Consider the following 54,919-nt stretch of genomic DNA (forward strand, 5'->3'; position numbering starts at 1 on the left):
CGGCCAGTCCAGCGTCAGCGGCTCGCCGTCGAGCCGCTCGATGTAGGTGCGGTGGACCGCGACCGCCGTCCGGAGCGCGCCGGGGTCCTCGACGTAGTGCTCCAGCTTGGAGTTCGAGTAGTCCGCGTACTCCAGCAGGGTCGGCAGCGGCTCCTCGCCCGCCTCGTACTCCGCGACGTACTCGGCGAGGTCCGTCGGCGGGACTCTGACGTCGACGAACGGCGTCGCGTCCGCGCGGTCGAGGAAGGCGAAGACGTCGCGGGCCGACGCCGACTTATAAAAGTCGGCGAACGACTCGCGGACCGCCTCGTTGTACGTCGCGACCGGCTCGCGGAGGCGGTCGACGTCGGCGTCGAGGTCGGCGTCGGCCATCTCCGCGACCTCGCGCAGCTCGTCGAGCCGCGCGGCGAGGGCCTTCCGCGCCGCTCGCGCGTCCTTGCGCGCGGCGCGGTAGTCGTCGACCGCCTCGTCGCGGTCGGCGAGCAGGTCGACGTACTCGCCGGCGGGGTCGAGCGCCTCGCGGGCCGCCGCGAAGTCCGACTCGGAGAGCCGCTTCTTGTCGACCGCCTCGTCGGCGGCCGCGAACGCGTCGGCCGCGAGCGCGTCGTCGTCGACGTCGACCGCGTTCGCGAACTCGCCCTCGAACTGGACGTAGGCCGCGAAGTCGCCGCTGCCGACCGCGTCCTCCTCGTACTGGTCGAGCACGCGGTGGGCCCGCCGATACGTGTCCGCCGCGGCCTCGACGCGCTCCCGGCCGAGGTCGGCGATCCGTTCCTCGAGCCGCCGGAGCTCGTCGTAGCGCTCGCGCAGCGTCGCGGCCGCCTCGCCCGCCTCGGCGACCGGGTCGGTCTCGCCCGTCTTACTCTCCTCCGCGGCGCCGCTCATTCAGTACACCTCGTTGGGGTCGAAGACGCGCTCCCCGACGTGCTCGCCGTCGATCGTCCGGTGGAAGCAGGAGCGGTGGCCCGTGTGACACGCTCCCACATTCTGGTCGACGAGGTACAGCAGGGTGTCGGCGTCGCAGTCGACGCGCACCTCGCGGACCGCCTGCGTGTGGCCGGAGGAGCCGCCCTTGTGCCACAGCTCGTCGCGCGACCGGGAGTAGTAGTGGGCCTCGCCCGTCTCGCGGGTGCGGTCGAGCGCCTCCGGCGAGACGTACGCGAGCATCAGCACCTCGCCCGAGTCGGCGTCCTGGGCGATCGCGGGGACGAGCCCGTCCTCGCCGAAGTCGACGTCGATGCCGTCGCCCCCGTCCTCGCCGGCCCCGCTCGCTCCCGCGTCCGCGTCGGCGTCACTCATGTCTCGGCGGAGGCGCGGGGCTCGAATAGTCCTTTTGTCTGTTCCCGCCCGAGACGGTGGCGGCGCTACTCCCACCCGAGACGGTGCCGGCGTTACTCCCGCCGCAACACGAGCGCGTCGCCGTCGGCGTACGCGTCGGCGCGCCGGTCGACGACCTCGAAGCCGAGCCCGTCGTACAGCGCGAGCGCCCCCTCGTTGTCGGGGTGCGCCTGCAGCGTCACGGGTCCGTCCGCGTCCGCGATCGCGGCCGAGAGGAGGCCGCTGGCGCGCCCCTCGCGCCGGTGGTCCGGGTCGACGACGAGCTCGGCGACGTGGACGCCGGGCCGGTTCGGGGCGTCGACCGGGAGCAGGTAGCCGACGGTCCGGCCGTCCGCGACGCTCACGAGCGCCGACCCGACCGCGAGCCCGTACTCCAGGAGGTCCGGGTTCGGCCGCCGGAGGAACCCCTGCAGCTCGCGGATCCGGTCGGCGTCGGTCGGGCGGGCGGCCCGAACGCGCGGGTCGGAGGCGGCGGCGGACTCCTCGTCGTCGGCAGAGCGGGTCAAAACCCCGCCACCCCCAGCGCGGCCGCGACCGCGACCGCCGCCCCGGACAGCGTCGCGAGGAAGTTCACGGCCTGGTTGCCGACGCGCTCGCCCTCGACCACCGCGCCGAGGACGCTGTCGACGGTCATGCCGGCGACGCCCGCGAGGACGACGAGCCCGCCGCCGACGACCGGGTCGCCGACCGGCATCCCGACCGCGGCGAGGCCGCCGACGAGGAGCGCGCCCGCGAGCCCGGCGAGCTCGCCCTGCCACGTGATCGCGCCGTCGGTGCCGGGCTCGACCCGCCGGAGGGTCGTGACGAGCCGGGGCCCGTCGAACAGCCCGCCGATCTCCGAGGAGAGCGTGTCGGCCATCGCGGTGGCGGTCGCCCCGGCGAAGGCGAACGCGAAGGGGGCGGCCGGCACGCCGAGGTGGGGGGTCGCCGCGTAGCCGAGGAGCGCGGCCAAGGCGACCGCGGAGTTCGCCAGCACGTTGCCGGTGCCGCGGGCCCCCTCGTTCTCCTGGGCGACGCCGCGCGCGGCCTTCTCGTCGAACCGGTACTTGGAGGCGAGGCCGCCGACGGCGTAGAAGGCCATCAGCGTGAGGAACCAGCCGACGCCGCCGAGCACGACGGCGAGCAGGGCGGAGAGCACCCCGGTCAGCATGCCCGGGACCGAGGCGGTGCCGAGCGCGAAGGAGACGTAGCCGAGCGCGGCGGTCACGCCGAGCCCGAACGCGACGAGGGGGACCGTGACCGCCGGGTCGAGCGCGACGAACCCCCAGACCGCGAACGCGACGAGGATGACCGTGATGTGCGCGTCGCGGGCGAACACCAGCGACCGCACGAGCGCGGCGGTCAGCGCGGCCACGGACGCCAGGAAGACGAGGTCGGGGAGGGCGGTCGCCAGCGCCGACGTCGCCCCCGCGGGGTCGAGGCTCGGGGCCGGGGCGGGCCCGCCGAGGGAGAGGCCGCCGGCGACGCCGAGGAGCTCCGTCTGGAGGCGCACCGCGACCTGTCCGGCGAGGGCCGCGAGCGCGCCGACGCCGACGTAGCCGGCGACGAGCGGGAACTCGTCGCTCGTCGACCGGCCGACGAGCTCCCGGCCCAGTCGCCCGCCGCCGACGGCGAGCGCCGCCGCGGCGAACGCCTCGTACGGGAGCGGCGCGCGGGGGAGCGAGGCGAACAGCGCGAGGCCCGCGGCGGCGACCGAGAAGGCGACCAGTCCGTACAGCCGCTCCTCCTCCCGGTCGCCCGGGAGCGCGAGCGTCTCGAACCACTCGCCGTCGCGGATCCCGAAGAAGGCGAGGCCGGCGACGGCGAGGAAGGGCACGACGGCGGCGTCGCCGAGCGTCGGCGCGAGGGCCGCGAGCGCGGCCACGGCGGCGAAGGTACTCGCGCGTCGGAGCCTCCGTATCACACAGTCGGCTACCCGGGACGAGCACTTAACGGTCCCGACACCGGCCGGCGACCGCGGCGTCGGTCAGTATCGATACTCGTTGAACCGGACCGCGTGCCCCTCGATCACGCGGACCCTGCTTTCCGGGTCCTCGTCGTCGTCCCCGGTCGCCTCCTCGCGCGTGTCAACGTCACTCATACGCGACGGGAGGCGTCTGGCTCTTATAAACGTTAGCCACGGAGCGGAACTGATAGGGGCGGCGTGAGCGGGGCGAGCTGGCGGATGTCGGGAGAAGCGTGGTGGCGGATGTCGGGTGCGACGCCAGCGCCCCGCTCAGCCGATGACCCGGTCGATGTCACCGAGGTCGTCGAGCACGTAATCCGGCGTGACGTCGGCGGCGGCGAGCCGCTCCTCGTCGGTCACACCGGACCGGACGAGGACCGTCGTCATCCCCGCGCGCTCGCCGAGCGCGATGTCCGTGTTCAGGCGGTCGCCGACGACGAGGCACTCCTCGGGCGGGTAGGGAAGCCGCTCGCTCACCATCTCGATCGCGGGGTCCGACGGCTTGCCCAAGACGACGTCGGGCTCGCGCTCCGCGACGCCGGCGATCGCGTTGATCACCGCCCCGGAGCCGGGCGCGTCGCGCTCGGGGGCCGGGATGACAACGTCGGGGTCGGTGCCGATGAACGGCACGTCGCGCTCGAGCGTCCACATGGCGGTACAGAGGTCGTCGTAGTCGAAATTTCGGGAGATCGAGGCGACGAGGGCATCGGCGGCGTCGACGTCGTCGGTGGTCGAGAGCCCCGCCTCCGCGAACTGGTCGAGCAGCCCGGGATCGCCGATACACAGCAGGTCGTCGTCGGCGTGGTGCTCGCGGAGGTAGCGCGTCGTCACCGTCCCGGCCGTGAACACCCGGTCGGCGTCGACGTCGTACCCCGCGGCGCCGAGCCGGTCGACGTACGCGGGCGGCGCCTTGGTCGGGTTGTTCGAGACGAACAGCGTCTCGATCCCGGCCTCGCGGAGCCGACGGTAGCCCGCCGGAGCGCCCGGGATCGGATCGTTGCCTCGCACGACCGTGCCGTCCACGTCGATGACGGCGCCGCTGAATGCCATGTCCGTCGTCGGGGCGCCACGGCCGTAGTGGTTGTGGAGTGCGCCACGGTCGAGTGGTTGTGGAGTGCGCCACGGTCGAGTGGTTGCGGGGCCGTCGCGCCCGTCCCGCCGCACGCGGGTTCCAAATTCGGTACGGGTTTCACCTTCGGGATAACGGAAAGGTAAAGCGGCCCGACTCCCAACCAACGGTACTGTGACGACGACCCAGGTGACCCTCGTCCAGATCGACAACTACGGGCCGTGGACGACGACGCCGGAGCCGCGCCGGGAGATGGACCTCCAGACGCTCCAGTCGCGGCTCTTCGCCGACATCGCTCAGTTCGTCGGCCACCGCGACGCGTACGTCTTCTTCACGCGCTTCGACAACATGGTCGCGGTGACGAACGGCATGGACGGCGCGGCCCACGCGGCCCTCCAAGAATCGATCGGTAACCGCTACCCGGTGAGCGTCAGCCTCGGCACCGCGGTCGCCGAGCGACCGGTCGACGCGCTGGAGGACGCGAACCGCCGGCTCCAGGTGGAGGGAAGCGCGCAGGACGAGGCCCGGACCGAGGTGCTCGCCGGCGAGTACCTCACGGAGGCGACGGGCTCGGACCTCCAGGTCGCGCACTTCGACGTCGTCAACGCGACCGGCAAGTACACCGACCAGCTCAACGAGTTCGACACGTTCATCAACATCGAACAGGCGTACGCCTCCGTCATGCGGTACCTCCGGGAGCAGCACGGCGCGCTCTCCTTCTTCGTCGGCGGCGACAACATCATCTCGGTCTGCCCCGACCTCCCCGAGCGCGCGTTCGCCGATGCGGTCGCGCACGTCGAAGACGATGTGGGCGTGGAACTCCAAGTCGGCGTCGGCCGCGGCGCCTCCGCTCACGAGGCGGGGTTCGCCGCCAAGCACGCGCTGGAGGACTGCCGCCACGACGGCACGAGCGTCGAGCTGTTCGGCGTCCCCGCCGCCGGCGACTGAGCCGAGACTCGGGCCCGGCGGCCGGACCGCCCCGCCAGGGCCTCCGTTATCTGTTTTGATAACTACGGCTCCACGTTTATATAGACCGGTCGGGAATCCTCCGTCAACATGTCCGATGAGATAGTGTTCGTCTGCACGGCGGACGACTGCGACGAGGGGCCGTGGGAGGGGTCGCACGACGCGATGGCCCACTGCGCCGAGCACCCCGACCACGGCTACACCGGGCGACCGCGAGACGAGGTCGACGCGGAGACGGTCATCCCGGCGACGGCGACTCGGAAGCGGGACAACCGGAACCTCCAGCACAAGGGCCACCCGAAAGGCGCCCTCGCGCAGAACGACTGACCGCCCGCGAGAACGGTCCGCGACCGACGCCGGCGTCCGCAGCCCGTTGCCTCCTGCGGCCGCGTTCTCTCCACTGCGCCACCTCCGGTAGCGTTCTCTCGCCTACGTCATCCCCGGCCGCGTTCTCTCGCCTACGCCTCCTCGAAGAGCCCGAGGTCCTCGGCGACGAGGTCGGCGAGCTGATCTTTTAACGCCGGGTCGACCTCCGCCACCTCCTCGCCGTCGTGTTTCCCGTCGTTGTGTTTCGCGAGCGCGTCCGCCACGTCGGAGAGGGGGACGCTGGTCTCCGTCTCGCACTCGGTACAGACGATCGGGACGGACGGTTCGTCGGTGGACATACGTCGGGTAATCGCGGGTCGGCGATATATGCCTTCGGGAGGGCGACCCGGAGCCCCCCTCGCGAACCGCGCGTCCGCCCCGAACCGCCAGCGTCACCACGCCCCGGGCGCTATCGGCTCCCATGCGCGTCCTCGTGACCGGGGCGGCCGGCGGGATCGGCGGCGGCGTCGTCAGAACGCTCGCGGCCGCAGACCACGACGTGACCGGAATCGACCGCGACGCCGACGGGCTGGCCGCCCTCCCCGACGCCGCGGAGACGCACGCCCTCGATCTACGCGACGGCGACGCGGTCGAGGCGCTGCTCGCCGGGCGCGAGTTCGACCGCGTCGTCTCCTGCGTCGGCGGGTACGAGATCGCGGCGGTCGAGGACACCGCCGTGGACTCGTTCCGCCGCCAGCTCGACACGAACCTGACCGCGGTCCACACGGTCGTCCGGGCCGCGCTCCCGTCGATCCGCGAGCGCGGCGGCCGGATCGTCGTGGTCGGCTCGATGATCGGGTCGACCGCGCTCCCCTATCACGGCGCCTACAGCGCCGCGAAGGCCGGACTGCGGGGGTACGCCGACGCCCTCCGCCGCGAAGTCGAGCCCCACGGCGCGACGGTCGCGTTCGTCGAGCCCGGGCCGGTCCCGACCGGGTTCAACGAGCGCGCGGCCGCGGGGATTTCGGACCGGAACGCGAAGGACCCCGACGGCCCGTACGCCGACGCCTACCGGGCGTTCGAGGGGTACGCGCCCGCCGCGACCGACCTCGAGACCGTGGTCGAGCGGATCGTCGTCGCGGCAACGACCGAGCGGCCGCGCGCGGTCTACCGAGTGAGCCGCCGCGCGCGCTGGCTCCCGCGGCTGGCCGCGGTGCTCCCAGATCGGCTGTACGACCGCCTGGTCCGCGCCGGGCTCCCGGGCGGGGTGCTCGGGCGGCTCATCGATCGGTAGCGTCGCCGCCGTCGGGGGCCGCGTCCCCCTCGGTTGGGCCGTCGCCGGCGGCGTCCGCGTCGCCCGCGTCCACCCCTTCGCCGTCGCCCGCGGCTTCGGCGTCCGCCCCTTCGGCGTCGTCCGCGTCGCCCGCGGCGTCCGTCCCCGCGTAGAACTCCTCCGGCGTGGCGTCGATCCGCTCGAATTCGCCGAAGTCGCGCTCGTGGTGGCGGATCGTCTGCTCGACGATCCACGCGCTGTAGCGCTCGGAGTACTCCCAGTCGCCGTCCGCGTCGTCGACGTCGAACCGGTCGTCGGTGGCGAGCGCGGCGTACAGGTGGTAGAAGCCGAGGACGACGTCGCCGAACTCCTTCGCCTCCGCGCCGATCTCCCGGCGCTTCTCGACCAGTTCCTCGCGGCCCGCGTCGGTGAGTGCGAAGTACTTCCGGTCGGGCTCGTCGGCGCGCTCGACGCGCTCGGCGACGCCTTCGTCCTCGAACTTGTAGAGGATCGGGTAGAGCGAGCCGTACGAGGGCTCCCAGTGGCCGCCGCTGATCGCGGTGATCTCGCCCAGCAGCTCGTAGCCGTACCGGGGTCGCTCGTCGAGTAGCTCCAAGACGAGATACGAGATCAGTCCCTTCGGCGGTCCGCTCTTCCGCATCGTCACCTCCTTTACGGGAGACTCGGAAAGCGTTTCGGTCGGACGCGGACCGGCGGTCGCACCGCGAACGGATTCACGCGGGCGTCGTCGACGAGCGCGCTCACGCCTGCGAGTCGCTTCGAGACGACTCGTCCGACTCGGACGAGAGCGTCCGGATCGTTTCGTGAACCCCGAGGACGAGCGCCGGCACGACGATCATGAAGAGGTGTTCCTCGATCGGGATCCCGAACAGGTCGTACCCGGTGCGCATCGTGATCTCGAAGACGCCGACCTCCAGCGTGTACCAGTCCCAGAGGTACGCGATCGGGTACAGGGCGGCGATCGTCCGGGCAGACCGACGGAGCGCGCCGGCGTAGCGGAGCAGGGCGAGCGCGACCGCCCCGAAGGCGACCTCGGTGGCGAGGTACGTGTACGGACCGAACACGGTGATGTCGGGGAGCGGAGCGCCGGACAGCGGCCGGAACCAGACGGCCACGATCAGGAGGGCCAAGAAGACGTAGGCGCCGCGGATGAGTAGCATCGTCGCGATCGTCGGGCGGGCCGGTCTGGCCACCACCGCTACCGAGCCGAACGCCAGCGCCGCGGCCGGCGCCGACGGGGGGAACAGTCCGCCGACCGTCCCCCAGAGGACGCCGACGAGCCCGGTCATTAGCAGGGCGAACGCCAGCGTCCGGGCCCGCGGTCGGCCGAGCACCACCGAAACGGTCCGCTTGTCGATCGACCGGTCGTACGCGTAGTCCTGCTCGTCGTCGATGATCTTCACCCCGGCGAGCGTGACGAGGAAGACGAGCGCGAAGCCGAGTATCGTCGCGGTCACCTCGGTCGTCTGGACGTAGAACCCGCCGAGCAGCGCGAGCGCGATGCCGGTCGGGTACCCTAGCGTCGTGGTGAGCGGGTTCGTGTCGAGCTGCGGCGCGTGGAGGTACCCGATGAACCAGGTCGGGAGGGTGACGAGCGCGGCGCCCGGGCCGACGAGCGCGCCGAGCGCGAGCGTACAGGCGGCGAAGCCGACGCCGGCGGCGAGGAGGGAGAGCCGACAGCCGCGGACCGTCATGGGGTGGTCGTCGTCCTCGCCGCGGCGATGGAAGTCGACGTAGCCGTCCTTCACGTGCGCCGTGTACACCGCGAGGAAGATCGCGCTCATGTGGATCGCGCCAGCCGTGAGGCCGAACTCGCCGGCGACGGCCGCGCCGAACCACGAGGCCGCGAGCGGCGGCAACATGAACACCGGATGGACCTGCGAGAGCAACGCCCGCAGGTCCGCCCGCAGTCCCCGTTCGTGCCGAGCGATTGCCATGTGTTACCAACGCACTAATAACGATTAATCCTGTTGGGGGTTTCACAGGTACGCCCGCCCGACTCGCCGAGACGAGTTCTGTCCCGGAGACGGGGCGACGACTCGCAAACCCCTAAGGTCCGGGGCCCCAAGCCGAGGTATGGTCGAGGCACCACAGACCGAGGAGGGGTGGTTCGCGCTGCACGACTTCCGGTCGATCGACTGGGACGCGTGGCGCGACGCCCCCGAGCGGGAGCGACGCCGAGCGATCGAGGAGGGCGAGGCCTTCCTGAAACACCGCGAGCTGGTCGCCGACGCCGAGGAGGGCGACTCCGGGCTGTTCTCCGTGCTCGGGCACAAGGCCGACCTGCTGTTCGTCCACTTCCGGCCGTCGCTCGACGATCTCTCGTCGATCGAGCGCCGCTTCGAGGACACCGCCCTGGCGGCGTTCACCGAGCGGACGACCTCGTACGTCTCCGTCACCGAGGTCTCCGGCTACGTCTCGGACGCGTACTTCGAGGAGGGGCCGGAGGAGGTCGACGCCGGCCTCCGGCGGTACATCGAGGGGAAGCTGACGCCGGAGATCCCGGACGACGAGTACGTCTGCTTCTACCCGATGAGCAAGCGCCGCGGCGAGGAGTACAACTGGTACGACCTCGACTTCGAGGACCGCGCCGACCTCATGGCCGGTCACGGCGAGGTCGGCAAGGAGTACGCCGGCAAGATCAAGCAGGTGATCGCCTCCTCGGTCGGCTTCGACAGCCACGAGTGGGGCGTCACGCTGTTCGGATCGGATCCGACGGACATCAAGGACATCGTCTACGAGATGCGGTTCGACCCCGCCTCCTCGCGCTACGGCGAGTTCGGCGACTTCTACATCGGCCGGCGGTTCCCGCCCGCGGACCTGGGCGCGTACCTCGCGGGCGAGACGGTGCCCACGGGCGACGAGGGCGGTCACGGTGAGGGGGGCCACCACGGCGAAGGGGGTCACCACGGCGAGAGCGGCCACCACGGCGACGACGGTCACGGGAGCTACGGCGAGGGCCACGACCACGCCGGCGCCGGCGGCGGCTCCGCCAGCGGCGACCACCCGCACGGCGAGGAGGACGCGGGCGGCGAGGGCGACCACCCGCACGCGGGCGACGAGGGGGACGGCGGGGGCGTCTCCGACGAGGAGATCCGCGGCGAGCTCGCAGACCTGGACATCTACGCCGGGAAGCCGCACGGCGAGGACGTGTACGCGACCGTGCTGTACAGCGAGGCCGACGTCGACGAGCTGTTCGACGAGGTCGAGGGGCTCCGCGGCAACTTCGACCACTACGGCACCCACGTGAAGACGGCGGTGTACGAGGGCCGACACACCGACCGGGCCGCGGTCGTCTCCATCTGGGACACGGCCTCCGCCGCCGAGACCGCGGCCGGCTTCCTCTCGGAGCTCCCGGAGGTCGTCGCGCGGGCCGGCGAGGAGTCCGGCTTCGGCACGATGGGGATGTTCTACACCGTCAAGCCCGACTACCGCGAGGAGTTCGGCGACACGTTCGACGAGGTCGGCGACATTCTCGCGGAGATGAACGGCCACGTCGAGACCGACCTAATGAGCAACGTGGAAGACGAGAACGACATGTTCATCGCCAGCCAGTGGGAGGCGAAGGAGGACGCGATGACCTTCTTCGGCTCCGACGAGTTCCGGGAGACGGTGGAGTGGGGCCGCGAGGTGCTGGCCGACCGGCCGCGCCACGTCTTCCTGGCGTAGGCGAGGCGGTGCGCGGATCGCGATTTATAAGTGATCGCTCAAGTGGAGATCGGTTATTATTCGTTGCTGTCGATCGGCCGATCGCCGTTTGATTACTTATAAATGACTCCTGAAGACGGAACGAATGTCTCCGACGTCCCCGTCGTTTATTTATAAATCGTTGCCAGCGGAGCGACGGTGGACACCCCCAAAGCTCCGGTCGCTCGATTATAAATCGTTGCTGACGGATCGACGGTGAACACCTCCAAAGCCCCAGCCGGGAGGCGGGCGCACGCTCGCTGCGCTCCTCACTCGGTCGCTCACTACGTTCGCTCCCTCGTTGCGGTGCTTACATCGCCTGCGCCCGCCTCCCGGCTGCCCCTTTGAGCCCCGCCCCGCGCAGCACCGCTGGAAGACGGTCCTGCTCGCTCACTGCGTTCGCTGCGCGGGCTGCGACTTCCGTGCTCCCGCTCGTTCCACTCGCGGGACCGCAACCGCACCTCACACCTCCCCAGCCTCGTCAGTCGTCCTCCGCTTCGCTCCGGACGACTGACTCCCTCGCACGTGCTCCTCGCGATCGCCGAGGGCGACCGCTCGGAGGCGCGCGCCGCCGCACCGGCTCAATCGTTTATAAAATATTCCGTCGCTGCGCTCGCGGTGTCGATCGGTGCGGTGCCGGCGTCGACCGCCTGTTTTTAACTATCGGCTCGGCGAACGGAGGCGTATGTTCGACACGATCGTGGTCGCGACCGACGGCTCCGACAGCGTGCGCCGGGCCGTCGACGTCGCGGTCGACATCGCCGCCCGCTTCGACGCCGAGGTCCACGCCGTCTACATCGTCGACAGCGGCGAGGTCGAGTCCACCCCCGACGAGGTCCGAGAGGACCTCCGCGACGCGCTCGACGACCACGGCGAGGCGGCGCTCGAACAGGTCGCCGACGCCGCGGCGGAGCGCGACCCCGGACTGAACGTGACGGCCGAGGTGCGCGAGGGGCGGCCGGCCGCCGAGATCTCGGGGTACGCCCGGGATATCGACGCTGACGTCGTCGCGATGGGAACCCGCGGTCGCCACGGCGAGAACCGGTTCCTCATCGGCTCCGTCGCGGAGCGCGTCGTGCGCACCTGTCCGATCCCCGTGCTCACCGTCCGCCAGCTCACCGACGAGGACCAGCGCCGAACGACGATCTAAGGAGCGGACGCACCGAGGGGACGGGGCGACGCGCTCCGAGAACGGCGGAGTTTTCCCGCTTCCGCTCGGGTCGACGGTATGGACGACGATCTCATCGACGAGGCGGGGATCCCTCGCTCGCGGTACACGCGGCTGCCCGGCAAGGGCTTCTTCTACCCGGACTCGCTGGACGAGGAGCGCGCCGAGCGGCGAGCGAAGGAGGCGATCGAGGGGAGCGAGGCGGTCGTGATCGCCGACGGCGACGCCGACGGGCTCGCCTGCGCGGCGATGATCCGCGAGGCGTACGACGCCGCGCTCGACGCCGCCGACTTCGAGGCGGCCATCGCGGCTCGGCTCGCGGCGGGCGACGGGGAGGAGGACGAGGCGGAGACCGACGATGACGACGCGCTGACGGGCGAGGCGGACGGCGACGAGGACGGTCCCACCGCCGACGCCCACACGCGCTCGCCGGTCGGGCTGGTCTCAGCGGGGCCGTACTCGCTCGACGCGTCGCTCGAACGCGTGCTCGCGTACGCCGACGACGATATCGACCTGTTCGTCTGCGACCTCTGCCCGGACGACTACGAGTGGATCGCGGAGCCGCTGGAGGCGCTCGCGGAGGCGACCGACTCGATCCGGTGGTTCGACCACCACCAGTGGGACGACGAGACGGCCGCGGCGGTCCGCGAGCTCGGCGTCGATCTCGTGGTCGGCGAGTCCGACGAGGAGTGCACGGCCGACGTGACGCTCCGCTCGCTGGAGTACGCGTTCGACGACCGATGGGCCGAGCTGGCGGCGGTGACCCGCGACCACGACCTCTGGATCAAGGAGGACCCGCGCTCGGACGACCTCGCCGACTACTCCTACTGGGCCGGCGGCGAGGAGTACGCGACGGTCGTCGGCGCGTACGGCGCCGACCTCCCCGAGACCGTCGAGGCGTTCGTCGCCGACCGGCGCGTCGAGAAGGAGGCCCGGATCGACGCGGCCGTCGACCGCGCGGTCACCCACGAGGTCGGCGAGTGGAGCGTCGCGGTGACGTACGGTCGGTGCTCGCAGAACGAGGTCGCGGAGACGCTCCGCGAGGCGGGCGCCGACGCCGCGGTGATCGTCAAACCCGCCGGCTCCGCGTCGATCCGCGGCTCCGAGGGATTCCAGCACGCCCACGAGGTCGCCGGGAAGGTCAACGGCGGCGGCCACCCGCAGGCCGCCGGCTGCAAGCCGGACATCTACGACGACATGCTCGATTACGCCCAGCACTGGACGACCGAGGGGCAGGCCTGCAAGCGGGTCATCCTCGCCGCGTTCGAAGCTGTCGCCGAGGAGGTCGCGGCCGACGGGGAGTCGGCCGAGTCCGAGGCCGACGACGAGGAGTAAGCGGTCGTCCGCGGGCGAGGGGTGAACGAGGGCGATCGAGGGACGATCGAGGGACGAGCACGGGAGAAGCGCGGGCGAATCGCACACTTTCATGTCGCCCGGCGGCCCCCTCTCTCGCATGGCGGAGATCCTCGTGGCCGGCGAAACGCTGATCGACCTGCTCCCCGGGCCTGGGGAGACGCTCCGCGACGTCGACGGCTTCTCACACCGGCCGGGCGGCGCACCGGCCAACGTCGCGGTCGGGCTCTCCCGGCTCGGCGCGACGCCGGCGTTCTGGACCCGGCTCGGCGGCGACCCCTTCGGCGACTTCCTGCGCGAGACGCTCGTCGAGGAGGGCGTGCCGACGGTGGCCGTCGAACGGGTCGACGGCAACACCACCCTCGCGGTCGTCTCGCCGCCCGGCGTCGACGGGAGGCGGTTCCGGTTCTACGGCTCCCGGGACGTCGCGTTCGGCTTCGAGCCCGAGTCGGTCCCGGAGGACGCGCTGGCGTCGGCCTCGTGGGTTCACCTCGGCGGTGTCGCCCTGACGCACCCGGACGGGCGGGCGGCGATGCGCGAACTGGCCGCGACCGCCGCCGCGCACGGCTGTACGGTGTCGTTCGACGTCAACTACCGCGAGGACCTCGTGCCGGACGGCGAGCGCGAGGCCGTCGTCGACGCGGTCCGAGAGATCGTCGCCGACAGCGACGTGGTCTTCGCCAGCGACGAGGACGTGGCGGCGACGGGGCTCTCCTCGAAGGAGGGCGAAGCGCTCGGCCGCGACCTGCTGGCGCTCGGCCCGCACACCGCCGTCGTCACGCTCGGAGAGGCGGGCGCGGTCGTCACGAGCGCGGCGGCGGCGCCGTGGGGCGAACGGACCGCCCGCCACGCCGGCTTCGCGGTCGAGGCCGTGGACGCGACCGGCGCCGGCGACGCGTTCACCGCGGGGCTGATCGCTCGGTTGGCCGAGGGTGAGGCCGACACCGACCTCGACGAGGCGGTCGCGTTCGCCAACGCGACGGCTTCGATGTCGGTTCGAGAGGAGGGCGGGATGACGGCGCTCCCCGCGAAGGCGGACGTGGAATCGTTCCTCGCCGACCGTCGCTGAGGCGGCGCTCGGGCGGTCACCCGTTCAAAAAGTAACGCGTCCGGGACGCCGCCCTAGTCGTTCCGGCCGTGAACGTACGTCTGGTCGTGGTCCGGGAACACCTCGTCGACGGTCGCCTCGCCGTGCTCCTCCGCGATGAGGGTCCGGAGTTCGTCCTCGTAGTCGGCCTTCGGCACCTCCTCGCTCGGCCCCTGCTGGACGTCGAACGTCTCCTCGACGAGGCGGTCGACGGCGTGGCGGCCGAACCCCGACAGCGGGGAGATGTAGTCGACGCCGTGGCGGTCCTCTAAGCTCTGCGCCTGCGCTCGCGAGACCGTCGGCACCCGGTCGTCGCGGCGGGTGCCGTCCGCGACCGCGTCGACGTCGCGGCTCGCGATCGCCTCCAGCGCGTGCTCGTGGACGCGCTGGATCCCGTTGCGAGGGTAGCCGTCCTCGAGCATGGTCGCGGCGGCCTCCTCGGCCACCTCGCGGTCCAGCTCGACGCGCTCGAACGGGAACCCCAGCTCCGCGGCCGCCCGCTCGGCGTGCTCCCAGTCGTCGGTGAGTCCGAAGCTCCCGGTGACGCAGCGGACGTCGTAGAAGCGGTCGAGCAGGTGGGCGGCGAGCGAGGAGTCCTTCCCCCCGCTGTACAGGAGCGCGAGCTCCATCTATCGCCGCCGAATGTCGAAGCTCTGCTGGTCGGGCTGGAGCTCTTTCAGGAGGTCGCGCATCTGGTCCTCGTCGATCTGTCCCTGGATCCGGCCGCTCTGCGCGAGCGCCGCGACCTGCTGTTTCACCTTCTCGCCGAACTCCGGCTTCGACATCTCGACCGCGTTGAGCCGCTGGCGCGCGCCGTCCGTGAGGTACTGCTTGAGCACGGCCTCCTGCTGGGCGTCGGCGCGCTCCTGGGCCTCCCGCTGGGCCTCGGCGTCGCCGCCGCCGCCCTGCTGGCGCTCGCGGAGCTCCTCCATCTTCTTCTCTCGCAGTTCCTCCAGCCGTTCGTCGTCGGGGTTCTCGCTCATACGAGGGCCTTCACGGTCCGCGCGAAAAACGATTTCGGAGGGAGCGGGGGCGATCGCGGCGCGACCGACGGTCGGGTCGAGATCGCCGAACCGGCCTCAGGGTCGGCCGACCGCGATCGCCGCGGCGATACCGACGGTCCGCGTCGCTTAAACGCCTCCTCGGCGTAGCCGCCGGTAATGAGCGAGTCGCGGGAGTTCTGTCCGCGGTGCGGCGATCCGGTCCCGGAGCGGCGCGAGCCGCTCCCCGGCGAGCCGCGCGGACGGGACGCGCTGTTGTGTGACGACTGCTACTTCGAGGACTTCGATCTCGTCGACGCGCCCGACCGGATCGAGGTGCTGGTCTGTTCGGGTTGCGGCGCGGTCCGACGCGGCGAGTCGTGGCGCGACGTCGGCGCGCGCGATTACACCGACGTCGCCGTCGACGAGGTCGCGGAGGCGCTCGGGGTCCACGTCGACGCCACCGACGTCGAGTGGGGCGTCGAGCCGGAGCAGGTCGACGAGAACAACGTCCGGATGCACTGCCGCTTCTCGGGCGTCGTCCGGGGGACGCTCCGCTCCGCGGAGGTCACGGTCCCGGTGAAGATATCGCGGGGGACCTGCGACCGCTGCGGGCGGCTCGCCGGCGGCTACTACGCCGGCACGGTGCAGGTGCGCGCGGACGAGCGCGACCTGACGCCCGCGGAGCGCGCCGAGGCGCTCGAGATCGCCGAGTCGTACGTCGCCGAGCAGGAGGCGGACGGCGACCGCGAGGCGTTCATCACGGAGGTGAAGGAGACCGACGACGGGCCGAATGTCAAGCTCTCCTCGAACCGGCTCGCGCAGAACGTCGCGACCCGGATCACCGACGCGCTCGGCGGGAGCTTCGAGTCGTACCCGACGCTCGTCACCGAGGACGGCGACGGCAACGAGGTGTACCGCGTGACGTTCGCGGTCCGGCTCCCTCGGTACGCCGAGGGCGAGATCATCGACCCCGAGGACGGCGACGGCCCCGTGCTCGTCACGGGCGTCTCCGGGCGCCTGCAGGGCGTGCGGCTCGCGACGGGCGAGGCGTACACCTCCGACTTCGAGGACGCGGAGGCGCCGGACGCGACCCGCCTCGGCACCCGGGACGACGCGACGGAGACGACGGTGGTGACGGTGGAAGACGAGAACGCGATCCAGGTGCTCGACCCCGTCACCTACGAGGCGAAGACGGTCCCGAACCCCGACTTCGTCGACGGCGACGCCGACAGCGTGCTGGCGTTCGAGCACGGGGGCGACGTCCACCTCGTCCCCGAGGAGTAGGTCGCGGGCGTCACGCACCTATCTAAAAATCGGCGCCGGTAGAATCCGCAGGATGTGAGACGCCTAGCCCCGAGGAGAGATGACGGGAACAGCAGCGTTCGATAGCGGGAGTAGGTGTTGCAGATCGATGGCAACGATGAGATAGTTAAATAGTGACGAGTAACGGCGCTAATTGCTTATAAACGGCTCTGCGGTGGCGCGTGCCTCCGAGCGGTCGCCCTCGGCGACCGCGAGGAGCACGTGCGAGGGAGTCAGTCGTCCGGAGCGAAGCGGAGGACGACTGACGAGGCTGGGGAGGCGTGAGGTGCGGTGCGGTTGCGGTCCCGCGAGTGGAACGAGCGGGAGCACGGAAGTCGCAGCTCGCGCAGCGAACGCAGTCAGCGAGCAGGACCGTCTTCCGATGGTCGGGTGGGACTCAAAGGGGCAGCCGCGAGGACGGCGCAGGCGAGGTAAGCACCGCAGGGAGCGAGTGAAACGAGCGACTGAGGAGCGCAGCGAGCGTGCGCCGTCCTCGCGGCTGGGGCTTTGGAGGGCTTCACCGTCGTCTCGTCAGCAACGACGTATCAACGAGCGGCTGGAGCTTTGGCGGTGTTCACCGCAGCGTCGTCGTTATTTATAAACAGCCGATTGCAACACCTCTCGTTTACTTATAAACAACGCGCAAACCGATCTACGACACTCACTTCCACTATCGATCGGACAGCACCGGTTAGCGACCGGGCGTGTCGAGCGAGAATATCCCTAGAGAACCGGACGCGTACGACGACCGATCAAGACCTGCAGACCTGCGCGTCGAGATCAGTCGGCTCGGGCGGTCGACTCGTTTCCGAGCGCGGCGGCGCGCTCGGAGTCAGTCACGTCGATGCCGCGGCGCTCCAACTGCTCGACGAACTCGGCCTCGCTGAGGCCCGCCTGTGCGGCCGCCTGAGAGAGTGTCAGCGTTCGCGCTCCGTACAGCGTCAGCGCACTCGTGAGGCCCTTCGTTGCCATACTCACAGTAGGCCCGTGAAGGTTTATGAAGGTTACTAATTGATTGAGGTCCATGATACACCTTATACGATATATATTGACGGACGATCAGCTCGGCGGCGTATAACCACTACCGAGGACGGCCCGCAGGAATTATGCCGCTCTACGGCGCAGAGGAGGTATGAACAGACAACAGATCTTCGCGCTGTTTTTCGCGTTCCTCATGGTGAGCTCCATGGCCGCCTGGGGCATTTCGCTGCTGTAGGGCGTATCGCACGCCGCACGGCGTAGCGCGTCGGTTCAGCCGTCGCCCCAGACGTCGGAGAGCGGGTGGTTCTCGCGCCGATCGGCGTCGGCCTCCGACCGGGTCCGGGTCCCTCCGGCGTCGCCGCCGCGTCCGGTTCCGTCCGCCGATTCGTCGGCGTCGACCGCGTCGATTCCGCCGGTCGCGGCGCCCCCGGACCCTTCCGCGTCGGAGCCGCCGCGAGCGGACGCGCCGCCACCGCCCGTCCGCTTCCGTCCGGCTCGGGCGGGACCGGAGGGGTCGGCGTCGATCCCGGCGAGCGCGGCGGCGGGGTCGAAGTCGGGCAGATCGGGCGTCGTCATCGCGTCGATCTGGTCCCGAAACCACGGCGGTATGTCGGCGCGCGCGCGGTCGAAGAGGTCCAGCAGGGAGTCGTCCGCGAGGTACGTCGCGCCGTGATCGTCCGGGGCGCGGACGACGCGACCGCACGCCTGGATGACGGTCCGGAGCGCCGTCCGGTGGTACCACGCCCACTGGTCGTCCGCGAGCCGGCGGGCGACGCGGGAGTCGTTCGTGTTGCGGTACGGCGCCTTACACACCACCTGCCAGCGGCAGCGGTCGCCTTTCAGGTCCAGCGCCTCCTCCATCTTCACGGAGACGAACACCTCCGGGTCATCGCTCGCCTTCCACGCCGACAGCTCCGCGTCGCGGTCCTCGCGCCCGTGACGCCGGACCCGTGCGGCGACGCCGAACTCGCCCAGCAGCTCGGTGATCCGCCCGGCGATGTCGTACGAGTGCGCGTGGATCAGCCCCTTCTCGTTCGGATGGCGGGCCATGAGCCGCACGATCAGGCGGGCGATCTCCGGTATCGTCTCGTCGCGGTGCTCGTAGGTCATCGACCCCCGCGTCACGTCGAACAGCGGGCGGTGCTCCAGCGGGAACGTGTGGGGGACGTCGACGAGGGCGACGTCGGCGGGGTCGAGCCCGATCCCGCGGCAGAACGCCTCCTTCGAGAGGATGGTGGCGGACAGCAGCGCGAACCGGTTCCCGCGGTCCCACACCGTGTGCCGGAGGTAGCGGGCCGGGTCCAGCGGCTTGATCGCGAGCGGCGACCCCTCACCGCCGGACTGGTCGACGACCCACGTCGTGGGCGAGTCGAGGTCGCGGTAGTCCTCTAAGAACCAGCCGAGCTCGCTTATCAGCTCCTGGAGGCGGTCGCGGCGCGCGACCTCCTCGCGGTCGAGCTCGGGCCGCCCCGTCAGCTCGTCTTTCGCCCGCTTCGCGACGTCGCGGAGCGAGCCGACGAACCGGGCGGTGCGGTCGAGCGCGTCCTCCTCCGGGCCGGCGTCGGCCTCGACGTCGGGGACGCTCACCTCGTCCCAGACGGGGACGCGGTCGGGCGAGAGCTCGATCGTCGCGTACATCTCCGCCCACTCGGCGAGCCCGTGCGCCTCGTCGATCACGACCACGTCGCGCTTGCGGAACACCTCGGAGCCCGCGGTGCGCATGAAGTACGCTAACGTCAATGCGGCGTGGCGGTTCCCGGAGGCGATCGCGCGGTCGGAGAAGTACGGACAGCGGTGTTTCACGGAGCAGTCGAACCCCTGCTGGCGGACGCAGGGCGCGCGGTTGACCGGCGTGTCGTGCTCGCCGGGGAGGATGCAGTCGTAGTTCGATTTTCCCCGAATGACCGCCAGGTCGTCGAGCAGGTCGTCGGCCTCGACGTCGTCGATCTGCGACACCTGCGGCGTCGTGTAGTAGGCGCCCGTCGCCTCGCTCGGCGCCGTCTCGTCGACCGTCGCGGCCGCGCCCATCACGGCCCGCGCGAGCAGCGACTTCCCGCTGCCGGTCGGCGCGCGCACGAGGACGACCTCGTTGCCGGCGGCGAACGCGTCGCGGATATCCGCGAGCGCTCGCTCCTGCGCGCCGCGGAAGCTCGGGGCGGGAAACTCGGCAGGGATCCGGTCGGGGTCCACAGGGGTCCCTCGCCCCCTCCCGGGATTAAACCCTCGCCTCGCGGTCGATCCGTCGGCCTCGATCAACCGGCCGACTCGTCTTCGTCTCCCGCTGTCTCCTCGTCGGTCGTCTCCTCCTCGTCTCCACCGTCGTCGGCGGTCTCGTCATCGTCGGCCCCATCGTCGGCGGTCTCGTCCTCGTCTCCTCCGTCACCGGCGTCAGCGGTCTCCCCTTCGTCGTCCGCACTCCCGCTACTCCCCGTTTCCTCGTCGCCCGGGCGTTCTCCAGCGATCTCCTCGCCCAGGTCGGCGGCCTCGCCCGGTTCCTCGTCGCTCTCGGCCGGCCCTCCCGTCTGCGGCTGGTCGAACCCGAGGAACCGGTTCGCGAGCACTTCGAGGGACTGCAGCGTCGTGCTCACGTAGAGGCCGGCCAGGAACGCGAGCCCCGCCACGTATCGGGGGCCGGTGAACTCTCCGGCCCCCCCGTCGGTTCCGGTGAACGCGAACCCCAACAGGTACACGCCCGCGACGAGCGGAAGCGCGGCGAGCGTCCGACTGAGGACCTTGAGCCGGTACCGCCCCTTCCGGTCGAACCGGCGGGCGAAGGTGGTGAACGCGTACACGGTCGCCCCGAGGAACCCGAACAGGTACACCCCCGGCGGGATCCGCAGTTCGGTACCGAGGGCTCCCGTCGACGAGAGGACGACCGCAGTCAACGTCGCGAGGATCAGTCCCCAGTAAAAGATCCGGCCGACGCGCGAATCGTACCAGGACACCCGCTGCCTCTCGGTCGCCATGCGACTCCGTACGTGTCAATATATAATAAATTATTGCCAAGAATTCGCCCCGCGACCGAATGAACTCGAAACTACCCGATCGTTTATACTGTTCGGACGGGTGGGGGAGGGTATGCACTGGCAGGAGGCGGAACGGGAGTTCGCGGACGACGTCGTCGCCCGGGAGACGCTCCCGCGCACCTTCGAGCGGTCGGCCGAGCGCAACGCCGACCGGACCGCTCAGCGGTACAAGGGCGGGGTCTACGACCGCTCGCTGGTCTCCGAAGGCGTCGTCCCGCCCGCGGCCGACGGCGAGTACGCCGACGTCACCTACGACGAGATGCGCGGTATCGTCCGCCGGCTCGCGGCGGGGTTCCGCGAGCTCGGCGTCGACGGCGACACCCGCGTGGCGCTGTACGCGCAGACCCGGATGGAGTGGGCCCAAACCGACTTCGCGGTGTTGGCCGCGGGCGCGGTGGTGACGACCGTCTACGCCTCCTCGTCGCCGAGCCAAGTCCGGTACCTGCTGGAGGACCCCGGCGCGACCGTCGTCGTCGTCGAGAACCGCGACCTCCTCGACGAGGTGCTCGCCGTCGCCGGCGACCTCTCGCACGACCTCGACGCGGTCGTCTCGTTCGACGACGTGGACGCGGACGAGCTCGACTTCGGCGACGGTAGCGACGGCAGCGGCGACGCGTCGGGCGGCGACGGGGACGCGTCGGGCGGCGACGGCGACGACACCGCCCTCGGGGCCGACGACGTGTACACCCTCGGCGCCGTCCACGAGCTGGGCGCCGAGGCCTTCGACGCGGAGGCCTACGAGGGGTGGATCGACGCGGTCGACGTCGACGACCTCGCCAGCCTCATCTACACCTCCGGGACGACGGGGAAGCCGAAGGGCGTCCGGCTCACCCACGCGAACTTCCGGGACAACGTCTCGCAGTGTTACCGCCGCTTCGCCGACCGACCGGACCGCGACCCGGACGTGCCGGGGATCGCGGCCGAGTCGACGACGCTCTCGTTCCTCCCCCTCGCGCACGTCTTCGAGCGCATGGCCGGCCACTACATGATGTTCGCGGCGGGCGCGACGGTCGGGTACGCCGAGAGCCCCGACACCCTCCGCGAGGACTTCGGGCTCGTGCGGCCGACGACGACCACCAGCGTCCCGCGCGTCTACGAGAAGCTGTACGACGCGATCCGCGAGCAGGCGAGCGAGTCGCCGGTGAAAGAGCGGATATTCGAGTGGGCGGTCGACGTCGGGCGCGCCCACCACGAGGCCGACAGCCCGGGCCCCCTGCTCGACGCGAAGCGCGCGGTCGCCGACCGACTGGTGTTCTCGTCGGTCCGGGACGCGATCGGCGGCAACGTCGACTTCTTCATCTCGGGCGGCGGGTCGCTGTCGGCCGAGCTGTGCGCGTTATACCACGGGATGGACCTCCCGATCTTGGAGGGGTACGGGCTCACGGAGACCTCGCCCGTCATCAGCGTCAACCCCCCGGAGGCGCCGAAGGTCGGCACCATCGGCCCGCCGGTCGTCGACACCGAGATTGCGATCGACGACACGGTCGTCGGCGAAGAGGTCGCAGACCTCGCCGGCGACGTGGGCGAGCTGCTCGTCCGCGGCCCGCAGGTGACCGACGGCTACTGGAACCGGCCGGACGCGACCGCCGACGCGTTCACCGAGGCCGGCAGACTCCCGTCGGACGCCGTCACGGCGGGCACGCCACCCGAGGACCGCGACGGCGACCCCGACGAGCCCTGGTTCCACACCGGCGACATCGTGCAGCTCCGGCCGGACGGGTACATCGCCTTCCGCGAGCGCGCCAAGCAGCTGCTCGTGCTCTCGACCGGCAAGAACGTCGCGCCGGGACCGATCGAAGACCGGTTCGCCGCCAACGAGTTCGTCGAGCAGTGCGTCGTGCTCGGCGACTCCCAGAAGTTCGTCTCCGCGCTCATCGTCCCGAACTTCGAGCGGCTCGCGGCGTGGGCGGAGACGCGGGGGATCGACCTCCCCGGCGACCGGGAGGGGATCTGCCGGGACGAGCGGGTCCGCGAGCGGATCCAGACGGAGGTCGACCGCGTGAACGAGGAGTTCGAACCGTACGAGCGGATCAAGCGGTTCAGGCTGGTAGCGGAGGAGTTCACCGAGGAGAACGACCTGCTCACGCCGACGATGAAGAAGAAGCGGCGCAACATCCTCGACCGCTTCGCCGACGAGGTCGAGCTGATCTACGACGAGGAGTAGGCGGCGCGTCCAGTCAGTCGTCGCCCGGCACGGGACCGGCGTCGTCGACGCCGGCGGCGTCGGAACGCGCGTCGTCGACGGGTTCGCCGAACGCGTACACCGTGTTGTGACCGGTCACCTCGACCTCCAGGAAGTCGCCCACCTCGACGCCGCGATCGCTCGCGTTCTGGACGATGATCTGGCGGTAGGCGGAGTCCCGGCACTTCACGGAGTCGCCGGTGCCCTCCTCGACGACGAGCACCTCGTAGCGCTCGCCGACCATCGACTCGTACGCCTCGCCGACGACCTCCATCTTCAGCTCCGACATCGCCTTCGAGCGCTCCTTCTTGACCGTCCCGCCGAGCCCCTTCATGTCGGCGGCGTCCGTGCCGGGGCGCTTCGAGAAGCGGGTGACGTTGATCTTCTCCGGGCGGACCTCGGCGAGGAGGTCCATCGACAGCTCGTGGTCGGCGTCGCTCTCGGTCGGGAAGCCGACGATGAAGTCGGTCGAGAGCGTCCAGTGGTCGAGCCGGTCGTCGAACGTCTCGACCACCTCGCGGAACTTGTCGACGCGGTGCTGCCGCCGCATCTCCTCCAGCACGTCGTCGGAGCCCGACTGGACCGGCGCGTGGATGAAGTCGTACAGCTCCTCGTTCTCCGCGAACACGTCGGCGAGCTCCTCGTGGATCCCGTGGATGCCGCCGGGGTTCGCCATCCCGAGCCGGACCCGGAACTCGCCGTCGATGTCGCAGATGCGGTCGAGCAGCTCCGGGAGCTTCCGGTCGCCGGTATCCCAGCCGTAGACGCCGGTGTCCTGCCCGGTCACCCGGATCTCCTTGGCGCCGGCGTGGACCAGCGCACGGGCCTTCTCGACGTTCTCCTCGACCGGCGGGGAGTCGACCCGGCCGGTCGCGAACTTCGTGATGCAGTACGAGCAGTTGCTCATGCAGCCGCGGGCGATGGGGAGGAGGCCCACGACGCCGTCGAGGACCGGCTCGGCGTCGGGCGTGGTCGTCGGGCACTCCCCGTTGAGCGCGTACGTGGGAACCTCGTCCCAGTGGAGAATCTCGGCGTCGACACCGGCCTCCTCGAACAGCTCGCCCTGCGCGAGCGCCATGCAGCCCGTGACGACGAGGTCGGCGGTCGTCTCCTGGAGCTCCTCGGCGCGGCGGAGCATGTTCCGCTCCGTCTTCTCGACGACCGTGCAGGTGTTGAGGATGGCGACGTCGGCGTCCTCGGGTCCGTCGGCCGGGCGGTGGCCGCCGTCGCGAAGCGCGCGCTCTATCTCCCGGCTCTCACCCCGGTTCGAACTACAGCCGTAGGTTTCGATGTGGTACGTCGCCATCGAGTGTGCGTAGTAACCGACGCGCGGTCAAAAGGACGACGGATCGGCGTCGACTGCGCCGCGTGCGTACGGTGGGAGTGGGATTCGAACCACGGTCGCTCCCTGTCGGTCGCTCTCTGATTCGAATCCCCGCACGAGACGCCCGCGGCGCGGAGTGCGCCGCGTGCGTACGGTGGGAGTGGGATTCGAACCCACGAGGCCTTCCGGCCACCTGCTTTCCAAGCAGGCACGTTCGTCCACTCCGTCATCCCACCGAGCGACCACGTCAGGTCAGCGACGGCGAACCGCGAACGGGTGCCGGCGAACCGCGAGGCGACGAAACGAGCGCCGGCTCGCTTCAGTTCCCCTCGTCGACGACCTCGAAGAGGCTCCCCCAGTTCTCGGCGTCTCCGCTTTCGGGGAGCATGTCCCTGAGCTGGTGGAAGTCCGATTCCGGGACCTGCGACCGGACGACGTCCACGATCACCCGGGCGTGATAGGCCGCGTCGGCCGGGTCCGTTCCCTCGATCTCGCTCACCCGCTCGACGAACTCCTGCCAGTCGAAGCGCTGACCGTGTTCGTGGACCGCGCCGGTCAGGTACCACTTGATCTCGATGGGCAGCGAGGCGGCGAGGTCCTCGGCGTTGCCCTCGGGGATCCGCTGCCCGAGCGTCATGAGCGTCGCCCGGATCGCCCGCACCGTCTCTCCCGTCCCGGAAAGCTCGAGCCGGTGCTGTACGTCGCCGGTGAATTCGTCGAAGTTCATGCGTGAGGGTTCTCACCGAGAGGATGTCAATAGTGCGTAACGTTCTCATCGCATGGAAACGACCCACCGGCCCGCCGTCGCCGTTCGACCGCGGCAGGGACCGGTGGGTCGTCGGACCGGCGGCCGCGGCGCTACCGCGCGCTCTCGTATATCTCGACCCCCGAGGAGGCGCCGATCCGGGTCGCCCCCGCGGCCACCATCTCGAGCGCCTCCTCGAAGGAGGCGATCCCACCCGACGCCTTGATTTCGGTGTCCGAACCGACCGCCTCGCGGATCGCCGTTATCTCCTCGGTGGCCGTCGGCCCGTCGTACCCGACGGCCGTCTTGACGAAGTCGGCGCCGCCCTCCTCGACGAGTCCGGCGGCCCGCCGTATCTCCGACGGCGTCAGGGCGGGCGATTCGATGATACACTTCAGCGTCTTCTCGCCGACCGCGTCTTTCACCGCTTCGACGTCGTCGACGACGGCGTCGTGGTCGCCGTTCGCGAACGCGGTCCTGTTCATGACCATGTCGAACTCGTCGACGTGCTCGTGGAGCGCTTCGACCTCGCTCCGCTTGGCCGCCGAGTTCTGTATCCCGTACGGGAACCCGATCACCGCGACGACGTTCGCCTCGCCGGCGAGCAGTTCGCTCGCGAGCTCGGCGTGGTACGGAACGACGACGGCCGACCGGAACCCGTATTCGAGGACCTCGGTACAGAGGGACCGTATCGCTTCTTCGCTCGCGGTCGGGTCGACGTTGGTGTGATCGATGACCGACGCGATCCGCTCCGGATCGTCTCGGATAGTACTCTCTAATGACATGTCTTGTTCTACAACCCGGAGCGGTAAATACGTCTGCCGTCGAAACGCGCCGACGGCCCCGGAAGGAAACAGAGCGGTCCCGCGTTCAGTCCTCGGCGACCGCGGCCGCCGTGGGCGCCTCGGTGTCGGCCTCCGAGGCGGCGTCCGGCTCGGCCTCGGTCGGGCGTTCCGACTCGGGGACCGGCGCGTACACCGACCGACGGGCGTCGCGGGGACAGAGCCCCTCCTCGACGAGCCCGACCTCGGTCAGCTTCTCGATCGCGAACCGGACGGTTCGGGTCGAAAGGCGGGTCTCCTCGGCGAGCCCGGTCTGGTCGAACCGGCCCTCCTCGTCGAGGACGTAGTAGACCAGTTTGGCGCTCGGGGGAAGCGGCGAAAGCAGCTCGCGGGCACTGTCGTCCATACACTACGTACACGGGCGAGTCGTCAATAACCGTGGCCCGGGTGTGCGCACAGACCGCACAGCTCCCCTGTGATTTATAAGCAGTACCAGCGACGCCGCTGCGCTCCGCTACTCGCTCGCTCGGAATTCGAACCGTGCCCCGCCGTCGTCGTCGACTGAGAGCGACCAGCCGTGCGCGGTCGCGATCTCGCGGACGATCGCGAGGCCGAACCCGGTCCCGTCCGGATCGCTGGAGGTTCCGTACTCGATCGCCTCCTCGGGATCGACGTCGAACCCCGCGCCGTCGTCGGCGACGTAGAACCCGTCGGGGAGCGCGCCGACCGTGACGGTGACACGAGAGTCGGTGTCGGGCGAGCCGCGCTCGACGCTATCGTCGGGCGAAGCCTGACTGCCTGAGGCGCGTAGCGCCTCGCTGTCACCGGGCGAAGCCCGGTTGCCCGAGGGACTGTGTCCCTCGCTGTCGCCGGACTTCGTCCGGCTGCCAGTGGAACCGTGTTCCACGCTGTTTATAAACAGGTTCTCCAACAGCGTGCGGAGCCGCTCCGGGTCGGCCTCCACCGCGACCCCCTCGTCGGGTGCGTCCAGCGTCGCACCGGCGGTGTCGACGGTGCGCCACGCCGCCGCCGCCGCCTCAGCGAGCGAGACCGGCTCCGACTCGTCGACCGTCCGGCCCTGTCGCGCCAGCGTGAGGAGGTCGTCGATGAGCTCCTCCATCCGCTCGTGAGCGTCGTCGATCCGGTCGAGCTCGGCGAGCGCGTCCGGGTCGTCGACGAGCTCCCGCGCGAGTTCGAGCCGGCCGGTCGCGACGTTGAGCGGGTTCCGGAGGTCGTGCGAGACGAGCCCGGCGAACTTCTCCAGCCGGTCGATCTCGCGCTGGAGCGCGGCGTCGCGGCTCCGCAGCTGCGCCGTGCGCTCGGCGCCGTCGAGCGCGACGGTGACGTTCGCCGCCAGCACCCGCGCCAGCTGGATCGCCGTGTCGTCGAAGAAGTCCGGCTCGCGGGAGCCGAGCGGCATCACGCCGTGGTCACCGAGGGGGACGACGAGCAGGCTCCGGTGTTCGCCGTAGCCGACGGCGGTGTCGACGGCGTCGAGATCGCCGACGACGATCGGCTCTCCGGTCTCGAACGCCTCCCAGATCCGGCCGTCGTCGGGACCGAAGGCCGGGCGGTCCCCGAGCGCCTCCGTCGCCTCCTCGCTGATCGCCGTGGGGAGCAGCGTCCCGCTCTCGGGGTCGTACAGACGGACCCCGCTGCTCGGGAACTCCAGGATGTCGATGGCCGCGCGCGCGGCGAGCGCCGCGATCTCCTCGCGGTCCTCCCCGCGGAACATCTCGCGGGTCGTCTCGTGGAGGTTCCGCAGGGTGCGCTCCACCCGCTTCTGCTCGCCGATGTCGGCGTAGACGCTGTAGACGACCGTCTCGTCGCCGCGACGGACGGGGATCACGTGCAGAATGAAGTCCCGGAGCCCGTCGGTCGTCCGGCGACGCACCTCGAGGCGGGGGATCTCGTCCCCATCGAGGACCGTCTCGGGGTCGTGTCGGTCCGCGCCCTCCGGGATGATCGCGTCGCGGATCTCGCAGTAGCCGTGGTCGGCCGCCGAGTGGCCGAACGTCCGCTCGAACGCCTCGTTCGTGGCGTCGAGGCGGCGCTCGCCGCCCCCGAGCGCGACCGTCCTGGCGGCCGGGAGCGGGAGGTCGTCGAACAGCGCCGTCAGCCGGTCGCGCTCGGCCCGGAGCGCGTTCTCCGCCTCGATGTGTTCGATCGCGTCGGCGGCGTGGGCGGCCAGCAGCTCCGCGAACTCCACGTCTCCGTCGTCGAACGCGGCGTAGCCGTCCGAGACGACCTGTAGCACGCCGTACGACCCGATCGGAACGCTGATCGCCGACCGGATGTCGTCGGCGACCGGGTCGGCGACCGCGGTGCCGTCGGCTCGGCCGCCGTCGTCCGGTCGTCCCTCGGCACTGACCCGCCCGGCGTCGTCGCGGCGGCCGGCGCCCGGGGCGTCGCAGTTCGCCGGGTCCTCCAGCTGGTCCGGGTCGGCCGGGTCGACGGTGACGTTGTCGACGACCATCGTCCGCTCCTCGGCGGCCGTGGTGCCGGCGATCCCCTCGCCGACCTCGAACGCCCGGACCTCGTCGTCCGTGACGCTCTCCGAGAGCGCCGCGGGGACGAGCCGATCGCCCCGGCGGTGAGCCGTGACGCACCGGTCGAACTCCAGGATCCCCTCCGCGGCGTCGACGGTCCGCTCGAACACGTCGTCGACGCGGTCGCAGGCGGCGACGTCCGTCGCGAACTCGTGGAGCGCGGTCACCTTCGCGTTCACCTCCCGGAGGTCCCGTTCCGCCCGTCGGCGGTCCAACGCGTTCTCGACGCTGTTCGCGAGCATCTCGTACCGGTCTCGACCGGCGCCTTTCTGGAGGTAGTCCGTCACGCCGGCGGAGATCGCCTCGCTGGCGATCTCCTCGGACCCCTTCCCCGTGAACAGCACGAAGGGCATGCCGGGGTCGACCTCGCGGACCGCCGTAAGCAGTTCGAGCCCGTCGCTGCCCGGCATGTCGAAATCGCTGACGACGCAGTCGACGCGCTCCGTCTCGACCGCCGCGAGCGCGTCGTCGGGGGCGGTGAACGTGACCGTCTCGATCCCGTCGACCAGCCGCTCGACGTGCGTCGCCGCGAGGTCGGCCGCCCCGGGCTCGTCGTCGACGAAGAGCACCCGCCGCGGGCCGCCGCCGGCGGGGTCCGACCCGCTGAACGCGGCGGCGACGGCGCCGTCACCGGCCTCCCCGGGAGCGGTGTCCATGGGTGGCTCTCACGCCGCCGGTAATTTTATCTTGCGCTCCGATAGTCAACGCTGAGAACCGGGCGTCGGAAAACGGGGGTCGAGCGGCGAGCGGCGTCGGCTCGACCCGTCGTCGCTTAGAGGAAGTCTTCGACGTGGTCGGCGACCTCCTCGGGGGTGTCGCCGACGGGGACGCCCGCGTCGTTGAGCGCGTCGATCTTCGACTGGGCGGTGCCCGTGCCGGAGCCGGAGACGATGGCGCCCGCGTGGCCCATCCGCTTGCCCGGCGGGGCCGTCCGTCCGGCGATGAAGCCGGCGACCGGCGTGTCCATGTGCTCGCCGATGAACCGCGCGGCCTGCTCCTCGTCCTCGCCGCCGATCTCGCCGCACATCACGACGGCGTCCGTGTCGCCGTCGGCCTCGAACGCCTCGAGGGCGTCGATGAAGGAGGTGCCGATGATCGGGTCGCCGCCGATCCCGATGGCGGTCGACTGGCCGAGCCCGCGCTCGGTGAGGTTATCGACGACCTGGTACGTCAGGGTGCCGGAGCGGGAGACGAGCCCGACGTTGCCGTCGGAGAAGATGTTGCCGGGCAGGATGCCGAGCTTCGCCTCGCCGGGCGTGATGATCCCGGGGCAGTTCGGGCCGAGCAGCCGCGTGTCGGTCTCGCTCAGCCGCTTGTTCACCTTCGCCATGTCCTGGGTCGGGATCCCCTCGGTGATCGCGACCGCCAGGTCGAGGTCGGTGTCGAGCGCCTCGAAGATCGCGTCGCCCGCGAACGCCGGCGGGACGAAGACGACGGAGGCGTCGGCGTTCTCGGCCTCGACGGCCTCGTCCACGGTGTCGTAGACGGGAACGCCGGCGACCTCCTGGCCGCCCTTGCCGGGGACCGCGCCGGCGACGACGTTCGTGCCGTACTCGATCATCTGGCCGGCGTGGAACTTCCCCTCCCCGCCGGTGATCCCCTGCACAACCACTCTGGTGTCGTCGTCGACGAAAATGCTCATTGGGTCACCTCCTCCGCGTTCTTCACCGCGCGCTGGACCGCGTCCTCCAGCGTCTCCTCGACCTCGATCAGGTCGGTGTTTAAGATCTCCATCCCCTCCTCGGCGTTGGTCCCGGCGAGCCGGACGACGACCGGCTTCGGGATCTCGTCGAACTCCGCGAGCGCCTCGTTGATCCCCTTGGCGACCTCGTCGCCCCGAGTGATCCCGCCGAAGATGTTGAAGACGACGCTGTCGACGTTGGGGTCGGAGAAGACCATGTCGAGCGCCTTGGTGACGCGCTCGGCCTTCGCGCCGCCACCGATGTCGAGGAAGTTGGCGGGCGTCCCGCCGTAGTGGTCGACCAAGTCGAGCGTCGTCATCACGAGCCCGGCGCCGTTGCCGATGATGCCGACGTTACCCGAGAGGCGGACGTAGTCGAAGCCGTACTCGCCGGCCTTCCGTTCGAGGTCGTCCTCGTAGGACTCCTCGGCGAGCTCGGCGAGCTCGGGCTGACGGAACAGCGCGTCCTCGTCGATGTTCATCACGGCGTCGGCGGCGACCACGTCGCGGTCGCCCGTGATCATGACCGGGTTGACCTCGATCTCGGAGGCGTCGTTCTCCTCGTAGAGGTCGTACAGCGTCGAGAGGATCGAGGCGACGTCGAGCGCGACGTCGGCGTCGACGCCGGCCTCGTAGACGACCTTGCGTGCCTGGTACGGGTGGAGCCCGAACGCGGGGTCGACGTGCTCGCGCGCGATGGCGTCGGGGTTCTCCTCGGCGACCTCCTCGATGTTTACGCCGCCCTCCGTCGACACCATCAGGACCGGCTGTCCCTCGCCGCGGTCCATCGTGACGCCGACGTACAGCTCGTCCACGAAGTCGACGCCGGCCTCGACGAGGACCGAGTCGACGGTGTACCCCTTCAGATCCATCCCCAGGATCTCCTCGGCGTACCGCTCGGCCTCGTCGCGGTCGGTCGCGATCTTGATGCCGCCGGCCTTGCCGCGGCCGCCCACGTGGACCTGCGCCTTGATCGCAGCCGGGTAGCCGATCTCGTCGACCGCGTCGAGCGCCTCCTCGACGGTCGTCGCGAGCCGGGAGTCCGGGACCGGGATCCCGGCGTCCGCGAAGATGGTCTTCGCCTGATGTTCGTGTAGTTTCATCCGTCTCGAAGGGGGACCGAGAGCGGCTTAAATGGTGCCGATTCCGAGCGAGCGACGGGGACGGTGCCCGGGGCGAAGGCGACGGTCGCGGCGACCGGTGGCGGGTCCGGCGATCGGGTCGGTCACTCCGTAATCGGTCAGATCAGTCACCACAGGATTATTATCTGATGAGTTACTGGTCGAACCCGTAACCGTGGATGAGCGTATGAGGGATGGCGTCGAGCGCCGGACGTTCGTTGAGCGTCTCTACTATCACCCTATTGTATGACCACAAGATCACAGAACTGGCTGCTCGGGCTCGTACTAGTCGCGCTTCTCGCCGCGCTCGCGGGTGACCTGCTGGGAGTGCGGCCCCTCGTCAGGGTCGCCGTCCCCGCGTTCTTCCTCGCCGCAGCGTGCCTGTTCGCGCTCAGGACCGTGACGAAGCTCGTTGCGGCCGTCCGCTCGTCGGAACCGGACATACGCGACCCGAACTGACGAGGCGGGGCGAACGCCTTACCGTCCCGGTCGCCGGCGCGACGCCCGGCCGGTAGCGGGAACTTCGGGACCGCCCTGTCCGCGCCGCGATGCGACGCTCACCGGAGCGCGCCACCGCCCCGGTTACTTATAAATAGCCGGCGAGACCGCGGGTGCAGGCGCCGAATCGCCGCCGGCGGCACCCGTTCGACGCCGAGTGGCCGACAGCGGCTCCCCGGATCCGCCGTCGCTCAGTCCTCGTCGCCGAGGATGACGCGGTGCGTCATCGCCTCGGGGTCGAGCACCTCGTCGGCCTCCTCTTCGGTGAGGTAGCCGGCCTCGACGGCGGCCTCGCGGACGCTCTTCCCCTCTTTTAACGCCGTCTTCGCGACCTTGCTCGCCTTGTCGTAGCCGATCGCGGGGTTCAGCGCGGTCGCGAGCGCCATCGACTGCTCGACGCGGGTCTCGCAGTGCTCCTCGTTGGCCTCCAGCTTCGCGACGAAGCGCTCGCCGAACGTCGCCGCGGCGTTCGAGAGCAGCTCGGCGGACTCGAGGAAGTTGTGCGCGATGACTGGCTTATAAAGGTTCAGGTCGATCTCGCCGCGGGCGGCCCCGGCCGAGATCGCGGCGTCGTTGCCGACGACCTGCTTGTGGACCTGGTTGACGGACTCGGCGACGACCGGGTTGATCTTCCCGGGCATGATCGAGGAGCCGGGCTGGTTCTCGGGCTGCTCGACCTCGCCGAGCCCGTTGCGGGGGCCGGAGGCGAGCAGCCGCAGGTCGTTGGCCATCTTGTTCATGCTGCCGGCGATCGTTCGGAGCGCGCCGTGCGCCTCGGCCATCGCGTCGTGGGCCGCCTGCGCCTCGAAGTGGTTGTCGGCCTCGCGGAACGTCGTGTTCGTCTCGTCGGAGATGTACTCCGCGGCGAGCTCCGGGAAGTCGGGGTGGGTGTTGAGCCCGGTGCCGACCGCCGTGCCGCCGAGGGCGAGCTCGCGGAGGTTCGACTGGACGTCCTCGGCGCGTTCGATCCCCTTCGCGACCTGCGTCCGGTAGCCGCCGAACTCCTGGCCGAGCCGGATCGGCGTCGCGTCCTGCAGGTGCGTCCGGCCGGTCTTGACGACGCCGTCGAACTCGGTCTCCTTCGCCTCCAGCTCGGCGTGGAGCGTCTCGAGGGCGGGCACGAGGTCCTTCTCGACCGCCTCCAGCGCGGCGACGTGCATCGCCGTCGGGATCACGTCGTTGCTCGACTGGCCGTAGTTGACGTGGTCGTTCGGGTGGACGACGCGGTCGCCGATCTCCGCGCCCGCGATCTCGGCGGCGCGGTTGGCGATGACCTCGTTTGCGTTCATGTTCGAGGAGGTGCCCGAGCCGGTCTGGAACACGTCGACGGGGAACTGGTCGTCGTGCTCGCCGGCGATCACCTCGTCGGCGGCGGCGACGATCGCCTCCGCGGTGTCGTCGTCGACGAGCCCCAGGTCGCGGTTCGCCTGCGCGGCCGCCTTCTTCACGACGCCGAGCGCGCGGATGAACCGCCGGCTCATCGGAATGCCAGAGATCGGGAAGTTCTCGACCGCGCGCTGGGTCTGCGCGCCCCAGTAGGCGTCCGCCGGCACCTGCATCTCGCCGAGGCTGTCCTCCTCCGTGCGGTGTTCCTCGCTCATACGCGACGCTTCCCGCGAGACCGGGTAAAAGCTACTGGAAGCGGTCGCGGTTCCCGCCTCGCGGGAACCGGGCTCCCCGCTAGCGGAGTCGCGGGACGCGGCGCGAGGGGCGTCTCAGGCCTCGTCGACAGGGAACAGCCCCGCGTCTCTGAGGGCGGGCGCGAGGCTCCCGTCGCCGTGTTCGGCGTAGTCGGCGGGCGTGTACGTCTTGATCTCCAGGGCGTGGACGGACCGGGTCATGTGGTCGCCGACGGCGTCGTACACGCGCTGGTGCTGGTCGACCAGCGACTCCCCCTCGAAGGCGGGTGAGACGACCCACGCCGCAAAGTGGGCGTCCTCGTCCTCGTCGTCGTGGATCCGCGGGTTCGTCACGCGCGCGACGGCGTCGGGGATCCCCGCTTCGATGAGGTCCTCGATCTCGGGCGGTTCGATCGTCATACCCCGACTCGGGGCCGCCCGGGCAAAAAGCGACCGCATGTCGCGACGGCGTCGCCCGCTCAGCGCTCGAAGACGAGCCCGTAGTGGAACGGCGGGAGGTCGACCTCGCGGGCGAGCCGCAGGTCGCTCGCGTCCTCGACCGCGCGCCGCGTCTCCTCGGGGCCCACCCGCAGTTCCGTCGGCGGGCCGCGGGGCTCGCCGGCGATCGCCGTCTCCTCGCGCGGCCGGTCGCGCCAGTTGACGACGACGAACCGGCCGTCGGCGGCGAGCGCGCCGGCGACGCCCGAGACGAACGCCGCCCGGTCGTCGATCCCGTGGAAGGCGTTCGCGAGCAGGGCGACGTCGACCGGCTCGGGGAGGAGCCCGGCGAGCTCCCGGGCGTCCCCGCGGACGGGAACGACGTTGTCGATCCCCTGCTCCGCGACGAGCTCCTCCAGCTCCGCGAGCAGCGACTCGTCGAGGTCGACGGCGTACACCGACGCCGGGGCGGCGATCCGCCCGGCCGGCAGGGCGAAGTAGCCGTTGCCGCAGCCGATCTCGGCGACGCGGTCGCCCGGGGAGACGCCGAGTCGCCGAAGGGTGTCCTCCGGCGTCGGCCATATCCGCCCCCACCAGTCCCAGTCCGGCTGGCCCGTGTTCCGGAAGCGCTCCATGCGGGCCGTAGCGATCGACCGGATTTAGCGGTTGGGGTCCGCGCGCCGGGCGCCACGCGAGTGCGAAAGGGTTTGTCGCCGGAGGCGAAACGACCCTCTCAGATGTCTCACCGGGACGACCTGCGCGAGGCGGCGGACGCCCTCGGCGGCTCCGTCGTCGTCTGCGGCCTCGGCGCCCACGCCGACCGGCTCGCCGGCGCCGAGTTCCGCGACGCCCGATACGCGTCGGGGGCGGAGCTCCTCGCGGAGGCGTCCAGCGCGTCGTCGACCGGCCCCGCGCCCGCGGCGGTCGTCGTCGCGCTCGACCCCGAGACCGTCGGCGAGGGCGCCGAGGCGACGGACGCCCTCCGCGCGATCGACGCCCTCGACGCCTTCGCGGTCGCGGTCGTCCCCGCGGCGGCGGCCGAGGGCGACGCGCTCGCGGCGGTCCGGGAGTCGGTCGACGCCGTGTTGCTCGCCGAGGGCGACGCCGTCGAGGCGGCGATCCGCGCGTTCCTCGCGACGGTCCAAGAGCCGGGGTTCGTCAACCTCGACCTCACCGACGCCGAGACGGTGCTCTCGGCCGGCGTCGCCGCGCTGGGAACGGGGGCGGCCGACCGCGACGACCCGTCGGTCGCGGTCGCGTCGGCCTTCGACCGGCTCCCCGAGGGGGTCGACGCGGCCGAGGCGAGCGCGGTGCTCGTCGACGTCGTCGTCGACCCGGCCACGAGCATCGCCGCCGCGACCGACGTGATCGCGGCGGTCCGCGAGCGGATCGGCGCCGACGCCAACGTGATCTGGGGCGGCGCGGTCGACGAGGCGGCCGCGGACGAACTCGCCGTCCGGCTCGTCGTCGCCGGCGTTCGCCACGCCCCGCCGCTCTCCGCCGGCGACCCCTGTCCGCGCTGCGGCGAGCCGCTGGCGAGCTACCGATTCGGCGCCCGAGAGACGCTCTCCTGTGACGCCTGCGGCTACTCCGATATCGCGATGCGACGCGGGTGAGCCGCCCCGCGGGCGGGATCAGTTCGGGGCGACGGTCTCCGGGGCCGGCCAGTCAGCGAGCGACTCGTCGTAGAGCGTCTGCCGCTGAAGGTCGATGTAGGTGCGCTGCGCCGTCCGGATCGCCTCGGCCGGCGTCGCCCCGCCGTCGAGGGCGACGTCGACGGCCGACCGCTTCCAGCTCGCCGGCGTCCGCCCGGTCTCGACTCGGCTCCGGAGCGGGTAGAGCGCCGCGGCGATCCGGTCCCTCGTGCAGCCGTGCGACTCCAGCCCGTCCGTCGCGGCCGCGAACAGGTCGCCGTACAGGTCCGCCGTCCGCGTGGTCTCCGTCCCGTCGGCGGTGATCCACGTCATATCGGCGTCGAGCCCGTCGCGGGCGGCCGCGTAGAAGTTCTCCTCGGCCCGTTCCCAGGGGAGATCGAGGACCGGGTGGTCGCGCTCCGCGACCCCGCGCATCGCCCCGCCGAAGGCGGCGAGGATCGCCACCGCGTCGGGGATCGTCGGCTGACCGGGGATCGGGCGGAACTCGATCCGGGCGCTGGCGCTCGCCTCTGTCGCGCCGTCGAAGACCGGCCGGACCCAGCGCCAGTAGCTCCCGTGTTTGTGCCGGAAGTGGACGAACTCGCCGTCGAACCGCCCCTCGGACTCGATCTCCGCCGGGACGAGCGTCGGGTCGGACGCGATCCGGTCGACGGCCGCCTCCAGGCTGTCGAAGTCGCGCGGGAACTTCACCTTCCGGTCCCGTCCGGACGGGTTCATCATCTGTTCGTACACCGGGACCCGGTGTTCGGCGTACCCGTCCGCAACGAGCAGGTCGCGGTCCGGTCCGGGGGCGTCGTAGAGTTCGGGCGGGAGGAACGGCGAGTTGACGGCGAGCACGAGCAGCGGCCCGGCGAGCCGCGTCGCGATCCGGTGGTACCGCGGGAGGTCCGCGGCGCGGCGCGGCTGGTAGTGGGGCTGGATCGACGTGGTGAGGCTGACCGGACCGGCGCTGTCGGCGTCGATCCGCGCGCCGGGGACGTCGATCTCGCTGCCGATCATCCGGTCGTCGCCGACGCTGGCGAACCCGTGGTACCGCACCCCGTTGCTGACGTTGATGCCGAGCGTCAGCCCCTCCTCGTGGGTGGCCTCGGTCAGGTAGTCGTCGGTCTCGCTCTCCGCCGGACCGATCGTCCACATGCCGTCGCTCACGACGCGGATCCCGTCCTCGGCCGCGCGCCGCTGGAGGGCCTCCACCTTCCCGGTCACCTCCGCGCGGACCGCGTCGATGCCGCGGCCGGTGAACGGGTGGACCGCCGAGTTCAGCTCCGCGTTGTGGAGCCCGAGCTCCCGATCGAACCCCACGCAACCCAGCAGCGCCCGCGGGATTCGGCGGAGGTGTCCAGTCTCACGGTCGACCGCGTAGAACTCGTACTCCAGCCCGGTCGTCGTCTGCTCGTTGTCGAACGTCCCGGCCTCCACGTGGTCGAGGACCGCGTCCGCCTCGTCGCGGACTCGCGCGTTGAACGCCTCGACATCGATGTCGGCGACGCGTTTGAGCCGTTCGACCGGATCGCCGTCCGTGCCAGTCATACACACGCATACTTCGGAGACCGATATGAAAGTAACTCCGAAACGACACGAACGCGTCGCGGTGTCGCGGAGCCGGGCAGATCAGCCGCCGGACGCATCGGCCGCTTCGGGCGCGACCCACCGGATCCGCGCGGTGTCGAACTCGACCTGCGCCCGCTCGGCGCCGTCGATCTGCGTCCGCTCCGCGTCGTTCCGGATCGTCGCGAGCTGCGGGCCGGCGGTGTCGAGCCTGACCGCGCAGGTGTGACCGCCGCCGGACAGTCTCGTCGCGACCGACTCGACGTCGGTCTCGACCCGTCCGGCGTGCTCCGCCGCGGAGTAGCTGCCCGTCGCCTCCGTGGGGTCGCGGTATCCGGCCCCGGAGATCATTCTGAACGCCTCGCAGGCGTCCGAGTGGCGCAGCAGTACCTCGCAGAAGCGCTCGCCGTCGACCTCGCCGAGCAGCCGACCGTTCTCCCGGTCGACCCGGTCCGTCCGGTAGACGTGACACCCGTCGGAGTCGTCGTCGGATCTGAGCCGATCCGACACGTCGTCCACGACGCCCATGACACTTGGTAACGATCAACGGCTAGATAGTAAAGAATCTTACTTCCCATCTGAGGCCCGCTTCCCGTCGGATACCCCGGATCTGGGTCGACACGAACGGCGCGGTCACGGGGTCGACACGAACGGCGCGACCGGACGGCCGCGTCGCTCTCCTCGGACACGGCCGCCGATCCCGGCGCTAACGATAATTTTCTTTAAATAGGGGAACGTAGTTCCGCGCGTATGTACGGCACGACCCTGATCCCGACCGGCGGCAGCGACGCCGCGTTCGCGGCCGTGAACGACGCCGTCGAAGTCACGGCGCCCGACGGGACGGTCCACGTCCTCGGCGTGCTGGAGGATATCCCGACCTACGAGCGATCGGGAAAGCCTGAGAAGTTCGACGACGGCGACGAGGAGCGGCGGCTCCGCCTCGAGGCGGCCGTCGAGCGGATCGAGACGGAGGTGACCGCGGCGGGGATCGACTGCGAGACCGCGGTCGAGGAGGGCGTCCCGTCCCGCGAGATCGTCGCGTACGCGGACGAGATCGACGCCGACGCGATCGTCATGGGAAGCCGGGGCGCACGCGACACCGCCGGCGATCTGCTCGGGAGCACCACGGAGCGCGTCCTCCGCGACGCGTCGACGACGGTCGTCTCCGTCCCCGCGTCGGCGTGACGGTCCGACGCGACCCGCGCCAGACCGCGCCACTTATTCACAGCCGGATCGACGAGACCGGGTATGACCGCGGTCACGTCGACGACGCCCGGAGCGCCGCCCCGGTCGGCGTCTGAGGCGGTTCGAGACCGGAGGGCCGGGGCGTGAGCGACGACGGCGTACTGGGGTCGCTGTCGCTCGTGAGCCTGTTGAGCCTCTGTTGTATCGGGTTCGGCGGGCTGGCCGGCGGCGCGGCCGTCGCCGGCGGCGGGGCGTCGGCGAGCGCGTTCACGACGGGGGTGACCGGCGCCCGCGGGGCCCTGATAACCGGGGCCGTCACGTTCGCGACGGTCTTCGTCGTCGCCGCGGTGATCCGGTGGCGGCTGAATCGGGGCACGTCGGACGACTGAATCGGGGAGACAACCAGGAGTAATCGAGGGCCGGTCAGCGCTGCGGTTCGTCCGGCGCGGCCCGCGGCTCGCGGTCCGGCGGAGCCCGTCGCGGGGCGGGGGTCGCCTCCTCGCGGTACAGTCGGAGAAGCTCCTCGAGGACGACCGCGTGCCGGTCGCTCGGGACGTACTGGTGGTCGATGAAGTCCTCGGCGTCGCTGAAGTTCCCGCGGAGGGCGAGCTTCCTGACGAACGAGACCGACTCGAAGAACGGCGGGTGGTCCGCGTCGGCGTCGCCGCCGAGCTCGCGCTCCGCCTGCGGCATCACCTCCGCCTTGATCTCCTCGTAGTCGATCGTCTCCGGCTCGTAGTCGTCGAGCACCTGGTTCAACGCGTAGTCCGTCGAGAACCGGTAGAACTCGGACTTGCTCTCGAACTGGCCGCTCTCGACCAGTGACTCGATCTCGCCGACCACCGACTCGGGAAACCGAACCGTGCTCTTCACCATGGGTTCACGAGACGGGCCCACACGTATTATGCTTTTGTCAGAAATGCTGAAACATGTGTGACGGCGGCGGCCGGCCCGAGCGCTCTCTCGCGGGTCCGGTGTCCGCCCTCCGGTCACCCGATGTGGCGGATTTATGTCCCCGAACCTGTAAGACCGGTGTAATGACTCCGTACGAGGCGTTCGACCGGGACGCGGAGGTCAACGGTCGAACGGTCCTGTCGGTCGTCGAGGAGGGGATGGGACGGTTCTCCGACGCGTACCGCGAACGGGCGATCGCAGCGCTCGCGGAGGAGGGGATCCGCGACCCGGAACCCGACGAGTGGTACCCGCAGCAGGCGTGGCTGGACGCCTTCGAGACCATCGCGGCTGACCTCCAGCCGCACGTCCTCGACCGCCTCGGCGAGCAGCTCCCCGACGTCGCCGACTGGCCGGACGAGTCGGCGACCGTCCCGGACGGGCTCCGAGCGATCGACGACGCCTACCGCCGGAACCACCGCGGCGGAGAGATCGGCAAGTACCGGTTCGATCGAGTCGACGACCGGATCGGTGAGGTGACGTGTCACACCCCGTACCCGTGCCCGTTCGACCGCGGGCTGATCCGCGGCGTAGCGAAGGAACACGCACCCGTCGACTCGTTCGTGTTCATCGAGGAGACCGGCTCGAGCTGCCGGCGAGAGGGCGGCGACGAGTGCACGTACGAGGTGTACTGGTAGGAAGTTCGGTCGGCGGGGGAGGTCGGGTCGGTCGGCGGGGGAGGTCGGGTCGGTCGGTTGGGTAGAACAGTTCAGGCCGTGAGTCACCTCGGCCGCGTCCTCGCCGGAACAGGCGAGTGCTACCGCTCGTAGGATTCCAGCGCGTCGCGCAGCTCCGCGGCGGAGAGCTCGGACGCGAGGTCGACGATCTCCTGTAGCTCCTCGTACGTCTCCCGGAGCTCGCGGATCCGTTCGACCTCGACGCCGTCCGCGTCGTCGAGGCCGCGTTCCGCGCGTTGGATCTCCCGATGGGTGGCCTGGAGCTCGCGTTGCACGTACTGCTGGAACACGTCCTGCAGAATGAACCAGACCTCCCGCTCGGCGGCGAACCGGACCCGCCGCCCGCCGCCGTCGGACGACCGACGGCGGATCAGGCCGACCCGCGTGAGCGTGCGGGTGACGTTGCTGACGGTCGACTTCGCGTAGCCGGTCCGCTCGACGAGCTCGGGGATCGACAGGGGGCCGTCCGAGAAGTAGAGGACGCCGTAGATCCGGCCGGAACTGCGGCTCAGCCCGTACACCTCGGCCGACTGCTCGAGCGATTCGATGACGCGCTCGCGGGCGATCTCGACGTCCTCACTCATACGAGTGCCCTCGTCGCTCCGACCGATGAACGTGTCGAACGGCCATACGAGGGGTAGCGTTTTCGTAAGCATTAAATTGTTTGATTCGTTTGTTCGACTCAAACCGAACAGACGAAACTGTTCGTCCACCCTCCACACTCCATGGCAAGCGCGTTTCCACACCAGCCGACAGTCGACCACGCCCCCCGAGAGCAGACGGACGTCGTGATCGGCCGCGACGAGCCGATCGACGTCCTTCGGGTCCTCTCGTGTGACACCGCTCAACAGATCCTCGCCGCGCTCACGGAGGAGCCCGGCACGGCCTCGGACGTCGCCGCCGACGTCGACGCCTCGCTCCAGAACGTCACGTACCACCTCGACCGGCTCTGCGACGCGGAGCTTATCGCCCCGGTCAAGACGTGGTACTCGGAGAAGGGGAAGGAGATGACCGTGTACGCCGCGACGACCGAGCGGCTCGTCGTGCGCTTCGACGCGTCCGCCGACCGCTCGCCGGCGGAGCGCGACCGGTCCTGAGCGGTCCGGACACTCTCGGCCCGCCGGACGCGCGGAGACCGCCAGGGACCCGTGCGGTCGAGTGCGCCCGGGGAGTCAGCCCTCGAACGCGTCCGCGAGGTCGTCGCCGACGGCCGCGATCGCCTCCGCGGCGCGGTCGACGTCGCGGAGCGTCATGAAGCCGTGGACCATGGCCTCGTAGTTCTCGTACCGCGTCGGGACGCCGTCCCGGACCAGCTGCTCGGCGTACGCCCGCCCGCCGTCGCGGAGCGGGTCGAACCCGGCGGTCACCACCGTCGCGGGCGCGACGCCCGAGAGGTCGCCCGCGTTCGTCGGGTCGGCGTACGGGTTCCGCCGGTGGATCTCGTCGCCGTAGTAACAGTCGGAGAACCACTCGATGTCGGCCTCGTCGAGGACGATCCCGGCGTGCTCCCGGACCGACGGCTGGCCGGGGCGGACGCCGACGCCCGGATACAACAGGGCCTGGTGCGCGATCGCCGGGCCGTCGCGCTCGGCGGCCATGAGCGCTGCGACCGCGGCGAGCGCCCCGCCGGCCGAGTCGCCCGCGACCGCGACCTCGCCCGTGCCGGCGAGCGCGTCCGGGTTGTCGGCGGCCCACTCGACGGCGGCGTACGCGTCCGCGACCGCCGCGGGGAACGGGTGCTCGGGGGCGAGCCGGTAGCCGACCGAGAGGACGGCGCAGCCGCTCTCCCGGGTGAGCCCCCGACAGAGCCAGTCGTGGGTGGCGACGCTGCCGAGCACGAATCCGCCGCCGTGGAAGAAGACGACCGTCGGGAACGGGCCCTCGGCGTCCGGGAGGTAGAGCCGCGCGTCGAGGTCGCCCTCGGGGCCCGGTATCGTCCCGTCCACGGTCCGTCCGACCGGCGGGGGGTTCCGGTTCCGGACCCGCATCACCGGCTCGGTGAGGAGCCGGGCGAGTTTCAGCCCCCACCTGCTGTGCGGCAGCGGGAGCCGCTCCTGCCGCTCGACGGCCGCCTTCGCCTGCGGGTCGATCTCGTCGGCGCGCATGGCCGAACGTGTGACGACCGGAGGCTAAGTCTTGGGGGAGCGCGGCCGCGGTTTCCGCCGCGACGCTTTTCAACCGGGAAATCGTGAACCCGGTCGATGCCAGACGGGACGAAGCTCGCCGATGTCGAGACCGTCACCGAGCGGGGGTCGTACCGCTTCACGGCCGCGGACCCGTTCACGAACGACCGAGAGATCGTGCTCGTCCCGTGCGACGAGGCGCCCGGAGTCCGGGCGTGGGTCAACACCTGCCCGCACGAGAGCCAGCGGTTCGACACGGGCGACGGCGTGCCGATGCGGGACGGCGAGGTGATCTGCCCGCGCCACGGGTCGCTGTTCGACGCCTGCTCCGGCGAGTGCGACAACGGCCCGGCGGCCGGAACGACGCTCCGCGACGTCGAGGTCGCCGTCGACGACGGCGCCGTCTTCCTGACCGACGACGGCTACTCGTTCCGGCACGAGGGGGGAACCGACGACGACCCGGGATCGACCTCGCACCTGTCGCTCTGACCGACGCGCGTCGCCGCGCCCCGGCTCGCTCTCGGTCGATACGGACGCCCTCACCGACTCGGCGCCTCGGGCTCGCGCGACTCGACGTCGACGCGGTCGTGGATGTGCCCCTCGCGCTCTCGTAAGTGCCGCGGCGTTCGGCCGTTGCTGACGGCGAGCGCTTCGCCCACGATGCTGTGGGCGATCTGGTACGGCGAGCCGCCGCCGAGGTCCAGTCCGACGGGCGTGTACAGCGACGCGAGCTCCGACTCGTCGAACGTCGTCCCCTCGTCGTCGTACGCCTCCAGCATCTCCTCGAACCGCTCCCGCGGCCCCATCAGGCCGACGTACGGCGCCGGCGAGCGCAGCAGCGCCTCGACGGCGATGCGGTCGTCGACGAAGTTGTGCGTCATCACGACCGCGTGCGTCCGGTCGTCGATATCGAGCGCGTCGTCGACCCCCGCCGGCGACGTCGTCACGGTCCGGTGGGCGTCGGGGAACCGCGCGTCGAGGTCGACCCCGCCGCGGAAGCCGACGACGGTGACCCGGAAGTCGTTCCGCTCGCCCAGTTCGACGACCGGACCGACGTCGTGGCCCGTCCCGAAGACGACGAGGTCGTCCGGGGCGGCGAGCCCGTCGACGAAGGCCTCCAGCGTTGCCCCCGCCCCGTCCTCGACCGTGACGACGTCCGCGGCGCCGCGCGCGGCGAGGTCCGACGCCGGCCCCGCGAGCGCCTCGGTCGGCCACCCGTCGGCGGGCGACCCGTCGGGGAGCGTGAACCGGTCCTCGTCGGGATGGTAGTAGGCGCGCTCGCCGAGGCGACCGCGGTCCGTGTCCCCGCCGTCACCGCTCGCGCCGTCGCCCGCGTCGTGGTTGCCGCCGTCGTCGCCCGCGGAGAGTACCGTGAGCACGGCGACGTCGCGGCCGGCGTCGAACGACTCGACCGCCGGGCGGTACGTCTCGTCTAACGGTTCCAGGAGGACGTCGATTACGCCGTTACAGCCCACGCCGAGCCCCCAGACGTCGTCCTCGTCCTCCATCAGGTCGTAGGTGACCCGGTCGGGGCGCCCCGTCTCGCGGACCGTCTCCGCGGCGGCGAGCAGGTCGTCCTCGATACAGCCCGCCGTGATCGAGCCGACGCCCGCCCCGTCGTCGTCGAGGAGCATCTTCGCTCCCGGGCGACGGTAGGCGTTCCCCTCGACGTCGACGATCGTCGCGAGGACGTCGGTGCCGTCGGCGTCGAGTCGGTCGCGAACGCGCTGTACCACCTCGGTCTCCGGTACGCTCCAGTTGCTTGCTGTCATGTCAGTGTTGCAGGTCGATGGTCGCCGGCGCGTCGCGCGCCGCGTACACCTTTCGAACGCCGCGGTCGTGCAGGTCCGTCCCGCAGGCGCCGCCCGCCACCGCGTGCCGCGTCCGAACGGGGTCGTCAACCGCCGCGCCGGCGACGACGTCGACGCCGCGGTCGAACAGCGGGTCCGGGAGCGACGAGGCGGTCGCGCCGACCACGACAACCGTCGCCGACGCGGGCGCGGCGTCGAGGTATCGCTCGATCCCGCCGTAGACGAGCGTCGAGCCGGTGACGAAGACCACGTCCGCCCCCTCCATCGCGGCCGCGGCCTCCGCGGGGATGAACGACCGCAGCGAGACGCCGGCGGGCGTCGACACCGTCGCCGGGTCGACGGGGTCGCGCTCGACGACGCGGACCTCGACGCCGTCGAACTTCCGGAACGCCGGGCGGAACAGCCCGACCGTCGCGACCGTCTCGACCGACGGGTCGAGCAGCGCCATCGGGTCTCCGTCCCGCCAGCCGAGTAGCGGCGCCGCGCACGCGTTCAGCGTCGCCACCGCCAGCGAGCGTGCGCCGAGGGCCCTGGCCGCTGACGCGGAACTCCCCTCACCCGGTCGCAGCGGCGCCAGCAGCCCCTCCACGTCGGCCGGGGGGGTCGGCGACGCGTCCTCGGGCAGGTGCGCGAGCCCGGCCGCGGGTCGTCCTCCGTCCCGGCTCTCCCGTTCGCCTCCGGCCGCGAGCTCCACGAGCGCGACGGCGTCGCCGACCGTGACTCGGCCGAGGGAAACCTCCGAGAGCGCGCCGCGGTCGCGGAGCGCGTCGAGCGTCGCCCGCAGGACTGGACCGGGCCACTCCGCGTCGGTGTCGGTGCGATCGCGCTCGCGGCTCATACGACACCCCCCTCGCCGGCGTCGCCGGTCCCCGTCTCGTCGTCGGTGCGACCGCGTCCGCCCCCGGGCGCGCCGCCGGTCCGGCGCGGGTCGTGCTCGTAACCGATGGGCCCCCCGAGCCCCCGGCGTTCGATCTGACGGGCGGCCTCCGCGAGGTCGCTCGCCGCGGCGAACCCGAACAGCCCGTCGACGTACGGGGCCGCGTCGCTCATCCCGCGCGAGGCCGGCTCGAACGACGGTGAGACGGCGAGCGGGTTGAGCCAGACGACGCCGTCGGCCCGGTCGGAGAGCCACGTGATCCCGTCGGTGAACAGGGCCGGATCGCCGACGTCGAGCCCGTCGCTCACGACGACGACGACCGTCCGGCGGTCGACGGCGTGCGGGGCTGTCCGGCGCAGCTCGCCGAGCGCGTGACCGATCTTCGTCCCTCCGCCCCACTCGATCTCCGCGGCGCGGAGCGCGTCGGCCGGCGAGCGGGCCGGGTCCGCGAACGCCGCCGTCGCCTCGGCGAAGTCAGTGTCGAAGAGGAAGACGCGGGCGTCCCGGGCGCTCGTCGCGACCCGCTCCCCGAGCGCGAGCAGCGCACCCCGGTCGACGGTGTCGAGCACCGACCCGCTGACGTCGACGAGCAGACAGCACCGCAGCTCGCTCGGCGTCGGGGCGTCCCGCGGGAGGTCGATCGGCGCGCCCCCGGTCTGGAGGCTCGCCCGCAGCGCGCCCCGCGCGTCGACGGCCGGGCCGGTCGGTGACCGCCGGCGGCGCCGGCCGGGCAGCGACGAGAGCGCGTCGACGAACCGCCCGGCGGCCGCGCGCTCCTCGCTCGACGGGGCCGGGACGTCGGCCTCGACGAGCGCGCTCTCGCCCACCGCGCTGTACCGCCGGCCGTCCGACTCCTCGCGCGACTCGTCGGTCGGCCGATCGCCGGCGACGTGGCGCCGGTCGGTCGGGATCTTCACCGTCGGATCGCCGTCGCCGTCGGCGTCCATCTCCGGCGGCTCGGCGTCGTCGAGCAGCCCCGGTTCCGCCGCGTCGTCGCGCTCCGAGTCGTCGGCCGGCGCCGCGTCGTCCGCCTCGCGGTCGTCGCCGTCGGCGCCCTCGTCGCCCGCCGGCGACGGCCCGTCGTGGGCGGTGGCGATCCGATCGAGCCCGCTGCGGATCCGGTGCCAGAACGTCGGGAACGCCTCGTCGAAGGCGTCGCCGTCGGCGGTCTCGGCGAGCAGGCTCGCGCGGAGCGCCGCCTCGACCCGCCGCTCGTCGGCGATCCCGACCGCCGCGAGCGCGCGGGCGGCGTCGAGGGTGCCGGAGGCCGGCACGGCGACGCCGTCGCGCCGGAGCACCGCGACGAACCGGACCAGCTCCGTCAGGAGGTGCCGCCTCGCCGCCGGGAAGTCGGGCGTTTCCGTCTCGGTGCCGTCGGAGCTCGCCATGGTCACTCGACCCGTTCCGCCGCCGCGCTCGCGGCGTCGTGGAGCCGCTCGAGCAGTTCCGCGTCGACGCGGCTCACGTCCTCGGCCTCCTTCAGCAGGCAGCCGATCGTCCGCTCGATCACGTCGGGCGCGAGCGGCTCGTCCGCGTCGTCGTGGCGGAGCGCCGCGACCGCGCGAGCCCAGTCGAGCGTCTCGGCGACGCCCGGGCGCTTGAGGAACGACTCCTCGCGCAGCCGCTCGACCACCGAGCACACCTCCGCGGCGACCGCGGCGTCGAGCTCGGGGACCTTCCGGCGGACGATCTCGTACTCCGTCTCGAACGACGGCGGCTCGACGTGGAGGTAGAGGCACCGGCGCTTCAGCGCGTCGCTCAGCCCCCGCGTCCGGTTCGACGTGAGGATCACGATCGGGGGCGTCGACGCGCTCACGGTGCCGTACTCCGGGATCGACACCTGAAAGTCCGAGAGCAGCTCTAAGAGGAACGCCTCGAACTCCTCGTCGGCGCGGTCGATCTCGTCGATCAGCAGCACCGGCGGCCGCCCCTCCGAGTTGCGGAGCGCGCGCAGCAGGGGGCGTTCGAGGAGGTACTCGTCGCCGAACACCGAGCCGGCGCCCGCGGCGCCGGCCTCTCGGTCGCGCCCGCCCGCCGCCCCGGCGTCGCCGTTCGTCGCGGCGCCGCCGGCGACCGTCCCCTCGTCGGCCTGCACGGCGAGCAGCTGCTTCGTGTAGTTCCACTCGTAGAGGGCGTTCTCCGCGGTGAGCCCCTCGTAGCACTGGAGCCGGATCAGCTCCGTGTCGAACCCCTCGGCGAGCGTCTTGCCGAGCTCCGTCTTCCCGCTGCCCGGCGGCCCCTCGACGAGCAGCGGGCGCCCCAGCCGGAGGGCGAGGTCGACGGTCGTCACCGTGCGGTCGTCGGCGACGTAGTCGGTCTCCTCGAACCGCTCGCGGAGCTCCGCCTCGGTGAGCGAGTCGAAGGGGCCCCCGTCGAGCTCCCCGCTCACGCCTCGGCCCCCTCCTCGAGGTACGACGCCGGGTCGTTCGCGAACGAGTCGGCGCAGCCGTGACAGCAGAAGTGGTACGTCTCGCCGTCGTGCTCGACCGAGGCGTCCGCGGTCGCCGGGTCGACGGTCATACCGCAGACCGGGTCGATCGCTGACTCGTCGGCTTCGTCGGCGTCGCCGCCGCTCTCGGTGTCGGCTTCGTCTCCGCCGTCGTCGGTTCCGGCGGTGTCGCCCGCGGCTGCCTCGTGGCCCGCGGCCGCCTCGCGGCCCTCGTCATCCCCGTCACCAGCGTCGCTCTCGTCCCTCTCGGCGACGGCGCCCGCGGCGGCCGCGCCGCCACCGGTCGCCGGACTCGCCTTCGACCGCTCGTCGACGACCTCGGCGAGCAGGCTCGCCGCGATCGCCGCCGGGGTGTAGGCGGCCACGTCGACGCCCGCGGGGTTCGTCACCGCCGCGACGACCTCCCCCACGTCGCGGTCGAGCAGCCCCGCGGTGCGCTCGGTCACCTCGGCCGCCCGCTCGTCGCTGGCGACGAGGCCGACGTAGGGCGCGTCCGCGAGGACGCCGGCGGCGACGCCGCGCGCGTCGTACTCGCCCATCGAGGCGACGAGGACGAGCGGCGCGGGGCCGACGGCGTCGGCGATCGCCTCGTGGTCGACCGTGTCGAGCACCCGCGTCGACGCGGGCACGTCGCGGTCCGCGTCGCCGTCGGCGACGACGAGCGTCACGTCGACCGCGAGCTCGTCGGCCAGCCGCGCGAGCGACCGGGTCACCGGCGAGTCGCCGACGACGACGAGCTCGGTCGTCGGCGTCACCGGCTCGATGAACAGCTCCAGCACGCCCTCGCTGTGACACGTCATCGGGAAGGCGTCGAGCCCCGGGCGGTCGATGTCGTCCGGGTCGGGGGCGATCCCGACCAGTCGGGGGGTCCCCTCCTCGATCGCCGCGACGCCCTGCGTCGCCACGATCGACTGCGCGCAGGCCGCGCCGCCGACCCAGCCGTGGATCTCGCCGTCGGCGGTCACGACCGCGCGGTCGCCGACGTTCGCCGACACCGGGGGCTCGCGCCGGACGATCGTCGCCCGCGCGTACGGCTCCCGGCGCTGGGTCAGCTCCGCCTCCAACGCGGAGACGTCGCCGTCGTCGATCTTCGTCGCGGTCCCGCTCGGTTCGTCGGTCTCGCGGCTGCCGGCTCCGTCGTGTGCGGGCTCGTCGGTCCCGTCGTGTTCGGTCTCGTCGTGTGTCATCGGTTGCGTGGGAACGGCCCCGCCGACTCGGACGGTGCGCCCAGTCGGGGAGTCGGAAGCGCCCGGTCGGGGAGTCGGAACGGGGGCGGCTGCGTGCGGCTCAGTCGTCGGCCGGTTCGGCGTCGTCGCCGAGGTCGAACTCGACGTTGTGGGCGGGCTGGTGGGCCAGCCCGGCCTCGTCGAGCGTCTCCCAGACGACGTCCGGCGTCATCGGCATCTCGACGTGGGAGACGCCGGCGTGGCTCATCGCGTCGACGACGGCGTTGACGATCGCCGGCGGCGACCCGACGGTGGGCGACTCGCCGACGCCCTTCGCGCCGATCGGGTGGTGCGGCGACGGCGTGACGGTGTGGCCCGTCTCGAAGTTCGGGATCTCGTTGGCCGTCGGCAGCAGGTAGTTCATGAAGTCGCCGCCGGTGACGTTGCCGTTGTCGTCGTAGGTGACCTTCTCCAGCATCGCGGTGCCGATCCCCTGCGCGAGCCCGCCGTGGATCTGCCCCTCGATGATCATCGGGTTGATGCGGTTCCCGCAGTCGTCGACCGCGACGAACTTCTCGAAGTCGACCTCGCCGGTCTCGCGGTCGACCTCGACGACGACGATGTACGAGCCGAACGGGTACGTCATCTCCGGCGGGTCGTAGTAGTTCACGGCCTCCAGCCCGGGCTCCTCGTCGCCGGGGTGGTTCATGTAGGCGCCCGCCGCGATCTCCGTGATGGTGATCGAGCGGTCGGGGGCGCCGGCGACGTGGAACTCGCCGGACTCGCGGTCCCACTCGATGTCCTCCTCGGCGGCCTCCAGCTCGTTGGCGGCGATCGACTTCGCCTTGTCGCGCACCTTGCGCGCGGCGACGGCGGCGGCCGCGCCCGCGACGGGCGTCGACCGCGAGCCGTACGTCCCGAGCCCGTACGGCTCGGTGTCGGTGTCGCCGTGCTCGACCGTAATCGAGTCCACGTCCATCCCGAGCTCCTCGGCGACGATCTGCGCGAAGGTGGTCTCGTGGCCCTGGCCCTGCGTCTGGACGCCGACCCGCAACACGGCGTTGCCGGTCGGGTTCACGCGCAGGTCCGCGGAGTCGAACATCTCGATGCCCGCGATGTCGCACTGCTTGCCGGGGCCGGCGCCGACCACCTCCGTGAACGAGGAGATGCCGATGCCGATGAGCTTGTCCGCGTCCTCCTCGATCCGCCGCTGCTGCTCCTCGCGGTAGTGCTCGTAGTCGGCCATCTCTAGGGCCTTGTCGAGCGCCTTCTCGTAGTTCCCGGAGTCGTAGTTCCAGCCCGTCGCGGACTCGTACGGGAACGCGTCCGAGGGGATGAAGTTCCGCCGGCGGATCTCCGCCGGGTCCATCTCTAGCTCGTCGGCGAGCACCTTCACCATGCGCTCGATGAGGTACACCGCCTCCGTGACGCGGAACGAGCACCGGTAGGCGACGCCGCCGGGCGCGGTGTTGGTGAACGCGGCCGTCAGCGAGCCGTACGCGGCCTCGATGTCGTACGAGCCCGTGAAGATGTTGAAGAAGCCGGCCGGGAACTTCGACGGCTGGGCCGCCGCGTTGTACGCGCCGTGGTTGGCGAGCACGTCGACCTTGACGCCCTCGATCACGCCGTCCTCGGTGGCGGCGAGCTCGCCGGTCATGTCGTAGTCGCGGGCGAACCCGGTCGTCTGGATGTTCTCGGAGCGCTCTTCGATCCACTTCACCGGCTGTTCGAGGACGTACGACGCCGCCGCGGCGACGACGTACCCCGGGTAGATCGGCACCTTGTTGCCGAACCCGCCGCCGACGTCGGGGCTCACGATCCGGACCTTATGCTCCGGGATCCCCGATACCTGCGAGAACAGGGTCCGGTGGGCGTGGGGCGCCTGCGACGTCATGTGGACCGTCATCTTGTCCATCCCCGGGTCCCAGTCGGCGACCGCGCCGCACGTCTCGATCGGGGCGGGATGGAGCCGCTGGTACAGCATGTCCTCCTCGACGGTGACGTCGGCCTGGTCGAACACTTCGTCGGTGGCCTCCTTGTCACCGGTGTCCCAGTCGAAGATGTGGTTGTCCTCCTGGTCCTCGAGCTCGTCGCGGACCAGCGGCGCGTCCGCTTCGAGCGCCTCCTCGGCGTCGACGACGGGGTCGAGCACCTCGTAATCGACCTCGACCTTCTCGGCGCCGTCCTTCGCCGCGTAGCGGTCCTTCGCGATGACGGCCGCGACCTCCTGCGACTGGAACTTCACCTTGTCGTTGACGAGCACGTCCTGCGTGTCGTCCATCAGCGTCGGCATCGTCGCGAGGTCGTGCTCCAGTAAGTCCTCGGCCGTCAGCACCGCGACGACGTCGTCCATCGCCTCGGCGCGGGAGCCGTCGATCTCCTCGATCCGGGCGTGGGCGTGCGGGCTCCGGACGATCTCGCAGTGGAGCATGCCCGGCTTCTTGATGTCGTCGACGTAGTTGCCGCGGCCGGTGATGAAGCGCTTGTCCTCCTTGCGCGTCACCTCCTCGCCCATGCCGCCGCGTCCGTGGCCGCAGTGCTTCTCCGGGTCGGGGCCGCCGTCCTCGTCGTGCTGATACTCCGTTTCCGCCTCGGGCGTGTCTGGTTCGCTACTCATTTGGAGTCACCTCGGTCGTCCTCCGCGTCGTCGAGGAGCGCGTCGCGGTCGAACGGGTCCGCCCCGTCGGGGCCGCCACAGCAGTCCTCGCGGCCGCAGAACGTGTCGGCGTCGCCGCCGAACTCGGGGGCTGCGTGGCCGCCCTCGGGCGACGCCGGGCCCTCGCCCTCCGCCGCGCCGTCGGCCGCGACCGCGCCGCCGTCGGCGGCGGCCCGGTTCTCCAGTTCGTCGGCCGCGTACTCGATCGAGCGGACGATATTCTGGTAGCCGGTACACCGACAGAGGTTGCCGCTGATCGCGTCGCGGATCGTCTCCTCGTCCGGGTCGGGGTGCTCGTCCAGCAGCGCCTTGCCCGCCATCAGCATCCCCGGCGTGCAGTAGCCGCACTGCAGGCCGTGCTCCTCCCGGAACCCCTCCTGGAGCGGGTGGATGTCGTCGGCCTCGGGGAGGTCCTCCATCCCCTCGACGGTGAGGATCTCCGCCCCGTCGGCCTGCGCGGCGAACATCAGGCAGGACTTGATCGGCTCGCCGTCCTTCAGGACGGTGCAGGCGCCGCAGTTACCCGTGTCGCAGCCGATGTGCGTGCCCGTCATGTCCAGGTCCTCCCGGATCGCGTGGACGAGCAGGCGCCGCGGCTCGACCTCGATCGTGTGCTCGGTGCCGTTGACCGTCAGCGTGATCTCGCGTTCGTCAGTCACTGTGTGACCCTCCGTTCGACCGTCACCGTGCCAGCGCGCTCGGCGGCGTCGCCCAGCGCGCGCTGGGCGAGAACGTCGACCATCCGTTCCTTGTAGTCGGCGCCGCCGTGCTCGTCGGACTCCGGATTCGACTGCTCAGCGGCCAGCTCGCCCGCCGTCGCGAACAGGTCCGGGCTCGGCCGCTCGCCCTCTAAGTGCTCCTCGGCGTCCGTCGCGCGGGCGTTGGTGATGTCGACGGCGGTCATCCCGATCCCCGCCGACTCGATGACGCCGTCGTCGTCGAACACGAGCCGGGCGCCGACGCCCGCCATCGCGTAGTCGCCGGTCTTGCGCTTCAGCTTGTGGTACGCGCTCCCCTCGTTCGGTCCCGGCGCAGGGACGCGGATCTCCGTGATCAGCTCCTGCTCGCCGAGCGTCGTGTCGTACGGCAGCAGGAAGAACTCGTCCGCCGGGATCGCCCGGTCGCCGTCCGGACCGGTGGCGATCACCTCGCCCTCGTGGGCGAGGAGGATGCTCCCCCAGTCGCCCTTCGGGTCGGCCTGCGCGACGGAGCCGACGACCGTGCCGCGGTTCCGGATCTGCGGGTCGGCGACGAGCGGTGCGGCGTCGGCGAAGCTGCCGTACTCCTCGTCAATCAGGTCCGAGTCCTCCACGTCGGCGTGGCGCGCGAGCGCACCGAGCCGGAGGGAGCCGTCCTCCTCGCGGAGGTAGTCAAGCGAGTCGATGCCGTTGATGTCGACGACCACGTCGGGGTTCGCGAGCCGGAACCGGAGCATCGGCACGAGGCTCTGGCCCCCGGCGAGGATCGTCGGGTCGTCGAGGCTCTCCAGCAGGCTGACGGCCTCGTCGACCGTGTCGGGTTCGTGGTGCTCGAACGGTGCGGACTTCATCAGAACATCCCTCGGATCTTGTCCGTGACCCCCGAGTCGGTCTCCTCGACGTCGGTCATCTGCGACTCGATCGAGGTGAAGAAGTTGTTCACGATCTTGTTGGCGACCGGGTTGATGACGCGGCCGCCGAGCTGGGCGATCCGACCGGAGATGTCGGCCTCGGTCCACCACTCGATGCGGGAGCCGTCGCCGTCCTCCTGCTCGTGGATCCGCATCCCCGACTCCATGCTGAAGCTGCTCCCGCTCGCGGAGCCGGAGCCGGTGGCCGTCATCTCGAACTCCTCCTCGTCGCGGTCCTCGATGGTCACCGTCGTCTCGAACTTCGGTTTCACGCTGCCGACGCCGACCTGCATCAGCGCCGCGTAGTCCTGTCCGGCCCGGAACGCCCGGGCGGCGACGTCGTCGGCCTCCGCCTCCGGCAGCGTCGGGACGTCCTCCTCCGGCTCGTAGGAGTCCCACTCGAAGGAGTCGTCCATCGGGGTGATGTACTGACACCCCTTCAGCGAGTCCCGCACCGCGATCGGGTCCGAGAGGACGACCCACGCCTTCTCCGGCGGGACGCCGTCGAGCTCGAACTCCCCGTCGAACTCCATCAGCGACACCCCCCGACCGTCGTCCGTTCCGTCGTCGTTCGGCCGTGCGCCACCGTCATCTTTTATACCCCCCTACTATGAGCATACTATTACCACGACCATGCCATGTTGTAGCATCATAATAAACGTTATTGACCATGACAATTACCCCGGGAACGGACGGATCGGCCGCGGGAGACGCGGAGGAAACGGATGAACGGAGATGGCGAGAGCGACGACCACGGCCACGGCGAGATCACGCCCCTGAAGGCGGCCGCGGAGCGCGTCCGCGGCCTCCGCGGCGAGTGGCTGGACCGGTGGGAGGCCGAGCCGGTGTCGCTCGACCGGATCGCCGGGCGAACCCTCGCCGAGCCGATCGACGCGCCGACCGACGTGCCCGCGCGGAGCCACGCGACGATGGACGGTTACGCGTTCGACGCGACCGCGGGGTACCCGTACGAGCTGGCCGACCGGGAGGTCTTCCCGGAGAGCGACCCGGGGGAGATCGGCGACGGCGAGGCCGTCCGGATCTTCACGGGCGCGCCGCTCCCGGCCGGGGCGAACGCCGTCCTCAAGCAGGAGGAGGCGACCGTCGAGGACGGCCGGCTGAGCGGGTCGCCGACCGATCCGGGCACGTACGTCTACGAGCGCGGCAGCAACGTCGCGGCGGGCGAGCGGCTGTTCGCGGCGGGCGAGCGGCTCGGCGCGAAGGACGCGGTCCTGCTCGGCGACCTCGGGATCGAGGAGGTGCCCGTGATCGAGCGGCTCTCGGTCGGGCTGCTGGCGACCGGGACGGAGATCCACGAGGGGCGCCGCGACGACCTCGACTCGCCGATGCTCGCGGGGCTCGTCCGCGGGTGGGGCGGCGAGGCGACGTACGAGGGCACGGTTCCGGACGAGTACGACCGGGTCAGAGACCGGATCGCCGGGCTCGCCGCCGACCACGACGTGGTGATGACGACCGGGGGTACGAGCGTCGGCGACAAGGACTACGTGGTCCGCGCGCTCCGCGAGCTCGGGACCGTGCACTTCCACCGGGTCGCGCTGCGGCCGGGCAAGCCGATCGCGGTCGCGACCCTCGACGCCCGCGACGCCGTCGTCTTCGCGATCCCCGGTAAGCCGGTCGGCGCGCACACCGTGACCTCGCTGGTCGCGCGCCCCTTCTTCACCGGGAGCACCGCGCTCCCGACCGTCGACGCCGCGGTGACGAGCGACGTCGGTATCTCCGTCCCGGGATTCACCTACGCGATTCCGGTGACGCTCGACGGCGACGAGGCGACGCCGCTGGGACACGCGGACTCGCCGCTCGCGGTGTACGAGGAGACGTTCGACCCGAGCGTGCTCTCGTCGAGCACCCGGGCGACCCGCGCCGACGGCTTCGTGCTCACCGAGTCCGGGCTGTCGGCCGGCGAGACGGTCGCCGTCGTCCCCTACCCCGTCGTCGAGCGATGACGGGCGAGGGGCTCCCGGTCGTGAGGCCCCCGTTCGACGCGGGCAACGACGTCGGCGACGAGGCGGGCGACGCCGCCCCGCCCCGAGTCGCCGGCGTGCTGCTCGCGGCGGGGACCAGCAGCCGCTTCGGGGACGCCAACAAGCTCCTCGCGACCGTGGAGGGAGAGCCGGTCGTGCGCCGCGCCGCCCGGACGCTGGTCGACGCCGGAGCGGACCCGGTGGTCGTCGTCGTCGGTCACGAGGCCGACCGGGTCCGGGCCGCCGTCGCCGACCTCCCGGTAAAAACCGTCACCAACGACGCGTACGAGGCGGGACAGTCGACGTCGGTTCGGACTGGTATCGACGCGATTCGGGAGGTGAAGGGCGGCGAGGAGGCGGGTGAGGGGTACGAGAAGACCGGAGCGGGCCGCGACGAGGCCGAAGCGAAAGTCGACGCCGCGGTCGTCGCGCTGGGCGACATGCCGTTCGTCGATCCGGAGACCGTCGAGACGCTCGTGGCGGCGTACGCCGCGGAGGCCGGCGCCGCCCTCGCGGCCGCCTATGAGGGAGCGCGCGGGAACCCCGTCCTGTTCGACGCGCGCTTCTTCGACCGCCTCGCCGCCGTCGACGGCGACGTCGGCGGACGCGAGATCCTGCTGACGGACGACGCGAGCGCGCTCGTCGCCGTCGACGACCCGGGCGTCCGTCGCGACGTCGACCGGCCGACCGACCTCCCCGAGCGCGGCGACAGCGACGACGGCTGAGCCGCCTGCGTCGAGCGACGACGGCTGAGCCGCGGGCGGCGGGCGGCGACTCGCGCGACCG

55 protein-coding genes and 1 tRNA gene are annotated in these 54,919 nt (G+C 71.2%); 18 read left to right on the forward strand and 38 right to left on the reverse strand.

Annotation, left to right across the window (positions count from 1 at the left end):
- The 5 genes from B4V06_RS15160 to B4V06_RS15180 all read right to left on the reverse strand — a co-directional run.
- Positions 1 to 885, reverse strand: an 885-nt coding sequence (locus tag B4V06_RS15160; protein ID WP_498170496.1) for a DUF7118 family protein, incomplete at its 3' end; no start/stop codon positions are given.
- Positions 886 to 1,299 carry a phosphoribosyl-AMP cyclohydrolase gene (gene hisI, locus B4V06_RS15165; RefSeq protein WP_498170497.1) on the reverse strand — a complete coding sequence of 138 codons (414 nt, stop codon included), beginning with the start codon at positions 1,297 to 1,299 and terminating at the stop codon, positions 886 to 888.
- Positions 1,300 to 1,391: 92 nt separating this feature from the next.
- Positions 1,392 to 1,844, reverse strand: a complete 453-nt coding sequence (locus B4V06_RS15170; RefSeq protein WP_498170498.1) for a GNAT family N-acetyltransferase — start codon at positions 1,842 to 1,844, stop codon at positions 1,392 to 1,394.
- On the reverse strand, positions 1,841 to 3,241 hold the full coding sequence (locus B4V06_RS15175) for a DUF92 domain-containing protein (protein ID WP_123112819.1): 1,401 nt from the start codon (positions 3,239 to 3,241) through the stop codon (positions 1,841 to 1,843). Before B4V06_RS15175 ends, B4V06_RS15170 begins: the two co-directional genes overlap by 4 nt.
- 312 nt (positions 3,242 to 3,553) lie before the next feature.
- A complete protein-coding gene (locus B4V06_RS15180) occupies positions 3,554 to 4,333 on the reverse strand; it encodes an HAD-IIA family hydrolase (protein WP_498170500.1) in 780 nt (259 codons plus the stop codon).
- Between the two features lie 193 nt (positions 4,334 to 4,526).
- Here B4V06_RS15180 and B4V06_RS15185 point away from each other — a divergent pair, with 193 nt between their 5' ends.
- Entirely contained in the window at positions 4,527 to 5,300 is a 774-nt protein-coding gene (locus B4V06_RS15185) for a GTP cyclohydrolase III (protein WP_123112821.1), read from the forward strand.
- A 108-nt stretch (positions 5,301 to 5,408) separates the two neighbouring features.
- Complete coding sequence (locus B4V06_RS15190; RefSeq protein WP_123112822.1) at positions 5,409 to 5,645, forward strand: hypothetical protein; 237 nt, start codon at positions 5,409 to 5,411, stop codon at positions 5,643 to 5,645.
- 131 nt (positions 5,646 to 5,776) lie between these two features.
- Here B4V06_RS15190 and B4V06_RS15195 read toward each other — a convergent pair whose 3' ends face one another.
- Positions 5,777 to 5,983, reverse strand: a complete 207-nt coding sequence (locus tag B4V06_RS15195) for a DUF8149 family protein (protein ID WP_123112823.1) — start codon at positions 5,981 to 5,983, stop codon at positions 5,777 to 5,779.
- 122 nt (positions 5,984 to 6,105) lie between these two features.
- Here B4V06_RS15195 and B4V06_RS15200 point away from each other — a divergent pair, with 122 nt between their 5' ends.
- On the forward strand, positions 6,106 to 6,918 hold the full coding sequence (locus B4V06_RS15200) for an SDR family NAD(P)-dependent oxidoreductase (protein ID WP_498170502.1): 813 nt from the start codon (positions 6,106 to 6,108) through the stop codon (positions 6,916 to 6,918).
- Here the strand turns inward: B4V06_RS15200 and B4V06_RS15205 are convergent.
- Both B4V06_RS15205 and B4V06_RS15210 read right to left on the reverse strand, forming a co-directional pair.
- Positions 6,905 to 7,558: a PadR family transcriptional regulator gene (locus tag B4V06_RS15205; RefSeq protein WP_498170503.1), complete on the reverse strand. Its 654-nt coding sequence runs from the start codon at positions 7,556 to 7,558 to the stop codon at positions 6,905 to 6,907. The two genes, B4V06_RS15200 and B4V06_RS15205, sit on opposite strands and share 14 nt — an antisense overlap.
- A gap of 100 nt (positions 7,559 to 7,658) precedes the next feature.
- Positions 7,659 to 8,855: a lycopene cyclase domain-containing protein gene (locus B4V06_RS15210; RefSeq protein ID WP_498170504.1), complete on the reverse strand. Its 1,197-nt coding sequence runs from the start codon at positions 8,853 to 8,855 to the stop codon at positions 7,659 to 7,661.
- Between the two features lie 139 nt (positions 8,856 to 8,994).
- Between B4V06_RS15210 and B4V06_RS15215 the strand changes: the two genes are divergently transcribed.
- From B4V06_RS15215 to B4V06_RS15230, 4 genes are all read left to right on the forward strand, one after another.
- Complete coding sequence (locus B4V06_RS15215) at positions 8,995 to 10,587, forward strand: heme-binding protein (RefSeq protein ID WP_498170506.1); 1,593 nt, start codon at positions 8,995 to 8,997, stop codon at positions 10,585 to 10,587.
- Between the two features lie 703 nt (positions 10,588 to 11,290).
- Positions 11,291 to 11,755 (forward strand): universal stress protein, encoded by a 465-nt coding sequence (locus B4V06_RS15220; protein ID WP_123112826.1) that lies wholly within the window; start codon positions 11,291 to 11,293, stop codon positions 11,753 to 11,755.
- 78 nt (positions 11,756 to 11,833) lie between these two features.
- On the forward strand, positions 11,834 to 13,108 hold the full coding sequence (locus tag B4V06_RS15225) for a DHH family phosphoesterase (RefSeq protein WP_123112827.1): 1,275 nt from the start codon (positions 11,834 to 11,836) through the stop codon (positions 13,106 to 13,108).
- A gap of 118 nt (positions 13,109 to 13,226) precedes the next feature.
- Positions 13,227 to 14,195, forward strand: a complete 969-nt coding sequence (locus B4V06_RS15230; RefSeq protein ID WP_123112828.1) for a carbohydrate kinase family protein — start codon at positions 13,227 to 13,229, stop codon at positions 14,193 to 14,195.
- Positions 14,196 to 14,248: 53 nt separating this feature from the next.
- Here B4V06_RS15230 and B4V06_RS15235 read toward each other — a convergent pair whose 3' ends face one another.
- Together B4V06_RS15235 and B4V06_RS15240 are read right to left on the reverse strand one after the other, a co-directional pair.
- Positions 14,249 to 14,842 (reverse strand): DUF7411 family protein, encoded by a 594-nt coding sequence (locus tag B4V06_RS15235; protein ID WP_123112829.1) that lies wholly within the window; start codon positions 14,840 to 14,842, stop codon positions 14,249 to 14,251.
- Complete coding sequence (locus tag B4V06_RS15240; RefSeq protein WP_123112830.1) at positions 14,843 to 15,196, reverse strand: DNA-binding protein; 354 nt, start codon at positions 15,194 to 15,196, stop codon at positions 14,843 to 14,845. It lies immediately after the preceding gene.
- 177 nt (positions 15,197 to 15,373) lie between these two features.
- Here B4V06_RS15240 and B4V06_RS15245 point away from each other — a divergent pair, with 177 nt between their 5' ends.
- Complete coding sequence (locus B4V06_RS15245) at positions 15,374 to 16,480, forward strand: 60S ribosomal export protein NMD3 (protein ID WP_498170508.1); 1,107 nt, start codon at positions 15,374 to 15,376, stop codon at positions 16,478 to 16,480.
- Positions 16,481 to 17,278: 798 nt separating this feature from the next.
- Here the strand turns inward: B4V06_RS15245 and B4V06_RS15250 are convergent.
- The 3 genes from B4V06_RS15250 to B4V06_RS15260 form a co-directional block, all read right to left on the reverse strand.
- Positions 17,279 to 17,470 (reverse strand): DUF7317 family protein, encoded by a 192-nt coding sequence (locus tag B4V06_RS15250; protein ID WP_123112832.1) that lies wholly within the window; start codon positions 17,468 to 17,470, stop codon positions 17,279 to 17,281.
- A 279-nt stretch (positions 17,471 to 17,749) separates the two neighbouring features.
- A complete protein-coding gene (locus tag B4V06_RS15255; protein WP_498170509.1) occupies positions 17,750 to 19,669 on the reverse strand; it encodes a helicase C-terminal domain-containing protein in 1,920 nt (639 codons plus the stop codon).
- A 62-nt stretch (positions 19,670 to 19,731) separates the two neighbouring features.
- Positions 19,732 to 20,445: a hypothetical protein gene (locus B4V06_RS15260; RefSeq protein WP_498170510.1), complete on the reverse strand. Its 714-nt coding sequence runs from the start codon at positions 20,443 to 20,445 to the stop codon at positions 19,732 to 19,734.
- A gap of 112 nt (positions 20,446 to 20,557) precedes the next feature.
- On the opposite strand from B4V06_RS15260, the gene B4V06_RS15265 reads away from it, so the two are divergent.
- A complete protein-coding gene (locus B4V06_RS15265) occupies positions 20,558 to 22,669 on the forward strand; it encodes an AMP-dependent synthetase/ligase (RefSeq protein ID WP_498170512.1) in 2,112 nt (703 codons plus the stop codon).
- 13 nt (positions 22,670 to 22,682) lie between these two features.
- Here the strand turns inward: B4V06_RS15265 and B4V06_RS15270 are convergent, their stop codons facing one another.
- The 8 genes from B4V06_RS15270 to sucC form a co-directional block, all read right to left on the reverse strand.
- A complete protein-coding gene (locus tag B4V06_RS15270) occupies positions 22,683 to 23,993 on the reverse strand; it encodes a tRNA (N(6)-L-threonylcarbamoyladenosine(37)-C(2))-methylthiotransferase (protein ID WP_123112836.1) in 1,311 nt (436 codons plus the stop codon).
- 170 nt (positions 23,994 to 24,163) lie between these two features.
- Positions 24,164 to 24,247 (reverse strand) — tRNA-Ser (locus B4V06_RS15275).
- A gap of 83 nt (positions 24,248 to 24,330) precedes the next feature.
- Complete coding sequence (locus B4V06_RS15280; protein ID WP_123112837.1) at positions 24,331 to 24,738, reverse strand: DUF2267 domain-containing protein; 408 nt, start codon at positions 24,736 to 24,738, stop codon at positions 24,331 to 24,333.
- Positions 24,739 to 24,869: 131 nt separating this feature from the next.
- Positions 24,870 to 25,541: a deoxyribose-phosphate aldolase gene (gene deoC / locus B4V06_RS15285; protein WP_123112838.1), complete on the reverse strand. Its 672-nt coding sequence runs from the start codon at positions 25,539 to 25,541 to the stop codon at positions 24,870 to 24,872.
- A gap of 85 nt (positions 25,542 to 25,626) precedes the next feature.
- A complete protein-coding gene (locus B4V06_RS15290; RefSeq protein WP_123112839.1) occupies positions 25,627 to 25,944 on the reverse strand; it encodes a helix-turn-helix domain-containing protein in 318 nt (105 codons plus the stop codon).
- A 108-nt stretch (positions 25,945 to 26,052) separates the two neighbouring features.
- The gene (locus B4V06_RS15295; RefSeq protein ID WP_498170513.1) at positions 26,053 to 28,743 is read right to left on the reverse strand and encodes a GAF domain-containing protein; all 2,691 of its coding nucleotides are present in this window, start codon (positions 28,741 to 28,743) and stop codon (positions 26,053 to 26,055) included.
- A 116-nt stretch (positions 28,744 to 28,859) separates the two neighbouring features.
- Positions 28,860 to 29,729 (reverse strand): succinate--CoA ligase subunit alpha, encoded by an 870-nt coding sequence (gene sucD / locus B4V06_RS15300; RefSeq protein WP_123112841.1) that lies wholly within the window; start codon positions 29,727 to 29,729, stop codon positions 28,860 to 28,862.
- Complete coding sequence (sucC, locus tag B4V06_RS15305; protein ID WP_123112842.1) at positions 29,726 to 30,871, reverse strand: ADP-forming succinate--CoA ligase subunit beta; 1,146 nt, start codon at positions 30,869 to 30,871, stop codon at positions 29,726 to 29,728. The genes sucD and sucC overlap by 4 nt, the downstream gene beginning before the upstream one ends.
- A 264-nt stretch (positions 30,872 to 31,135) precedes the next feature.
- Here sucC and B4V06_RS15310 point away from each other — a divergent pair, with 264 nt between their 5' ends.
- Positions 31,136 to 31,348, forward strand: coding sequence for a hypothetical protein (locus tag B4V06_RS15310; protein WP_123112843.1), 213 nt, complete (start codon positions 31,136 to 31,138; stop codon positions 31,346 to 31,348).
- A gap of 230 nt (positions 31,349 to 31,578) precedes the next feature.
- On the opposite strand, the gene B4V06_RS15315 is transcribed toward B4V06_RS15310, so the two are convergent.
- From B4V06_RS15315 to B4V06_RS15325, 3 genes are all read right to left on the reverse strand, one after another.
- The gene (locus B4V06_RS15315) at positions 31,579 to 32,988 is read right to left on the reverse strand and encodes a class II fumarate hydratase (protein WP_123112844.1); all 1,410 of its coding nucleotides are present in this window, start codon (positions 32,986 to 32,988) and stop codon (positions 31,579 to 31,581) included.
- A 114-nt stretch (positions 32,989 to 33,102) separates the two neighbouring features.
- Entirely contained in the window at positions 33,103 to 33,420 is a 318-nt protein-coding gene (locus B4V06_RS15320) for a BolA family protein (protein ID WP_498170648.1), read from the reverse strand.
- Between the two features lie 65 nt (positions 33,421 to 33,485).
- On the reverse strand, positions 33,486 to 34,079 hold the full coding sequence (locus B4V06_RS15325) for a class I SAM-dependent methyltransferase (protein WP_498170515.1): 594 nt from the start codon (positions 34,077 to 34,079) through the stop codon (positions 33,486 to 33,488).
- Between the two features lie 102 nt (positions 34,080 to 34,181).
- Here B4V06_RS15325 and B4V06_RS15330 point away from each other — a divergent pair, with 102 nt between their 5' ends.
- Positions 34,182 to 35,060, forward strand: coding sequence for a zinc finger domain-containing protein (locus B4V06_RS15330; RefSeq protein ID WP_498170516.1), 879 nt, complete (start codon positions 34,182 to 34,184; stop codon positions 35,058 to 35,060).
- 18 nt (positions 35,061 to 35,078) lie between these two features.
- Here B4V06_RS15330 and B4V06_RS15335 read toward each other — a convergent pair whose 3' ends face one another.
- Both B4V06_RS15335 and B4V06_RS15340 read right to left on the reverse strand, forming a co-directional pair.
- Complete coding sequence (locus tag B4V06_RS15335; RefSeq protein WP_498170518.1) at positions 35,079 to 36,629, reverse strand: glutamate-cysteine ligase family protein; 1,551 nt, start codon at positions 36,627 to 36,629, stop codon at positions 35,079 to 35,081.
- Between the two features lie 81 nt (positions 36,630 to 36,710).
- Positions 36,711 to 37,175: a hypothetical protein gene (locus tag B4V06_RS15340; protein ID WP_123112849.1), complete on the reverse strand. Its 465-nt coding sequence runs from the start codon at positions 37,173 to 37,175 to the stop codon at positions 36,711 to 36,713.
- A 222-nt stretch (positions 37,176 to 37,397) separates the two neighbouring features.
- Here B4V06_RS15340 and B4V06_RS15345 point away from each other — a divergent pair, with 222 nt between their 5' ends.
- Both B4V06_RS15345 and B4V06_RS15350 read left to right on the forward strand, forming a co-directional pair.
- A complete protein-coding gene (locus B4V06_RS15345) occupies positions 37,398 to 37,832 on the forward strand; it encodes a universal stress protein (RefSeq protein WP_123112850.1) in 435 nt (144 codons plus the stop codon).
- Between the two features lie 143 nt (positions 37,833 to 37,975).
- The gene (locus tag B4V06_RS15350; protein WP_123112851.1) at positions 37,976 to 38,221 is read left to right on the forward strand and encodes a hypothetical protein; all 246 of its coding nucleotides are present in this window, start codon (positions 37,976 to 37,978) and stop codon (positions 38,219 to 38,221) included.
- 34 nt (positions 38,222 to 38,255) lie between these two features.
- Here B4V06_RS15350 and B4V06_RS15355 read toward each other — a convergent pair whose 3' ends face one another.
- The gene (locus B4V06_RS15355) at positions 38,256 to 38,708 is read right to left on the reverse strand and encodes a hypothetical protein (RefSeq protein WP_255212489.1); all 453 of its coding nucleotides are present in this window, start codon (positions 38,706 to 38,708) and stop codon (positions 38,256 to 38,258) included.
- Positions 38,709 to 38,869: 161 nt separating this feature from the next.
- Here B4V06_RS15355 and B4V06_RS15360 point away from each other — a divergent pair, with 161 nt between their 5' ends.
- The gene (locus B4V06_RS15360) at positions 38,870 to 39,421 is read left to right on the forward strand and encodes a hypothetical protein (RefSeq protein ID WP_123112852.1); all 552 of its coding nucleotides are present in this window, start codon (positions 38,870 to 38,872) and stop codon (positions 39,419 to 39,421) included.
- Positions 39,422 to 39,540: 119 nt separating this feature from the next.
- On the opposite strand, the gene B4V06_RS15365 is transcribed toward B4V06_RS15360, so the two are convergent.
- Entirely contained in the window at positions 39,541 to 40,044 is a 504-nt protein-coding gene (locus tag B4V06_RS15365; protein ID WP_123112853.1) for a GbsR/MarR family transcriptional regulator, read from the reverse strand.
- A gap of 141 nt (positions 40,045 to 40,185) precedes the next feature.
- On the opposite strand from B4V06_RS15365, the gene B4V06_RS15370 reads away from it, so the two are divergent.
- Entirely contained in the window at positions 40,186 to 40,557 is a 372-nt protein-coding gene (locus B4V06_RS15370) for an ArsR/SmtB family transcription factor (RefSeq protein ID WP_123112854.1), read from the forward strand.
- Positions 40,558 to 40,632: 75 nt separating this feature from the next.
- Here B4V06_RS15370 and lipP1 read toward each other — a convergent pair whose 3' ends face one another.
- The gene (gene lipP1 / locus B4V06_RS15375) at positions 40,633 to 41,565 is read right to left on the reverse strand and encodes a LipP1 family hormone-sensitive lipase (protein WP_123112855.1); all 933 of its coding nucleotides are present in this window, start codon (positions 41,563 to 41,565) and stop codon (positions 40,633 to 40,635) included.
- Positions 41,566 to 41,661: 96 nt separating this feature from the next.
- On the opposite strand from lipP1, the gene B4V06_RS15380 reads away from it, so the two are divergent.
- Positions 41,662 to 42,072, forward strand: coding sequence for a Rieske (2Fe-2S) protein (locus B4V06_RS15380; protein WP_498170520.1), 411 nt, complete (start codon positions 41,662 to 41,664; stop codon positions 42,070 to 42,072).
- A 50-nt stretch (positions 42,073 to 42,122) separates the two neighbouring features.
- Here B4V06_RS15380 and B4V06_RS15385 read toward each other — a convergent pair whose 3' ends face one another.
- From B4V06_RS15385 to B4V06_RS15425, 9 genes are all read right to left on the reverse strand, one after another.
- Positions 42,123 to 43,355: an XdhC family protein gene (locus tag B4V06_RS15385; RefSeq protein WP_123112857.1), complete on the reverse strand. Its 1,233-nt coding sequence runs from the start codon at positions 43,353 to 43,355 to the stop codon at positions 42,123 to 42,125.
- 1 nt (position 43,356) lies between these two features.
- Entirely contained in the window at positions 43,357 to 44,232 is an 876-nt protein-coding gene (locus B4V06_RS15390; RefSeq protein ID WP_123112858.1) for a Rossmann-like domain-containing protein, read from the reverse strand.
- The gene (locus B4V06_RS15395; RefSeq protein WP_498170521.1) at positions 44,229 to 45,659 is read right to left on the reverse strand and encodes a VWA domain-containing protein; all 1,431 of its coding nucleotides are present in this window, start codon (positions 45,657 to 45,659) and stop codon (positions 44,229 to 44,231) included. Before B4V06_RS15395 ends, B4V06_RS15390 begins: the two co-directional genes overlap by 4 nt.
- A gap of 2 nt (positions 45,660 to 45,661) precedes the next feature.
- Positions 45,662 to 46,660 (reverse strand): AAA family ATPase, encoded by a 999-nt coding sequence (locus tag B4V06_RS15400; protein WP_498170522.1) that lies wholly within the window; start codon positions 46,658 to 46,660, stop codon positions 45,662 to 45,664.
- On the reverse strand, positions 46,657 to 47,907 hold the full coding sequence (locus B4V06_RS15405) for an XdhC family protein (protein WP_498170523.1): 1,251 nt from the start codon (positions 47,905 to 47,907) through the stop codon (positions 46,657 to 46,659). Before B4V06_RS15405 ends, B4V06_RS15400 begins: the two co-directional genes overlap by 4 nt.
- A gap of 100 nt (positions 47,908 to 48,007) precedes the next feature.
- The gene (locus tag B4V06_RS15410; protein ID WP_498170524.1) at positions 48,008 to 50,503 is read right to left on the reverse strand and encodes an aerobic carbon-monoxide dehydrogenase large subunit; all 2,496 of its coding nucleotides are present in this window, start codon (positions 50,501 to 50,503) and stop codon (positions 48,008 to 48,010) included.
- Positions 50,500 to 51,201, reverse strand: coding sequence for a (2Fe-2S)-binding protein (locus B4V06_RS15415; RefSeq protein WP_498170526.1), 702 nt, complete (start codon positions 51,199 to 51,201; stop codon positions 50,500 to 50,502). The genes B4V06_RS15410 and B4V06_RS15415 overlap by 4 nt, the downstream gene beginning before the upstream one ends.
- Positions 51,198 to 52,091, reverse strand: coding sequence for an FAD binding domain-containing protein (locus tag B4V06_RS15420; protein WP_498170527.1), 894 nt, complete (start codon positions 52,089 to 52,091; stop codon positions 51,198 to 51,200). The genes B4V06_RS15415 and B4V06_RS15420 overlap by 4 nt, the downstream gene beginning before the upstream one ends.
- Positions 52,091 to 52,684: an SRPBCC family protein gene (locus tag B4V06_RS15425; RefSeq protein ID WP_498170528.1), complete on the reverse strand. Its 594-nt coding sequence runs from the start codon at positions 52,682 to 52,684 to the stop codon at positions 52,091 to 52,093. The genes B4V06_RS15420 and B4V06_RS15425 overlap by 1 nt, the downstream gene beginning before the upstream one ends.
- 192 nt (positions 52,685 to 52,876) lie before the next feature.
- Between B4V06_RS15425 and B4V06_RS15430 the strand changes: the two genes are divergently transcribed.
- Positions 52,877 to 54,115, forward strand: coding sequence for a molybdopterin molybdotransferase MoeA (locus tag B4V06_RS15430; RefSeq protein WP_498170529.1), 1,239 nt, complete (start codon positions 52,877 to 52,879; stop codon positions 54,113 to 54,115).
- A complete protein-coding gene (locus B4V06_RS15435; protein WP_123112866.1) occupies positions 54,112 to 54,858 on the forward strand; it encodes a nucleotidyltransferase family protein in 747 nt (248 codons plus the stop codon). The genes B4V06_RS15430 and B4V06_RS15435 overlap by 4 nt, the downstream gene beginning before the upstream one ends.
- The last annotated feature ends 61 nt before the right edge of the window (positions 54,859 to 54,919 follow it).

This window comes from Halorubrum sp. B53, from assembly GCF_059752395.1.

Coding starts and splice junctions, on each gene's coding strand:
- hisI (WP_498170497.1), bottom strand. CDS start 1,299: ATGAGTGACGCCGACGCGGACGCGGGAGCGAGCGGGGCCGGCGAGGAC.
- B4V06_RS15180 (WP_498170500.1), bottom strand. CDS start 4,333: ATGGCATTCAGCGGCGCCGTCATCGACGTGGACGGCACGGTCGTGCGA.
- B4V06_RS15190 (WP_123112822.1), top strand. CDS start 5,409: ATGTCCGATGAGATAGTGTTCGTCTGCACGGCGGACGACTGCGACGAG.
- B4V06_RS15195 (WP_123112823.1), bottom strand. CDS start 5,983: ATGTCCACCGACGAACCGTCCGTCCCGATCGTCTGTACCGAGTGCGAG.
- B4V06_RS15200 (WP_498170502.1), top strand. CDS start 6,106: ATGCGCGTCCTCGTGACCGGGGCGGCCGGCGGGATCGGCGGCGGCGTC.
- B4V06_RS15205 (WP_498170503.1), bottom strand. CDS start 7,558: ATGCGGAAGAGCGGACCGCCGAAGGGACTGATCTCGTATCTCGTCTTG.
- B4V06_RS15210 (WP_498170504.1), bottom strand. CDS start 8,855: ATGGCAATCGCTCGGCACGAACGGGGACTGCGGGCGGACCTGCGGGCG.
- B4V06_RS15215 (WP_498170506.1), top strand. CDS start 8,995: ATGGTCGAGGCACCACAGACCGAGGAGGGGTGGTTCGCGCTGCACGAC.
- B4V06_RS15220 (WP_123112826.1), top strand. CDS start 11,291: ATGTTCGACACGATCGTGGTCGCGACCGACGGCTCCGACAGCGTGCGC.
- B4V06_RS15225 (WP_123112827.1), top strand. CDS start 11,834: ATGGACGACGATCTCATCGACGAGGCGGGGATCCCTCGCTCGCGGTAC.
- B4V06_RS15230 (WP_123112828.1), top strand. CDS start 13,227: ATGGCGGAGATCCTCGTGGCCGGCGAAACGCTGATCGACCTGCTCCCC.
- B4V06_RS15235 (WP_123112829.1), bottom strand. CDS start 14,842: ATGGAGCTCGCGCTCCTGTACAGCGGGGGGAAGGACTCCTCGCTCGCC.
- B4V06_RS15240 (WP_123112830.1), bottom strand. CDS start 15,196: ATGAGCGAGAACCCCGACGACGAACGGCTGGAGGAACTGCGAGAGAAG.
- B4V06_RS15245 (WP_498170508.1), top strand. CDS start 15,374: ATGAGCGAGTCGCGGGAGTTCTGTCCGCGGTGCGGCGATCCGGTCCCG.
- B4V06_RS15250 (WP_123112832.1), bottom strand. CDS start 17,470: ATGGCAACGAAGGGCCTCACGAGTGCGCTGACGCTGTACGGAGCGCGA.
- B4V06_RS15260 (WP_498170510.1), bottom strand. CDS start 20,445: ATGGCGACCGAGAGGCAGCGGGTGTCCTGGTACGATTCGCGCGTCGGC.
- B4V06_RS15265 (WP_498170512.1), top strand. CDS start 20,558: ATGCACTGGCAGGAGGCGGAACGGGAGTTCGCGGACGACGTCGTCGCC.
- B4V06_RS15270 (WP_123112836.1), bottom strand. CDS start 23,993: ATGGCGACGTACCACATCGAAACCTACGGCTGTAGTTCGAACCGGGGT.
- B4V06_RS15280 (WP_123112837.1), bottom strand. CDS start 24,738: ATGAACTTCGACGAATTCACCGGCGACGTACAGCACCGGCTCGAGCTT.
- deoC (WP_123112838.1), bottom strand. CDS start 25,541: ATGTCATTAGAGAGTACTATCCGAGACGATCCGGAGCGGATCGCGTCG.
- B4V06_RS15290 (WP_123112839.1), bottom strand. CDS start 25,944: ATGGACGACAGTGCCCGCGAGCTGCTTTCGCCGCTTCCCCCGAGCGCC.
- B4V06_RS15295 (WP_498170513.1), bottom strand. CDS start 28,743: ATGGACACCGCTCCCGGGGAGGCCGGTGACGGCGCCGTCGCCGCCGCG.
- sucD (WP_123112841.1), bottom strand. CDS start 29,729: ATGAGCATTTTCGTCGACGACGACACCAGAGTGGTTGTGCAGGGGATC.
- sucC (WP_123112842.1), bottom strand. CDS start 30,871: ATGAAACTACACGAACATCAGGCGAAGACCATCTTCGCGGACGCCGGG.
- B4V06_RS15310 (WP_123112843.1), top strand. CDS start 31,136: ATGACCACAAGATCACAGAACTGGCTGCTCGGGCTCGTACTAGTCGCG.
- B4V06_RS15315 (WP_123112844.1), bottom strand. CDS start 32,988: ATGAGCGAGGAACACCGCACGGAGGAGGACAGCCTCGGCGAGATGCAG.
- B4V06_RS15325 (WP_498170515.1), bottom strand. CDS start 34,079: ATGGAGCGCTTCCGGAACACGGGCCAGCCGGACTGGGACTGGTGGGGG.
- B4V06_RS15330 (WP_498170516.1), top strand. CDS start 34,182: ATGTCTCACCGGGACGACCTGCGCGAGGCGGCGGACGCCCTCGGCGGC.
- B4V06_RS15335 (WP_498170518.1), bottom strand. CDS start 36,629: ATGACTGGCACGGACGGCGATCCGGTCGAACGGCTCAAACGCGTCGCC.
- B4V06_RS15340 (WP_123112849.1), bottom strand. CDS start 37,175: ATGGGCGTCGTGGACGACGTGTCGGATCGGCTCAGATCCGACGACGAC.
- B4V06_RS15345 (WP_123112850.1), top strand. CDS start 37,398: ATGTACGGCACGACCCTGATCCCGACCGGCGGCAGCGACGCCGCGTTC.
- B4V06_RS15355 (WP_255212489.1), bottom strand. CDS start 38,708: ATGGTGAAGAGCACGGTTCGGTTTCCCGAGTCGGTGGTCGGCGAGATC.
- B4V06_RS15360 (WP_123112852.1), top strand. CDS start 38,870: ATGACTCCGTACGAGGCGTTCGACCGGGACGCGGAGGTCAACGGTCGA.
- B4V06_RS15365 (WP_123112853.1), bottom strand. CDS start 40,044: ATGAGTGAGGACGTCGAGATCGCCCGCGAGCGCGTCATCGAATCGCTC.
- B4V06_RS15370 (WP_123112854.1), top strand. CDS start 40,186: ATGGCAAGCGCGTTTCCACACCAGCCGACAGTCGACCACGCCCCCCGA.
- lipP1 (WP_123112855.1), bottom strand. CDS start 41,565: ATGCGCGCCGACGAGATCGACCCGCAGGCGAAGGCGGCCGTCGAGCGG.
- B4V06_RS15380 (WP_498170520.1), top strand. CDS start 41,662: ATGCCAGACGGGACGAAGCTCGCCGATGTCGAGACCGTCACCGAGCGG.
- B4V06_RS15385 (WP_123112857.1), bottom strand. CDS start 43,355: ATGACAGCAAGCAACTGGAGCGTACCGGAGACCGAGGTGGTACAGCGC.
- B4V06_RS15390 (WP_123112858.1), bottom strand. CDS start 44,232: ATGAGCCGCGAGCGCGATCGCACCGACACCGACGCGGAGTGGCCCGGT.
- B4V06_RS15395 (WP_498170521.1), bottom strand. CDS start 45,659: ATGGCGAGCTCCGACGGCACCGAGACGGAAACGCCCGACTTCCCGGCG.
- B4V06_RS15405 (WP_498170523.1), bottom strand. CDS start 47,907: ATGACACACGACGAGACCGAACACGACGGGACCGACGAGCCCGCACAC.
- B4V06_RS15410 (WP_498170524.1), bottom strand. CDS start 50,503: ATGAGTAGCGAACCAGACACGCCCGAGGCGGAAACGGAGTATCAGCAC.
- B4V06_RS15420 (WP_498170527.1), bottom strand. CDS start 52,091: ATGAAGTCCGCACCGTTCGAGCACCACGAACCCGACACGGTCGACGAG.
- B4V06_RS15425 (WP_498170528.1), bottom strand. CDS start 52,684: ATGGAGTTCGACGGGGAGTTCGAGCTCGACGGCGTCCCGCCGGAGAAG.
- B4V06_RS15430 (WP_498170529.1), top strand. CDS start 52,877: ATGAACGGAGATGGCGAGAGCGACGACCACGGCCACGGCGAGATCACG.
- B4V06_RS15435 (WP_123112866.1), top strand. CDS start 54,112: ATGACGGGCGAGGGGCTCCCGGTCGTGAGGCCCCCGTTCGACGCGGGC.